43 protein-coding genes (1 of these 43 running past the window's edge) are annotated in these 57,671 nt (G+C 73.2%); 19 read left to right on the top strand and 24 right to left on the bottom strand.

All coding sequences use genetic code 11. From position 1 onward, the window contains the following. Positions 1-498: the final stretch of an endonuclease/exonuclease/phosphatase family protein gene (locus ACFV4P_RS10755; RefSeq protein ID WP_380469555.1), read on the top strand. The gene continues 510 nt to the left of window position 1, outside the view; 498 of the gene's 1,008 nt are visible here — the last part of the coding sequence; the start codon falls outside the window, past its left edge; the stop codon is at positions 496-498. A 28-nt stretch (positions 499-526) separates the two neighbouring features. Here the strand turns inward: ACFV4P_RS10755 and ACFV4P_RS10760 are convergent, their stop codons facing one another. Together ACFV4P_RS10760 and ACFV4P_RS10765 are read right to left on the bottom strand one after the other, a co-directional pair. Beyond that, entirely contained in the window at positions 527-1,324 is a 798-nt protein-coding gene (locus tag ACFV4P_RS10760; protein ID WP_380469558.1) for a putative protein N(5)-glutamine methyltransferase, read from the bottom strand. A gap of 175 nt (positions 1,325-1,499) precedes the next feature. After that, positions 1,500-3,245, bottom strand: a complete 1,746-nt coding sequence (locus ACFV4P_RS10765; RefSeq protein WP_380469561.1) for an NAD+ synthase — start codon at positions 3,243-3,245, stop codon at positions 1,500-1,502. Positions 3,246-3,562: 317 nt separating this feature from the next. Here ACFV4P_RS10765 and glnA point away from each other — a divergent pair, with 317 nt between their 5' ends. Both glnA and ACFV4P_RS10775 read left to right on the top strand, forming a co-directional pair. After that, a complete protein-coding gene (gene glnA / locus ACFV4P_RS10770; RefSeq protein ID WP_073812010.1) occupies positions 3,563-4,924 on the top strand; it encodes a type I glutamate--ammonia ligase in 1,362 nt (453 codons plus the stop codon). A gap of 276 nt (positions 4,925-5,200) precedes the next feature. Then, complete coding sequence (locus tag ACFV4P_RS10775; RefSeq protein ID WP_380469564.1) at positions 5,201-8,239, top strand: bifunctional [glutamine synthetase] adenylyltransferase/[glutamine synthetase]-adenylyl-L-tyrosine phosphorylase; 3,039 nt, start codon at positions 5,201-5,203, stop codon at positions 8,237-8,239. Positions 8,240-8,276: 37 nt separating this feature from the next. Here the strand turns inward: ACFV4P_RS10775 and ACFV4P_RS10780 are convergent, their stop codons facing one another. Then, entirely contained in the window at positions 8,277-9,221 is a 945-nt protein-coding gene (locus tag ACFV4P_RS10780; protein ID WP_380469567.1) for a phosphatase PAP2 family protein, read from the bottom strand. Positions 9,222-9,592: 371 nt separating this feature from the next. Here ACFV4P_RS10780 and pulA point away from each other — a divergent pair, with 371 nt between their 5' ends. From pulA to ACFV4P_RS10830, 10 genes are all read left to right on the top strand, one after another. Then, positions 9,593-15,136 carry a pullulanase-type alpha-1,6-glucosidase gene (gene pulA, locus ACFV4P_RS10785; protein WP_380469570.1) on the top strand — a complete coding sequence of 1,848 codons (5,544 nt, stop codon included), beginning with the start codon at positions 9,593-9,595 and terminating at the stop codon, positions 15,134-15,136. Positions 15,137-15,553: 417 nt separating this feature from the next. After that, entirely contained in the window at positions 15,554-17,908 is a 2,355-nt protein-coding gene (locus tag ACFV4P_RS10790) for a M4 family metallopeptidase (protein WP_380469571.1), read from the top strand. 298 nt (positions 17,909-18,206) lie between these two features. Continuing rightward, positions 18,207-19,382 (top strand): macrolide family glycosyltransferase, encoded by a 1,176-nt coding sequence (locus tag ACFV4P_RS10795; protein ID WP_380469573.1) that lies wholly within the window; start codon positions 18,207-18,209, stop codon positions 19,380-19,382. A 298-nt stretch (positions 19,383-19,680) separates the two neighbouring features. Further along, positions 19,681-21,408 carry a carbohydrate-binding module family 20 domain-containing protein gene (locus ACFV4P_RS10800; RefSeq protein WP_380469575.1) on the top strand — a complete coding sequence of 576 codons (1,728 nt, stop codon included), beginning with the start codon at positions 19,681-19,683 and terminating at the stop codon, positions 21,406-21,408. Positions 21,409-21,672: 264 nt separating this feature from the next. Continuing rightward, positions 21,673-22,698 (top strand): alpha/beta hydrolase, encoded by a 1,026-nt coding sequence (locus ACFV4P_RS10805; RefSeq protein WP_380469576.1) that lies wholly within the window; start codon positions 21,673-21,675, stop codon positions 22,696-22,698. 177 nt (positions 22,699-22,875) lie between these two features. Next, entirely contained in the window at positions 22,876-23,604 is a 729-nt protein-coding gene (locus ACFV4P_RS10810) for a hemerythrin domain-containing protein (protein ID WP_380469578.1), read from the top strand. 139 nt (positions 23,605-23,743) lie between these two features. After that, positions 23,744-24,391, top strand: a complete 648-nt coding sequence (locus tag ACFV4P_RS10815; protein WP_380469581.1) for a TetR family transcriptional regulator — start codon at positions 23,744-23,746, stop codon at positions 24,389-24,391. Positions 24,392-24,471: 80 nt separating this feature from the next. Next, positions 24,472-25,227, top strand: coding sequence for an SDR family NAD(P)-dependent oxidoreductase (locus ACFV4P_RS10820; protein ID WP_380469584.1), 756 nt, complete (start codon positions 24,472-24,474; stop codon positions 25,225-25,227). Positions 25,228-25,291: 64 nt separating this feature from the next. Continuing rightward, positions 25,292-26,332: an NAD(P)-dependent alcohol dehydrogenase gene (locus ACFV4P_RS10825; protein WP_380469586.1), complete on the top strand. Its 1,041-nt coding sequence runs from the start codon at positions 25,292-25,294 to the stop codon at positions 26,330-26,332. Between the two features lie 172 nt (positions 26,333-26,504). Next, positions 26,505-27,050 carry a DUF1697 domain-containing protein gene (locus ACFV4P_RS10830; RefSeq protein ID WP_380469589.1) on the top strand — a complete coding sequence of 182 codons (546 nt, stop codon included), beginning with the start codon at positions 26,505-26,507 and terminating at the stop codon, positions 27,048-27,050. Positions 27,051-27,057: 7 nt separating this feature from the next. Here the strand turns inward: ACFV4P_RS10830 and ACFV4P_RS10835 are convergent, their stop codons facing one another. From ACFV4P_RS10835 to ACFV4P_RS10850, 4 genes are all read right to left on the bottom strand, one after another. After that, positions 27,058-28,023 carry a DUF1152 domain-containing protein gene (locus ACFV4P_RS10835; protein WP_380469591.1) on the bottom strand — a complete coding sequence of 322 codons (966 nt, stop codon included), beginning with the start codon at positions 28,021-28,023 and terminating at the stop codon, positions 27,058-27,060. 43 nt (positions 28,024-28,066) lie between these two features. Then, positions 28,067-29,035 carry a DUF1152 domain-containing protein gene (locus tag ACFV4P_RS10840; RefSeq protein WP_380469594.1) on the bottom strand — a complete coding sequence of 323 codons (969 nt, stop codon included), beginning with the start codon at positions 29,033-29,035 and terminating at the stop codon, positions 28,067-28,069. 67 nt (positions 29,036-29,102) lie between these two features. Continuing rightward, positions 29,103-29,951, bottom strand: coding sequence for a siderophore-interacting protein (locus ACFV4P_RS10845; protein WP_380469597.1), 849 nt, complete (start codon positions 29,949-29,951; stop codon positions 29,103-29,105). 126 nt (positions 29,952-30,077) lie between these two features. Next, positions 30,078-30,437 (bottom strand): arsenate reductase family protein, encoded by a 360-nt coding sequence (locus ACFV4P_RS10850; RefSeq protein ID WP_073811985.1) that lies wholly within the window; start codon positions 30,435-30,437, stop codon positions 30,078-30,080. 201 nt (positions 30,438-30,638) lie between these two features. Between ACFV4P_RS10850 and ACFV4P_RS10855 the strand changes: the two genes are divergently transcribed. Then, positions 30,639-31,859 carry a cytochrome P450 gene (locus ACFV4P_RS10855; protein ID WP_380469599.1) on the top strand — a complete coding sequence of 407 codons (1,221 nt, stop codon included), beginning with the start codon at positions 30,639-30,641 and terminating at the stop codon, positions 31,857-31,859. 192 nt (positions 31,860-32,051) lie between these two features. Beyond that, positions 32,052-33,206, top strand: a complete 1,155-nt coding sequence (locus ACFV4P_RS10860) for a PP2C family protein-serine/threonine phosphatase (RefSeq protein ID WP_380469601.1) — start codon at positions 32,052-32,054, stop codon at positions 33,204-33,206. A gap of 13 nt (positions 33,207-33,219) precedes the next feature. On the opposite strand, the gene ACFV4P_RS10865 is transcribed toward ACFV4P_RS10860, so the two are convergent. The 6 genes from ACFV4P_RS10865 to ACFV4P_RS10890 all read right to left on the bottom strand — a co-directional run bounded on the left by ACFV4P_RS10865 (position 33,220) and on the right by ACFV4P_RS10890 (position 39,356). Continuing rightward, the gene (locus ACFV4P_RS10865) at positions 33,220-34,128 is read right to left on the bottom strand and encodes an ABC transporter substrate-binding protein (RefSeq protein WP_380469603.1); all 909 of its coding nucleotides are present in this window, start codon (positions 34,126-34,128) and stop codon (positions 33,220-33,222) included. Between the two features lie 315 nt (positions 34,129-34,443). Continuing rightward, positions 34,444-35,013, bottom strand: a complete 570-nt coding sequence (locus ACFV4P_RS10870) for a hypothetical protein (RefSeq protein ID WP_380469605.1) — start codon at positions 35,011-35,013, stop codon at positions 34,444-34,446. 5 nt (positions 35,014-35,018) lie between these two features. Next, positions 35,019-35,528, bottom strand: coding sequence for a hypothetical protein (locus tag ACFV4P_RS10875; RefSeq protein WP_380469607.1), 510 nt, complete (start codon positions 35,526-35,528; stop codon positions 35,019-35,021). After that, positions 35,525-37,279 (bottom strand): alpha/beta hydrolase, encoded by a 1,755-nt coding sequence (locus ACFV4P_RS10880; protein WP_380469610.1) that lies wholly within the window; start codon positions 37,277-37,279, stop codon positions 35,525-35,527. The genes ACFV4P_RS10875 and ACFV4P_RS10880 overlap by 4 nt, the downstream gene beginning before the upstream one ends. A gap of 2 nt (positions 37,280-37,281) precedes the next feature. Beyond that, the gene (locus ACFV4P_RS10885) at positions 37,282-37,572 is read right to left on the bottom strand and encodes a type VII secretion target (RefSeq protein ID WP_380469612.1); all 291 of its coding nucleotides are present in this window, start codon (positions 37,570-37,572) and stop codon (positions 37,282-37,284) included. Positions 37,573-37,811: 239 nt separating this feature from the next. Then, the gene (locus ACFV4P_RS10890) at positions 37,812-39,356 is read right to left on the bottom strand and encodes an MFS transporter (RefSeq protein WP_380469613.1); all 1,545 of its coding nucleotides are present in this window, start codon (positions 39,354-39,356) and stop codon (positions 37,812-37,814) included. 136 nt (positions 39,357-39,492) lie between these two features. Between ACFV4P_RS10890 and ACFV4P_RS10895 the strand changes: the two genes are divergently transcribed. Next, positions 39,493-40,215: a TetR/AcrR family transcriptional regulator gene (locus ACFV4P_RS10895; protein WP_380469615.1), complete on the top strand. Its 723-nt coding sequence runs from the start codon at positions 39,493-39,495 to the stop codon at positions 40,213-40,215. A 111-nt stretch (positions 40,216-40,326) separates the two neighbouring features. Here the strand turns inward: ACFV4P_RS10895 and ACFV4P_RS10900 are convergent, their stop codons facing one another. From ACFV4P_RS10900 to dacB, 4 genes are all read right to left on the bottom strand, one after another. Beyond that, the gene (locus ACFV4P_RS10900; RefSeq protein ID WP_380469617.1) at positions 40,327-41,778 is read right to left on the bottom strand and encodes a pyridoxal phosphate-dependent decarboxylase family protein; all 1,452 of its coding nucleotides are present in this window, start codon (positions 41,776-41,778) and stop codon (positions 40,327-40,329) included. Next, the gene (locus tag ACFV4P_RS10905) at positions 41,775-43,115 is read right to left on the bottom strand and encodes an MFS transporter (protein WP_380469619.1); all 1,341 of its coding nucleotides are present in this window, start codon (positions 43,113-43,115) and stop codon (positions 41,775-41,777) included. Before ACFV4P_RS10905 ends, ACFV4P_RS10900 begins: the two co-directional genes overlap by 4 nt. After that, entirely contained in the window at positions 43,112-43,774 is a 663-nt protein-coding gene (locus ACFV4P_RS10910; RefSeq protein WP_380469621.1) for a TetR/AcrR family transcriptional regulator, read from the bottom strand. The genes ACFV4P_RS10905 and ACFV4P_RS10910 overlap by 4 nt, the downstream gene beginning before the upstream one ends. Before the next feature lie 154 nt (positions 43,775-43,928). After that, complete coding sequence (gene dacB / locus ACFV4P_RS10915) at positions 43,929-45,509, bottom strand: D-alanyl-D-alanine carboxypeptidase/D-alanyl-D-alanine-endopeptidase (RefSeq protein ID WP_380469623.1); 1,581 nt, start codon at positions 45,507-45,509, stop codon at positions 43,929-43,931. Between the two features lie 225 nt (positions 45,510-45,734). Between dacB and ACFV4P_RS10920 the strand changes: the two genes are divergently transcribed. Further along, positions 45,735-46,310, top strand: coding sequence for a TetR/AcrR family transcriptional regulator (locus tag ACFV4P_RS10920; protein ID WP_380469625.1), 576 nt, complete (start codon positions 45,735-45,737; stop codon positions 46,308-46,310). Positions 46,311-46,362: 52 nt separating this feature from the next. Here the strand turns inward: ACFV4P_RS10920 and ACFV4P_RS10925 are convergent, their stop codons facing one another. Both ACFV4P_RS10925 and ACFV4P_RS10930 read right to left on the bottom strand, forming a co-directional pair. Beyond that, positions 46,363-47,772, bottom strand: coding sequence for a DHA2 family efflux MFS transporter permease subunit (locus ACFV4P_RS10925; RefSeq protein ID WP_380469627.1), 1,410 nt, complete (start codon positions 47,770-47,772; stop codon positions 46,363-46,365). After that, positions 47,769-48,269, bottom strand: a complete 501-nt coding sequence (locus ACFV4P_RS10930; protein ID WP_380469628.1) for an FBP domain-containing protein — start codon at positions 48,267-48,269, stop codon at positions 47,769-47,771. The genes ACFV4P_RS10925 and ACFV4P_RS10930 overlap by 4 nt, the downstream gene beginning before the upstream one ends. A gap of 322 nt (positions 48,270-48,591) precedes the next feature. Here ACFV4P_RS10930 and ACFV4P_RS10935 point away from each other — a divergent pair, with 322 nt between their 5' ends. Then, a complete protein-coding gene (locus ACFV4P_RS10935; RefSeq protein WP_380469630.1) occupies positions 48,592-48,867 on the top strand; it encodes a hypothetical protein in 276 nt (91 codons plus the stop codon). Positions 48,868-49,350: 483 nt separating this feature from the next. Here ACFV4P_RS10935 and tsaD read toward each other — a convergent pair whose 3' ends face one another. Beyond that, complete coding sequence (gene tsaD / locus ACFV4P_RS10940; protein WP_380469632.1) at positions 49,351-50,421, bottom strand: tRNA (adenosine(37)-N6)-threonylcarbamoyltransferase complex transferase subunit TsaD; 1,071 nt, start codon at positions 50,419-50,421, stop codon at positions 49,351-49,353. Between the two features lie 248 nt (positions 50,422-50,669). Between tsaD and ACFV4P_RS10945 the strand changes: the two genes are divergently transcribed. After that, on the top strand, positions 50,670-53,153 hold the full coding sequence (locus ACFV4P_RS10945) for an ABC transporter permease (RefSeq protein ID WP_380469634.1): 2,484 nt from the start codon (positions 50,670-50,672) through the stop codon (positions 53,151-53,153). A 105-nt stretch (positions 53,154-53,258) separates the two neighbouring features. On the opposite strand, the gene ACFV4P_RS10950 is transcribed toward ACFV4P_RS10945, so the two are convergent. From ACFV4P_RS10950 to ACFV4P_RS10965, 4 genes are all read right to left on the bottom strand, one after another. Further along, positions 53,259-53,681, bottom strand: a complete 423-nt coding sequence (locus ACFV4P_RS10950; protein ID WP_380469636.1) for a hypothetical protein — start codon at positions 53,679-53,681, stop codon at positions 53,259-53,261. A gap of 172 nt (positions 53,682-53,853) precedes the next feature. Beyond that, on the bottom strand, positions 53,854-54,816 hold the full coding sequence (locus ACFV4P_RS10955; protein ID WP_380469638.1) for an ABC transporter permease: 963 nt from the start codon (positions 54,814-54,816) through the stop codon (positions 53,854-53,856). Positions 54,817-54,884: 68 nt separating this feature from the next. Further along, on the bottom strand, positions 54,885-56,465 hold the full coding sequence (locus ACFV4P_RS10960) for a sugar ABC transporter ATP-binding protein (RefSeq protein ID WP_380469640.1): 1,581 nt from the start codon (positions 56,463-56,465) through the stop codon (positions 54,885-54,887). Positions 56,466-56,530: 65 nt separating this feature from the next. Further along, a complete protein-coding gene (locus ACFV4P_RS10965; protein WP_380469641.1) occupies positions 56,531-57,571 on the bottom strand; it encodes a substrate-binding domain-containing protein in 1,041 nt (346 codons plus the stop codon). Between the last annotated feature and the right edge of the window lie 100 nt (positions 57,572-57,671).

The following is a 57,671-nucleotide window of genomic DNA, read 5'->3' on the forward strand; positions in this document are numbered from 1 at the left end:
CCGTACCACGCGGTCGAGGGCACCGTCGGCCTGTGGTCCAGCTACCCGATCGACGGCGTCACCGTGGTCGACATCAAGATGGGCTGGACCCGGGCCTTCCGCGCCGAGGTCACCACCCCCAAGGGCCCGCTCGCCGTGTACGTCGCCCACCTGCCGTCGGTGCGGGTCAAGTTCGACAGCGGCTTCACCGCCGGCCGCCGGGACGTCAGCGCGCAGGCCCTCGGCGACGCCATCGCCCGCGAGCCGCTGGGCAAGGTGCTGCTGCTCGGCGACCTCAACGGCACCATGAACGACCGCAGCCTGGCCCCGGTCACCTCGCAGCTGCGCTCCGCCCAGGGCGCGGCCGGCGACGGCTTCGGCTTCTCCTGGCCGGCGTCCTTCCCGATGGCCCGGATCGACCAGATCCTCAGCAAGGGCGGCCTGGTCCCCACCGACTCCCGCACCCTGCCGGCCGACGCCAGCGACCACCTCGCGGTGGCCGCCGCCTACCGGTACTGACCTGCGGCCGCCGCGCGGCGGGCGCTGCTCAGCTCCGCCGCTGCCGACCGATCACCACGGTGGCGTCGCGCTCCTCGTCCTGCTCGACCCGGGCGGTCAGGCCCTGTGCGGACATCAGGGCGGCCGTCGCCGGGGCCTGCCGGTCGCTGGTCTCGATCAGCAGGTGACCGCCGGGCGCGAGCCAGCGCGGCGCGACGGCCGCCACCCGGCGCTGCACGGCCAGGCCGTCGGCGCCGCCGTCCAGGGCGACCGGCGGTTCGTGGTCGCGGGCCTCCGGCGGCAGCAGCGGGATCTCGCCGGTCGGCACGTACGGGGCGTTGGCGACCAGCAGGCCGACCCGGCCGCGCAGGGCCGGCGGCAGCGGGGCGTCCAGATCGCCGAGGTGCACCGCGCCGCCGTACGGGGCCAGGTTGCGGCGGGCGCAGGCGACGGCGGCCGGGTCCACGTCCGCGGCGTGCAGTTCGATTCCGTCGAGCCGGGCGGCCAACGCCGCGCCGATCGCGCCGGAGCCGCAGCACAGGTCGAGCACCACCGCGCCGGGCGCGCCCAGCGCGGCGGCCCGCTCGACCAGGAACTCGCTGCGCCGGCGCGGCACGAACACGCCCGGGGCGAGCGCGATGCGCAGCCCCGCGAACTCGGCGAAGCCCACCACCTGCTCCAACGGGTGCCCGGCGCACCGCAGTTCGAGCATCTCGGCGAGCCGATCGGGACGGTCGGCGGCGCTCAGCAGCAGCCGGGCCTCGTCCTCGGCGAAGACGCAGCCGGCCGCCCGCAGCCGGTCGACCAGGTGGGCCGGGGAGAGAGCGGGGGAAAGGGGGAACGACACGGAGACCTCTTCGAAGAGCCTTGCGGGCTCCCCGAGTCCGGTCAGACCGCGGCCCGACGGCGGGGGAGCACCTCGACAACCTGCACGGTGATCTCTCCCACCTCCTTCGGCCGGTGCGCCGTCCATGATCGGGCGCGTATCGCGGCGCTCACCCTATTCCTTCGGGCGTGCCTTGTCAGCCCTGTCGCCACCGGTTGGTGATCGGCAGCCGGCGGTCGCGGCCGAAGTTCTTCGGCGAGACCTTCGGGCCCGGCGGGTACTGCCGGCGCTTGTACTCGGCGGTGTCGACCAGGCGCACCACGCGGTCCACCACCTCGGCGGGGAAGCCCTCGGCGACGATCGCGTCCCGGCCCTGGTCGCCCTCGACGTAGCGGTCCAGGACCGCGTCCAGCAGGTCGTAGTCCGGCAGCGAGTCGGTGTCCACCTGGTCCGGGCGCAGTTCGGCGGACGGCGGCTTGCTGATGGTGTTCTCCGGGATCGGCGGCACCTCGCCGCGCGCCTCGGCCTGCGCGTTGCGCCAGCGGGCCAGCCGGAAGATCAGCGACTTGTAGACGTCCTTGATCGGGCCGTACGCGCCCACCGAGTCGCCGTACAGCGTGGAGTAGCCGACCGCGAGTTCGCTCTTGTTGCCCGGCGCGAGGACGATCTGCCCCTCCTGGTTGGAGATCGCCATCAGCAGGGTGCCGCGCAGCCGGGACTGCAGGTTCTCCTCCGCCAGGCCGGTCAGCTCGGTGGCGCCCAGGTAGGCGTCGAACATCGGGGCGATCGGGACGGTGCGGAAGTGCAGGCCGGTGCGGCGGGCCAGTTCGGCGGCGTCGTCGCGGGAGTGCTGCGAGGAGTAGCGCGAGGGCATCGAGACGCCGTACACGTTCTCCGCGCCGATCGCGTCCACCGCGATCGCCGCGACCAGCGCCGAGTCGATGCCGCCGGACAAGCCGATCAGCACCGAGCGCATGCCGTTCTTGCGGACGTACGCCCGGGTGCCCTCGACCAGGGCCGCGTACACCTCGGCCTCGTCGTCCAGGCGCTCGCCGACCCGGGGCGGCCGGGGCTCGGCCGGGGCGGGCTTCGGCTCGCCGCCGAGGTCGACCCGGGTCAGCCTGAGGCCGTCGGCGAGGACGGTGCCGTCCGGCAGGCCCGGCTCGGTCGCGGCCGGCAGGTCGAGGTCCATGACCAGCAGCGCCTCCTCGAACTGCGGCCCGCGGGCGAGCAGTTCGCCGTCCTCGCGGACCACCAGGGTCTCGCCGTCGAAGACCAGCTCGTCCTGCGCGCCGACCATGTTGAGGTACACCAGCGGGCAGCCGGCCTCGGCGGCGCGGCGCTTGACCAGCTCCAGCCGGACGTCGTCCTTGTCGCGCTCGTACGGGGAGCCGTTGATCGACAGCAGCAGGCCCGCGCCGGCCTGGCCGGTGGCGGCGACCCGGCCGCCCTCCTGCCAGATGTCCTCGCAGATGGCCAGCGCGATGTCCACGCCGTGCAGGCGCAGGACGGTCAGCTGGTCGCCCGGGACGAAGTAGCGGTACTCGTCGAAGACGCCGTAGTTCGGCAGGAAGTGCTTGGCGAACCGGGTGACCACCTCGCCGCCGCGCAGCACCGCCGCGCAGTTCTGCGGCTTCCCGGCGTACGTGCTGCCCGGCTCGCCACGGCCCAGGTAGCCGACCACCACGGGGAGTTCGCCCAGGCCCTCGGCCTGCAGCTTCGCCGCCAGGTCCACCAGGGCGGCGCGCGAACCCTCCACGAACGAGTTGCGGAACGCGAGGTCCTCGACCGGGTAGCCGGTGAGCACCATCTCCGGGAACGCGGCCAGGTCCGCGCCCGACTCGGCGGCCCGCTTCGACCAGCGCAGCACCTCCTCGCTGTTGCGGGCGAGGTCACCGACCCAGGGGTCGATCTGGCACAGGGCGAGACGCAGATTCGGCATGACCACGAGTGTAATCGTCTAACTGACGTTATGTCGCTCGGGGTGGCGGTGGCCCCGGCGTGCCCGTGCGGTCCTCGCGGTCGGCAAGCGCGTGGGGATCGGCCATGATGGGTGACGGCGCGTCCGGCGCGTTCACGGGGCCGGCGTGTTCGGCGTGACCGGCGCGTGGCGCGCACGCCACGGCGTGCACGACGCGGCGCGTACGACACAGGGCGCACGACGCGTGGGCCGTGGTCGTGGGCCGTGCAGGTCGCGTGGGTCGTGTGGGACGCGTAGGGCGTAACACGGGCGTAAAGAGCAGAGGTGAGACTGTCCCCATGGGCAAGCAGCAGGAGTTCGTGCTTCGCGCACTCGAAGAGCGTGACATCCGGTTCGTCCGGCTGTGGTTCACCGACGTCCTCGGTTTCCTCAAGTCGGTGGCGGTCGCCCCCGCGGAACTGGAGCAGGCCTTCGAGGAGGGCATCGGCTTCGACGGGTCCGCGATCGAAGGATTCGCCCGGGTGTACGAGTCCGACATGATCGCCAAGCCGGACCCGACCACCTTCCAGATACTGCCGTGGCGCTCCGAGAACCCCGGCACCGCCCGGATGTTCTGCGACATCCTGATGCCCGACGGCTCCCCGTCCTACGCCGACCCGCGCTACGTCCTCAAGCGCACCCTGGAGAAGGCCTCCGACCAGGGGTTCACCTTCTACACCCACCCCGAGATCGAGTTCTTCCTGCTCAAGGACCTCCCCGGCGACGGCACCCCGCCCACCCCCGCCGACCAGTCCGGCTACTTCGACCACACCCCGCGCGGCATCGGCCACGACTTCCGCCGCCAGGCCATCACCATGCTCGAATCCATGGGCATCTCGGTCGAGTTCAGCCACCACGAGGGCGCCCCCGGCCAGCAGGAGATCGACCTGCGCTACGCCGACGCGCTCTCCACCGCCGACAACATCATGACCTTCCGCCTGGTCATGAAGGAGGTCGCCCTCGAACAGGGCGTCCACGCCAGCTTCATGCCCAAGCCGTTCTCCAACTTCCCCGGCTCCGGCATGCACACCCACGTCTCCCTCTTCGAGGGCGACCGCAACGCGTTCCACGAGTCCGGCGCCGAGTACCAGCTCTCCAAGGTCGGCCGCTCCTTCATCGCCGGCCTGCTCAAGTACGCCGCCGAGACCGCCGCCGTCACCAACCAGTGGGTCAACTCCTACAAGCGCATCTGGGGCGGCTCCCAGCGCACCGCCGGCGCCGGCGGCGAAGCCCCCTCCTACATCTGCTGGGGCCACAACAACCGCTCCGCCCTCATCCGCGTCCCCATGTACAAGCCCGGCAAGCAGGGCTCCACCCGCATTGAGGTCCGCTCCCTCGACACCGGCTGCAACCCCTACCTCGCCTACGCCGTCACCCTCGCCGCCGGCCTCAAGGGCATCGAGGACAACCTCGAACTCCCCCCGGGCGCCGACGACGACGTCTGGGCCCTCACCGACGCCGAACGCCGCGCCCTCGGCATCCAGCCCATGCCCCAGAACCTCGGCGAAGCGATCGACCTCATGCAGCGCAGCGAACTCGTCGCCGAAACCCTGGGCGAGCACGTCTTCGACTTCTTCCTCCGCAACAAGCGCCAGGAGTGGGAGGAGTACCGCTCGGAGGTCACCCCGTTCGAACTGAAGAAGATCCTCCAGGTGCTGTAGCCCTGCGGGGCTCGGGGTTCCGGGGCGGTGGCGCGTGCTGCCGACCCGGGCCCCAGGGGCCGGTGTGACCGTCCGCTGGCGTACAGCGCATCGGGGACCTGGGCGATCTGAGGCCCGCTCACACCGCCGCACCGGACCCGGCCGAAGTCGCTTGCGTGCTGGACTCGCTGCCGACGGGGGTTCGCGCCGGCCTGGGCCGACGTCGCGTCACAAGGGGTTCCGGGGTGGGGGGAACGTACGCTTCGGGGACGGGCGAGGTGCTTGGGAGGCGGAGCGGTGGAGGAGCGGGCCGGGAGTCGGGTGAGTCGGTTGGAGACTCGGCTGGTGCGGCGGGGGTTCTCCGATCCGGATCAGGCGGTGCGGCTGCTGGAGGAGCCGGAGTTGCAGGGGCTCGCCGCGGATCCGGTGCTGTTGGACGCGTTGGGGGCGGCGGCGGATCCGGACGAGGCGTTGTTCGGGTTGGCGCGGTTGCTGGAGGCGCTGGATCCTCACGAGCGGCACACCTTGCGGGACACGCTGACCACGTCGAAGCCGCTGCGGGACAGGCTGCTCGGGGTGCTGGGGGCGTCGGCCGCGCTCGGTGACCACCTGGCCCGGCATCCGCGGGACTGGCACACGCTGGTCAGCTTCGAGTTGCGCGACATCCACCCCGGGCGCGGGGACTTCCTCGGCGAGCTGGCCCGTCGCGTGCAGGCGGGCGACGGCGAGGAGGACGCGCTGCGGGCCGCGTACCGGCGGTGTCTGCTGGCGATCGCGGCGCGGGACCTGTCCGGGACGACGGACCTGCCGCAGGCGGCGGCCGAGCTGGCCGACCTGGCGGGAGCCACCCTGCAGACGGCGCTGGACCTGGCCGCCGCGGCGGATCCGGAGGCGGCCGAGGCGTGCCGGCTGGCAGTGATCGGGATGGGCAAGTGCGGCGGCCGGGAGCTCAACTACGTCTCCGACGTGGACGTGATCTTCGTGGCGGAGCCGCGCGAGGGGGTGGACGAGCAGCGGGCGTTGCAGGCCGCGACCCGGCTGGCGTCGCGGCTGATGCGGCTGTGCTCGGACACCACCGGCGAGGGCGTGATCTGGCCGGTGGACGCCAACCTGCGGCCGGAGGGCCGGAACGGCCCGCTGGTGCGGACCTTGGCCAGCCACCTCGCGTACTACCGGCGGTGGGCGAAGACCTGGGAGTTCCAGGCGCTGCTGAAGGCCCGCCCGGTGGCCGGCGACGCCGAGCTCGGGCGGGCGTACACCGAGGCCGTGGCACCGCTGGTGTGGCAGGCCGCCGCGCGGGAGCACTTCGTGGCGGACGTCCAGCAGATGCGCCGCCGGGTGGTAGACGCGATCCCGGCGGGCGAGTTGGAACGGCAGCTGAAACTCGGACCGGGCGGGCTGCGGGACGTCGAGTTCGCCGTCCAGCTGCTGCAACTCGTGCACGGCCGGACGGACGAGGGCCTGCGCAGCGGCAACACCCTGGAAGCGCTTTCCGCGCTGTCCGCCGGCGGCTACGTGGGCCGTGCCGACGCCGCCGCGCTGGACGACGCGTACCGCTTCCTGCGGACCCTCGAACACCGCATCCAGCTGCACCGGCTGCGCCGCACCCACCTGATGCCCACCGACCCCGCCGACCTGCGCCGGCTCGCCCGCAGCATGGCCCCGCTGATCAACGGGGAACCCGGGGTCGACCCGGTCGCCGCGCTGCAACGCGAGTGGAAGCGGCACGCCATGGAGGTGCGCCGGCTGCACGAGCGGCTGTTCTACCGTCCGCTGCTGGACGCCGTCGCCGAACTGCCGGTCGCCGAACTCCGGGTCACCCGCACCGGCGCGGCCGGACTCACCGCCGAGGCCGCCCGCCAACGCCTCGCCGCGCTCGGCTACGCCGACCCGGCCGCCGCACTGCGGCACATCTCCGCGCTCGCGTCCGGCGTCAGCCGCAAGGCCGCCATCCAGCGCACCCTGCTGCCGGTGCTGCTCGGCTGGTTCGCCGACTCCGCGGACCCGGACGCCGGCCTGCTCAACTTCCGGCAGGTCTCGGACGCGCTCGGCGCCACTCCCTGGTACCTGCGGCTGCTGCGCGACGAGGGCGCGGCCGCCGAGCAGCTGGCCCGCGTCCTGTCGGCCGGGCGACTTGCCCCCGACCTGCTGCTGCGCGCGCCCGAGGCCGTCGCCATGCTCGGCGACTCCACCGGGCTGGCGCCGCGCGGCCGGGCCGCGCTCGAATCGGAGATCCTCGCCGCGGTCGGACGGGCCGACGGCCCGGCGGCCGGGGTGGCGGCGGCACGGTCGGTGCGCCGCCGCGAACTGTTCCGCACCGCCGCCGCCGACCTGCTCGGACGCCTCGACGACGACCCCGCGCGGGCCCTGGACGTCACCGGCGAGGCGCTCACCTCGATCACCGCCGCCACCCTGCAGGGCGCGCTGCGCGCCGCCGTCAACGGCTGGGAGGCCCGCAACGGCGAACTGCCCACCCGGATCGCGATCATCGGCATGGGACGGTTCGGCGGCCACGAACTGGGCTACGGTTCCGACGCGGACGTGCTGTTCGTCCACGAGCCGCGGCTCGGCGTGCTGGACGAGGACGCGGCGGGCGCGGCGAAGGCCGTGATCGGGGAACTGCGGACGCTGCTCGCCGCGCCCTCGGTCGAACCGCCGCTGGAGGTCGACGCGGACCTGCGGCCGGAGGGCCGGAACGGGCCGCTGGTGCGGACCCTCGCCTCGTACGCCGGCTACTACGCGCGCTGGTCGCACGCCTGGGAGAGTCAGGCGCTGCTCCGGGCCGAGGCGATGGCCGGCGACGTCGAGCTGGGGGCACGCTTCCGGGAACTCATCGATCCGCTGCGGTACCCCGGGGCGGGCGTCTCGGAGCGCGACCTGACGGAGATCCGGCGGATCAAGGCCCGGATCGAGGCGGAGCGGCTCCCGCGAGGGGCCGACCCGACCACGCACACGAAGATCGGCCGGGGCGGGCTGGCGGACGTGGAGTGGACGGTGCAACTGCTGCAGTTGCAGCACGGCCACGAGGTGCCGGGGCTGCGCACGACGCGCACCCGGGCGGCGTTGGCGGCGGCGGCGGAGGCGGGGCTGGTGGAGCGGGAGGACGCGGAGGTACTGGACGCGGCCTGGGTGCTCGCCTCGCGGGTGCGGGCGGCGGTGATGCTGGTGCGGGGGCGGGCGGGGGACAGCTTTCCCGGCGACGCGAGGGAACTGGCGGGGGTGGCGCGGTACCTGGGGTACGGGGTCGGGCACTCGGGGGAGCTGGTCGACGAGTACCGCCGGACGACGCGGCGGGCCCGGCACGCGGTGGAGCGGCTGTTCTACGGGACGGAGTAGGGCGGGAGGCCGGGGAGAGCGCCTACCCGCCCGCGTGCTACGCCGAGACCTTGGTGTCCCAGGAGACCGGGACGGTCAGGGCGTTGTCCTGGGCGTCGTCGGGGTTGCGGGGGAGGCGGTAGACCCAGTTGTGGTAGATCAGGCGGGCCGCGACGAAGCCGACCAGGAGACAGACCTCGCCGCCGACGGCGTCGAGCCAGAAGTGGTTGGCGGTGGAGATGATCACGCTGAGGGTGACCAGGGGGTAGGCCAGGCCGAGGGCGCGGACCCAGGTGCGGCGGGCGAGGAAGAAGATGGTCAGGCCGCACCACATGGACCAGCCGATGTGCATGGAGGGCATGGCCGCGAACTGGTTGGAGACCTGCGCGCCGGCGCCGGAGGCCATGGAGCCCCAGGTGTGGTGGACGGTGACGGTGTCGATGAAACCGGCGTCCATCAGGCGGGGCGGGGCCAGGGGGAAGAAGTAGAAGCCGACCAGGGCGATGCCGGTGGTGACGAAGAGCACGGTGCGTGCGGCGGCGTAGCGGCCGGGGTGGGAGCGGTAGAGCCAGACCAGTACGCCGATGGTGACGATGAAGTGCAGGGTGGCGTAGTAGTAGTTCATCCCGACGATCAGCCACGTGACCGAGTTCACGGCGTGGTTGATGGAGCGCTCGACGGCGATGCCGAGGGTGTGCTCGAAGTTCCAGACCCAGTCGGCGTGCTTGTGCGCGATCGAGGCCTGTTCGGGAACGGCGTTCCGGACCAGCGAGTACAGCCAGTAGCTGATGCCGATCAGGGCGAGTTCGAAGAACAGGTGGGGTCTGCGCGGGCTGCGTCGCTGGTCGCGCAGGCGGCCGCGCAGGCCGGTGGGTGACTGGGCGACGCGGGTGGCTCCGCCGGGCTGGTGGGCGATGTGGTCCGTGCCCGGGTCGGAACCGTCGCGCGCGCTCCGGTCGGCGCGTTCGGCGCCGGCAGCGTGGATCTCGGTCGGTTCCCCCATGGACGAGAAGTCTGCCAGACGAGGTGTGGCCGCTTGCTCATCCTCTGGTTGGGGATTCTTCACCGACTGTCCCCCTACGGGGGTAGGGGTCGGTCGGTTCTCGAGGCGCATGCGCTCCATTGTGGCGCGCGGGTTACCAGGGGTCGAACCGGGGTCTTGTTCGTGCCCGGAGGCCGGTCGGAGGCCGGGCGTGGGGCGGGCGTGGGGCGGGCGGGGTGCGGGTGTGGGGCGGGTGTGGGGCGGGCGGGCTCAGGTCACGACTCGGTACGACTCGTGCCCGGAAGGGCTTTCGCATCTTGCTGAAACATCTTGCAGGACGCTAGGTTCCACGCCACCCACCCTGCCCGAGCGCCCCAAGGGAGAGCCCTGTCGTGGCCGACGCCCAAGCCCGTTCCCCGCGCCGCACCACCCCGTACCGCCGTCCCGGACGGGCCTCCGTCCTGGTGGCGGCCTCGCTGATCGCCGCGACGCTGGGCGCCGTGCCGCTCGCGTCGGCCGCGCCCGTCGCGCCGGCCCCGCCGTCGGACGCGGCGCTGGCGGCGACCGCCGCCCGGCACGACCTGACCCGGGAGCAGTTCTACTTCGTGCTGCCCGACCGGTTCGCCAACGGCAGCACCGGCAACGACGTCGGGGCCAAACTTCCGGACGGCAGCACCGGCGGTCGGCTGGACAACGGCTTCGACCCGGCGGACAAGGGCTTCTACCACGGCGGCGACCTGTTGGGCCTGATCGACCGGCTCGACTACATCCAGGACCTCGGCACCACCGCGATCTGGATGGCGCCGATCTTCAAGAACAAGCCGGTGCAGGGCACGGGCGCGGACGCCTCGGCCGGCTACCACGGCTACTGGATCACCGACTTCACCCAGGTCGACCCGCACTTCGGCACCAACGAGCAGCTCAAGGAGCTGATCGACAAGGCCCACCGGCGCGGCATCAAGGTCTTCTTCGACGTCATCACCAACCACACCGCGGACGTCATCGACTACGCGGAGGGCACGTACGACTACCGTTCGGCCGGTGCGTACCCGACGCTGGACGCGGACGGCAATCCGGTGGACGAGACGGCGGTGGCCGACGCGCGGGCGCAGTGGCCGAGCGTGTCGAAGGACTCGTTCCCCTACACCCCGGTGTTCCGGAGCCCGGCGGACGCGAAGGCGAAGACCCCGTCCTGGCTGAACGACCCGGCGCTGTACCACAACCGGGGCAATTCGACCTTCGTCGGCGAGTCCGCGACCGAGGGTGACTTCTCCGGCCTGGACGACCTGGACACGCAGAACCCGAAGGTCGTCGCAGGGATGGCGGACATCTACCGGAAGTGGGTGGCCGAGACCGGGGTGGACGGCTTCCGGATCGACACCGTGAAGCACGTGAACCTGGCGTTCTGGGAGCAGTGGGCGCCGGCGCTGAAGAAGTTCGCGGCGCAGCAGGGCAACAAGAAGTTCTTCATGTTCGGCGAGGTGTACTCGGGCGACCCGGCGGTGACGTCGCCGTACGTCACCAAGGGCAAGCTGCAGGCGACGCTGGACTTCGCGTTCCAGGAGGCGGCGCGGAAGTACGTGTCGCAGAACGGTTCGGCGAAGGCGCTGAGCGAGCTGTACGCGCAGGACTACCGGTACACCACGGCCGACACCGACGCGTACGAGCTGCCGACCTTCCTCGGCAACCACGACATGGGCCGGTTCGGGTCGTTCCTGCGGAGCGACAACCCGGGGGCGTCGGACCAGGCGCTGCTGGCCAAGGACCGGCTGGCCAACGAGCTGCAGTTCCTGACCCGCGGGCAGCCGGTGGTGTACTACGGCGACGAGCAGGGCTTCACCGGCGCGGGCGGCGACAAGGACGCCCGGCAGGACATGTTCGCCTCGAAGACCGACTCGTACAACAGCGACCCGGTGATCGGCGGGGCGTCCGGTTCGATGGACCGGTACGGCAAGGACGGCGCCCTGTACCGGGGGATCGCCGGGCTGGCGAAGCTGCGCAAGGACCACCCGGCGCTGGCCGACGGCGCGCAGGTGGAGCGGTACGCGGCGGACGGGCCGGGCGTGTACGCGTTCTCCCGGATCGACGCCAAGGACCAGGTGGAGTACCTGGTGGCGGTGAACAACGCGGCCGAGGCGAAGACCGTCACGCTGGACACCTTCTCGGCGGGCATGGACTTCGCCGGCCTGTACGGGTTCCAGGGCAAGGTCACCAGCGGCGCGGACGGCAAGGTGACGGTGACGGTGCCGGCGATGTCCTCGCTGGTGCTGAAGGCGAAGCACAAGCTCGCCAAGCCGGCGGCGGGCCCGTCGATCACGGTGAACGCACCGGCCGACGGCTCGTACGGGACGGTGGCGCTCGGGGCGAGCGTGCCCGGCGGCGGCTTCGACCGGGTGACGTTCGCCGCGCAGGTCGGCAACGGGCCGTGGCAGACGCTGGGCACCGCCGACAACGGGGTGTACCGCGTCACGCAGAACCTGGACGGGGTCGCGCCGGGCACGGTGGTGCGGTTCAAGGCCGTGGTGCAGGACTCGGCGGGCCGACTGGCCTCCGCCAGTGGGCAGTTCACCACCGGGCAGCAGGCGCCGACGCCCGCGCCGAGCGCCGTGACGCGGCCGTACGCGGTGGTGCACTACCAGCGGCGGGACGGCGACTACGACGGCTGGAACCTCTACACCTGGGGCGACATCGCCGACGGCGAGGGCACCACCTGGCCGGACGGGCACGGCTTCGTCGGACGGGACGCGTACGGCGCGTTCGCGTACGTGAAGCTGAAGGGCGGGGCGTCCGACGTCGGGTTCGTGGTCGAGAAGGGCGGCGCCAAGGACGTCGAGCAGGACCGGCACATCGACATCTCCGCCACCGGCGAGGTGTGGATCAAGGAGGGCGACCCGGCCGTCCGTACCGCGAACCCGGACGGCGCGCAGCCGGTGCCGGAGGGCAAGGCGGTCATCCACTACCGGCGCGCGGACGGCAACTACGACGGCTGGGGCCTGCACGACTGGACCGGCGCCGCCACCCCGACCGACTGGGGCAACCCGCTGATGCCGGCCCGCAAGGACGCGTTCGGCGCGGTGTTCGAGGTGCCGCTGGCCGAGGGCGCGACCAGCCTGAGCTACATCATCCACAACGGCAACGACAAGGACCTGCCGCAGGACCAGTCGCTGAACTTCGCCACCTCCGGCCGCGAGGTGTGGGTCATCGGCGGCCAGGAGGGCTACCTGCTGCCGCAGACCGCCGGCGCCTCCTCGCAGCTCGACCTGGGCTCCGCGAAGGCCCAGTGGATCGACGCGAAGACCGTCGTGGTGCCGGCCAACTATGGTGCGGCGGACGCCCAGTTGAAGGGCGGCACCAGCGCCCAGCTGATCTACGACCCGGCCGGCGGGCTGAGCGTCGAGCAGGGCGTGCTGTCCAAGCCCGGCCACTGGATCCGGCTCAACCCGGCCGCCGGGCTGACGGACGCCCAGAAGGCGAAGTTCCCGCACCTGTCGGGCTACCGGGCGTTCACCGTCGACGCGCGCGACGCCGGGCGGGTCACCGACGCGCTGCGCAGCCAGCTGGTCTTCGCCGAGCACCTGCCGAACGGCGCGGCGCTGGCCGCCACCGGCGTGCAGATCCCCGGCGTCCTCGACGACCTGTACGCGGGGAAGGCCGCCAAGGCCCAACTCGGCCCGGTGTACACGGGCCCGGGCCGGGGCAACGGCAGCAACCGCCAGGTGGCGCTCTCGCTGTGGGCGCCGACCGCGACCGAGGTGGCGGTGCAGCTGTTCGACCGGGCGAGCGGCGGCACGCCGAAGACCGTGCCGCTGAGGCGTGACGAGGCGTCCGGCGTGTGGTCGCTGACCAAGGACGCCAAGGAGCTGGACGGCAAGTACTACCTGTACCAGGTCAAGGTGTGGGCGCCCAGCGTGCAGAAGACGGTCACCAACACCGTCACCGACCCGTACTCGACGGCGCTGGCCGCCGACTCGAAGCGCAGCCTGGTCGCCGACCTGTCGGCCGCCGCGACCAAGCCCAAGGGCTGGGACCAGCACCGCAGCCCGGCGGCGATACCGGCCGTCAAGCAGCAGATCCAGGAACTGCACGTGCGGGACTTCTCGGCCGCCGACGCCACCGTGCCGGCCGACGAGCGTGGCACCTACCTGGCGTTCACGCAGTCGAAGTCCGCGGGCATGCAGCACCTCAAGGAGCTCGCCGCGGCCGGGGTGACGACCATTCACCTGCTGCCGACCTTCGACATCGCCACCATCCGGGAGAACCGGGCCGACCAGAAGCTCCCCGCCTGCGACCTGGCCGCGCTGCCCGCCGATTCGAGCAAGCAGCAGGAGTGCGTGGCGGCGGTGCAGTCCGACGACGCCTACAACTGGGGCTACGACCCGCTGCACTACACCGTCCCCGAGGGCTCGTACGCCACCGACCCGAACGGGACGGCGCGGACCGTGCAGTTCCGCGAGATGGTGCAGGCGATGCACGACGCGGGCCTGCGGGTGGTGCTCGACGTGGTGTACAACCACACCGCGGCGGCCGGGCAGGACGAGCACTCGGTGCTCGACAAGGTCGTCCCCGGCTACTACCAGCGCCTCAGCGACAGCGGCAAGGTCACCGCCGACTCGTGCTGCGCCGACACCGCGCCCGAGCACGCCATGATGAACAAGCTGATCGTGGACTCGGTGGTCACCTGGGCCCGGCAGTACCGGGTGGACGGCTTCCGGTTCGACCTGATGGGCCTGGACCCGAAGTCGACCATGCTGGACGTGCAGTCGGCGCTCGGCACGCTCACCCCGCAGAAGGACGGCGTGGACGGGAAGAACGTCTTCCTGTACGGCGAGGGCTGGAACTTCGGGACCGTCGCCAACGACGCGCGGTTCGTCCAGGCCACCCAGCTCAACATGGCCGGCACCGGCATCGCGACCTTCAACGACCGGATCCGGGACGCCGGCCGCGGCGGCAACTTCATGCTGTCCTCGGCGCCGCAGCAGGGCTTCGCCTCCGGCCTGTTCACCGACCCGAACGGCTCGGCCGACAACGGCAGTCCGGCGGAGCAGAAGGCCCGGCTGCTGCACGAGATGGACCAGATCAAGGTCGGCCTGACCGGCAACCTGGCCGGCTACGCCTTCACCGACTCCGGCGGGAAGTCCGTCACCGGCAAGGGAGTCGACTACAACGGTTCGCCGACCGGCTACGCGGCGAACCCGGGCGAGGCGGTGGAGTACCTGGACGCGCACGACAACGCCGACCTGTACGACGCGCTCGCGTTCAAGCTGCCGCAGGGCACCTCGCCCGCCGACCGGGCCCGGATGCAGGCGCTGGGGCTGTCGCTGACCGCCCTGAGCCAGGGCCCGGGCTTCGCCCAGGCCGGCAGCGACCTGCTGCGCTCCAAGTCGCTGGACGCCAACTCCTTCGACTCCGGCGACTGGTTCAACGCCATCAACTGGGACTGCACGCTGGGCAACGGCTGGGGCCGCGGCCTGCCGATGGCGGCCGACAACCAGGAGATGTGGGCCCGCGACAAGCAGCTGCTGGCCGACCCGAAGCTCCGCATGGGCTGCAACGAGACGGGCGCCAGCACCGCCCTCTACCAGCAGTTCCTGAGGATCCGTCAGTCCTCGCCGCTGTTCTCGCTGTCGAGCGCCGCGGAGGTGCAGCGCCGGGTGTCCTTCCCGCTGTCCGGCACCGCGGGCGAGAACCCGGGCGTGATCACCATGCACCTGGACGGCACCGGGCTGAAGGGCGCCGAGAAGGGCCTCACGGTGGTCTTCAACGCCACCCCGACCGCCCAGGCCCAGACCGTCACGGGACTGCGCGGCACCGCGCAGACGCTGCATCAAGTGCAGGTCAGGGGCGGCGATCCGGTGGTTCGGCAGGCAGCATTCGACCCGGCCACGGGCACCTTCACGGTCCCGGGCCGGACGGTCGCGGTGTTCGTCCAGAAGTAATGGTTCCCCGTCGGTAACCGGGGTCCTACCTCCGGGTGGGACCCCGTGGCGGGTTGGCCGAAAAGCATCGCTATGATCTTCGCTGCCGCGGGGGTCTCCCCGGTGGCGTCCCAAATGCCGGACCATGGGGGGGTCTTGGGCCGCTTGTAGGGCGGTCATAAATGAGTCAATCCGTGGCATGCATCTGTCATTCGTAGGGTGTTTGCTGCCACGATTCCCCTCGCTGCGAAGACAGGTAGCCCCAACTCCCTGCCGGTGGAGCCTTCCCCAGGCCACTGGCAGCCGCAGCAACGCTGCACCGCGTACGTGCACCGCACCCCGAGCCGCTACCGGCGGCTGGGGCCCCCGCTGCGCCGCAACCGCGGCCAGATTCTCTCCACCGCTCGTGACCCCGCGACGGTCGGTAAAGGAGTCTGTATGTCTCGCTACACGCATGCCCGCGTGAGCATGGCCGCCCTGGCGGCCACCACCGCCCTGCTCGTGACCGCGATCCCGGTCGCGGTGGCCCAGGCCGCCCCCGCGGGCCCGTCCGCGGCGGCGCAGGTCGCCGGCCAGCAGGCGGCCGCCGGGCGCGCTCAGCTCATCTCGGACGCGGGTTCCCGTGCCGTCCAGACCGCGCAGGGCCTGGGCCTGGGCTCGGCCGAGAAGCTGGTGGTCAAGGACGCCAGCAAGGACGCCGACGGAACCCAGCACATCCGTTACGAGCGCACCTACAACGGACTCCCCGTCCTCGGTGGCGACATGGTCGTCCACCAGGCCGCGAACGGCTCCACCAAGGGCGTCGACCGGGCTTCCTCGGCTTCGCTGAACGGCCTGTCCACCACGCCGAAGCTGGCCGCCGCCAAGGGCCAGGCGACCGCGCTGTCCGCCGAGTCCAACTCCTCGGTGGAGACCGCGCCCCGCCTGGTGGTCTGGGCCGCGGACAACAACCCGCGCCTGGCCTGGGAGACCGTCGTCTCCGGCGTCCAGAAGGACGGCACCCCGAGCAAGCTGCACGTGCTCACCGACGCCACCAGCGGCGACGTCATCCAGAAGTGGGAAGGCATCGAGACCGGCACCGGCACCGGCGTCTTCGTCGGCAACGTCACCATCGGCACCTCGCTGTCCGGTTCGACGTACCAGATGAAGGACACCACCCGCGGTGGGATGTACACCACCAACATGAACAACGGGACCAGCGGCAACGGCACCCTGTTCACCAAGTCCACCGACACCTGGGGCGACGGCACCGCCGCCAACAAGGAGTCCGCGGCCGTCGACGCCCACTTCGGCGTGTCGAAGACCTGGGACTACTACAAGGACACCTTCGGCCGCAACGGCATCCGCAACGACGGTGTCGGCGCGTACAGCCGGGTCCACTACAGCAGCAACTACGTCAACGCCTTCTGGGACGACAGCTGCTTCTGCATGACCTACGGCGACGGCTCGGGCAACACCCACCCGCTGACCGAACTCGACGTCGCGGGCCACGAGATGACGCACGGCGTCACCGCCGCCACCGCCAACCTGAACTACTCGGGCGAGTCCGGCGGCCTGAACGAGGCCACCTCGGACGTGTTCGGCAACATGGTCGAGTGGTACGCCAACATCGCCAAGGACAACCCCGACTACCTGGTCGGCGAGCTGATCGACATCAACGGCAACGGCACGCCGCTGCGGTACATGGACCAGCCGTCGAAGGACGGGTCCTCGGCCGACAACTGGTCCTCCACGGTCGGCAACAAGGACGTCCACTACTCGTCCGGCGTCGGCAACCACGCCTTCTACCTGCTGTCCGAGGGCAGCGGCGCCAAGGTGATCAACGGCGTCAACTACAACTCGCCGACCTTCAACAACATCCCGGTCACCGGCATCGGCCACGACAAGGCCGCCGCCATCTGGTACCGGGCGCTGACCACGTACTGGACCTCCACCACCAACTACGCCAACGCCCGGGCCGGCATGCTGTCCGCCGCCACGGACCTGTACGGCGCCAACTCGGCCGAGTACAACGCCACCGCGACCGCCTGGGCGGCCGTCAACGTCGGCTCGGTGCCCAGCACCGGCGGCCCGACCGTGACCAGCCCCGGCAACCAGACCACCGCGCTGAACGCCTCGGTCAGCCTGCAGATCAACGCCACCGGCGGCACCGCGCCGCTGAGCTACTCGGCGACCGGCCTGCCCACCGGCCTGTCGATCGACGCCGCCACCGGCAAGATCACCGGCACCGCCACCGCGGCCGGCACCTACAACGTGACCGTCACCGCGAAGGACTCCGCCAACAAGACCGGCTCGGTGTCCTTCACCTGGACCGTCAGCGGCGGCGGTGGCGGCAGCTGCACCCCGGCCCAGCTGCTCGGCAACCCCGGCTTCGAGACCGGCACCGCCGCGCCGTGGACCACCAGCAGCGGCGTGGTCGACAACTCCACCTCGCAGGCCGCGCACGGCGGTTCGTGGAAGGCGTGGATGGACGGCTACGGCTCCAGCCACACCGACTCGATCTCGCAGACCGTCACCATCCCGTCGGGCTGCAAGGCGTCGCTGAGCTTCTGGCTGCACATCGACACCGCTGAGACCACCACCAGCACGGCGTACGACAAGATGACCGTCACGGTCAACGGCACCTCGGTCGCCACGTACTCCAACCTGGACAAGAACACCGGCTACGCCCAGAAGACGATCGACCTGTCGGCCTACGCCGGTCAGACCGTCACGGTGAAGTTCAACGCCGTCGAGGACGTCTCGCTGCAGACCTCCTTCGTGGTCGACGACACCGCGATCCAGACCAGCTGACACACCCTCAGTGACCGGTGCCCGGCAGCCGCTTCGGCTGCCGGGCACCGGCGCTTTTTGCGCTGTGTGACGAACCGTCAATCATGCTTCCGCGGGCCGGAATTAAATGAGGTGCGCCGGGCCGGGCGGGCGGGTTAGTGTCCCGGCATGTCCTTCTTCCACCAGATCTACGGCTGACGCGGCCGGGGCAGCGCCCCGAGCCTCGCGTCCCGCACGCCCCGACGCCCCCTTGCAGGGCCGCGCGTCGGTGGTGCGGTGTCCTCTTTCCTCCCGTAGACCGGAAGCAGGTGCATTCCCCATGACTCGTCGTGCCCATATCGCCATGATCGGCATCCCGGCCGTCAGCCACGTCCGCCCGAGCCTCGAAGTGATCCGCGAACTCGTCGCCCGCGGCCACCGGGTGACGTACGTCAACGACCCGTCGGTGGCCGAGCTGATCGCGCCCACGGGCGCCGAGCTCGTCCCGTACCCGTCCAACCTGCCGGTCGCCGACCACGACTGGCCGGAGGACCCGATCGGCGCCATGCGGGTCTTCCTGGAGGACGCCATCGCGATGCTGCCCCGGCTGCACGCGCACTACGACGCCGACCCGGCCGACGTCTACCTGTACGACATCGGCGCGTACGCCGCCCGGGCGCTCGCCGAGGCGCAGGGGCGGCCGATCGTCCAGCTCTCGCCGACGCTGGTCGGCTGGGACGGCTACCAGGAAGAGATCGGCAGCCAGATCCGGCAACTGCCCGGCGCGGACGCCTACTTCGGGCTGTTCGCCGAGTGGCTGGCCGGCAGCGGCGCCACCACGGTGGACGTGGACGCGTTCTCCGGCAAGCCCGCCCGCGCCGTCGCGATGATCACCGAGGCGATGCAGCCGCACGCCGACCGGGTCGACCGCAAGGCGGTGGAGTTCGTCGGTCCGTGCTTCGACCTGTGGGCGGAGCAGGGCAGTTGGCAGCGGCCGGCCGGGGCGGAGAAGGTGCTGCTGGTGTCGCTCGGCTCGGCGTTCACCCGGCAGCCCGCGTTCTACCGGAACTGCCTGGCCGCCTTCGGCGACCGGCCCGGCTGGCACGTGGTCCTGCAGGTCGGCAAGCACACCGACCCGGCGGAGCTGGGGGAGATCCCGGCCAACGTCGAGGTGCACTCCTGGGTGCCGCAGCGCGCGGTGCTCGACCAGGCCGACGCGTTCGTCACCCACGCGGGGATGGGCGGCTGCGGCGAAGGGCTGCTGGCGGGCGTGCCGATGATCGCGGTGCCGCAGGCCGCCGAGCAGTTCATGAACGCCGACCGCCTGGTCGAGCTCGGCGTGGCCCGCCGGCTGGACACCGCCGACGCCACGCCCGAGGCACTCCGGTCGGCGCTCACCGAGCTGGTCGGGGACGCCCAGGTGGCCGACCGCCTGCGGGAGTTGAGCGCCCGCGCGAAGAGCGAGGGCGGCACCGCCCGCGCCTGTGACGTGATCGAGGAGCAGCTGGAGCGCTAGCCGCTGTTCTCTTCTGCGCCGGTCCGCCGTTGACGAACTGTCAGTGGTGGTCCGGCGCTGCCGTTTTCCGGGCCCGGAACGGGTCGCAGCCTCCCTTGACGGTGGTACGGGCCGACAATATGGTCATGCCAATGCAAGATTCCAGCAAGTTTCAACCCCCTTGCAGCATCTTGCAGTAGTGACTCCCACCCTCTCCGCGCGGGCGGCCCCAACACCGCAGCCGTCGCGGCCCCCACCCTGCCGCCTCCCGGCCGCGACCTGCGTCCGCGGGCCGGGCTCCCCCCCCAGGAGTGCTCCCGTGCTCACCCCTGCCCCCACCCGCAGGAAGCGCGCCCTCGCCGCCTGCGCCGCCCTCGCGGCGTTCGGCCTCTCGGCCGGCGCCGGGCTCTCGCTCGCCCCGACCGCCGCCGCCACCCCCGCGGGCAGCAAGGGCGTCACCGCCACCCTGTTCGAGTGGAAGTTCGACTCGGTGGCCAAGGCCTGCACCGACACCCTCGGCCCCAAGGGCTACGGCTTCGTCGAGGTCTCCCCGCCCCAGGAGCACATCCAGGGCGCCCAGTGGTGGACCTCCTACCAGCCCGTCAGCTACAAGATCGCCGGCCGGCTCGGCGACCGCACCGCGTTCAAGAACATGGTCACCACCTGCCACAACGCGGGCGTCAAGGTGCTCGCCGACTCGGTGATCAACCACATGAGCGCGGGCAGCGGCACCGGCACCGGCGGCACCGTCTACACGAAGTACACCTACCCGGGCTACTACCAGGACCAGGACTTCCACGGCTGCCGGACGAACATCAGCAACTACGGCGACCGCGGCAACGTCCAGAACTGCGAGCTGGCCGGCCTGTCCGACCTCAACACCGGCTCCGCGTACGTCCAGCAGACCATCGCCAACTACCTCAGCGACCTGCTCTCGCTCGGCGTGGACGGCTTCCGGATCGACGCCGCCAAGCACATGGCCGCGACCGACCTGGCCGCCATCAAGGCCAAGATGAGCAACCCCAACGCGTACTGGGTGCAGGAGGTCATCTACGGCGCGGGCGAGGCGGTCCAGCCCTCCGAGTACACCGGCACCGGCGACGTGGACGAGTTCCGCTCCGGGACGTGGCTGAAGAGCGCCTTCAACGGCGGCCGGATATCCGACCTGCAGAGCTGGGGCAGCGGCCTGCTCGCCTCCGCCCAGGCGCGGACCTTCGTCGACAACTGGGACACCGAGCGCAACGGCTCCACCCTCACCTACAAGGACGGCTCGACCTACACGCTGGCCAACGTCTTCATGCTGGCCCACCCGTACGGCTCGCCGAACGTCTACTCCGGCTACGCGTTCAACGGCAACGACGACGGCCCGCCCAACGGAGGCTCCGTCACCGCCTGCTACCAGAACGGCTGGAACTGCGTCCACGCCTGGCGGCAGGTCGCCAACATGGTCGGCTTCCGCAACACCGTGGCCGGGACCGCGATGACCAACTGGTGGTCCAACGGCAACAACGCGATCGCCTTCGGCCGCGGGACCAAGGGCTACGTGGCGATCAACCGGGAGACCTCGGCGATCACCCAGACCTTCCAGACCTCGCTGCCCGCCGGCGTCTACTGCGACGTCCAGCACGGCGACCCGAACGGCGGCAGCTGCTCCGGCCCGACCTACACCGTCGGCCCGGACGGAAAGTTCACCGCCTCGGTCGGCGCGGGCGACGCCGTCGCGCTGTACGTCGGCGCCGGCGCCGCGAGCACCGCGCCCGGCGCCTCGTTCGCGGTGAACGCCACCACCTCGTTCGGCCAGAACATCTACCTGGTCGGCGACGCGGCCGCGCTCGGCGGCTGGGACACCTCCAAGGCGCTGCTGCTGGACTCGGCGGCCTACCCGGTGTGGAAGCTCGACGTGGCACTTCCCGCCGGCGCCGCGATCCAGTACAAGTACCTGCGCAAGGACGCGGCCGGCAACGTCACCTGGGAGAGCGGCGCCAACCGCACCGCCACCGTCCCGGCGAGCGGCAAGGTCACGCTGAACGACACCTGGCGCCCCTGACCCGGCGCCCGCGAGCGTGCAGCCCCCGCCGATCGGCGGGGGCTGCACCCGTCGTGCGGCGGGTTGTTCACCCCCGCGCAACCGGGGCCCCGGGCGGTACGTCATAGGATCTCGAACGGCCCAACAGCCGCACCCTCGTCGTGCGGCCGCGGCCCGTTCCCGGGGAGCGTCGGCCATCAGCGCGCGGCGGCCCCGGCCACGCCCAATGACCAGGGCCCCTCCCGGCTGCCGGGTCGGCCCCCACCCGGAGAGACCGACCGCCCCGTGCTGCCGCAACCCCGTCCTGCCGTCCGCCGCCTGCTGACCGCCGCCGCCCTGCTCGTCCTCGCCGCTCCGCTGGCCGCCTGCGGCAGCGACACCGGAACCTCCGGCGACGCCAAGGCCGCGACCGTAGGCGGCAACCAGCCGCCGTCCACCGCACAGACCAGCAGCGCACCGCCCAAGCCGTCCAAGGTGCTGATGCCCACCGGCCCGGCCGCGCAGCTGTCCAAGGTCCGCGACACCGCCGCCGGACCGATCATGATGACCACCCTGGCCGGTGCCAAGTCCGGCGTCAGCGGCAAGGTGTGGGTCTGGCTGCCGCCGCAGTACAACGACCCGAAGTACGCCAAGACCGGCTTCCCGGTGCTCACCCTGTACGCGGGCGGGCAGAGCGCCGGCTACAACACCTGGACCGACAACCAGCTGCCGATCCAGGAGATCGACCAGCAGATGGTCTCGCAGGGCAAGGCCCACCCGTTCATCATGATCATGCCGGTGCAGAACCTGGACTCCAACGAGTCCAAGGCCCTGGAGTGCGCCGACATCCCCGGCCAGCCGAAGATCGGCACCTGGATGTCCGAGGACATCCCCGACTTCGTCCGCGCCAACTTCCGCACCGTCAAGGGCCGCGACGGCTGGGCCGTGATGGGCGCCTCCACCGGAGCGTTCTGCAGCGCCAAGCTCGCCCTCCAGCACCCCGACGTCTTCAAGGCCGCGGTGCCGATCGACGGCTACTGGAACCCGGACTCGCCGCTGTGGAAGGGCCACGAGCAGGAACGCCAGGCCAACAGCCCCGACAAGCTGATCGCCGAGGGCGCCGCCGACGTGCGGATGCTGGCCACCGCGGGCGGCGCCAACCCGTACGAGACCAAGATCGTCAAGAACTGGGTCGAGAAGGCCAAGGCGCCCACCACCGTCGAGTACTACGAGCAGCCCGGCGGCAAGCACCTCACCTCCGACTTCAAGAAGATGATCCCGCACACCCTGGAATGGCTGACCGCCAACACCGCCGGACCGGAGTCCGACTGACCTCCCGAGCGTGCAGAAAGCGCCCCGGAAACGCGCTGACCTGCACATCAATCGGTCGTTCATTCGACCCTGATGCACTGCTCCCACCCTGGAACCCGTGGACCGGAGAACTGGACCGGGGCGCCGCAACCGCGGCCCCCGCTCCGGCCAGCCCCAGCCAGCCGTGAAGAGAGCGCCATGTCCCGCCACCTGCTGCCCGTCGGCCCCATGACCGTTCCCGCCCCGCGCGAGGAGATCCCCGTCGCGCCGGTGGTCGAAACCATCCCGTTCGCCGGGCTGCGCCTGGTGCACGCCGCCGTCCGCCGCGACCTCGCCCGGATCCCGCAGGCCCTGCGACTGCTCCAGCCCGACGACCACGAGAGCGCACTCGCCCTCAAGCGGCACTGGGACTTCGTGACCGCCATGGTCACCTGCCACCACGAGCAGCAGGACGCCCGGCTGTGGCCGCTGCTGCGCCGCTTCGCACCCGAACTCCGGCTGCTGCTCAACTGGCTGGAGTCCGACCACCACAACCTCGACCAGTGCTTCACCCGCACCACCACCCTGGTCGGCATCGCCACCCGCGACCCCGCCAGCTCCTGGCCGGTCTCCTACGCGGTGGAGGAACTCGCCGCCCGGGTGGAGACCCACCTGCGGATCGAGGAGCGCCAGCTGCTGCCGCGGATGGCCGACGTCTTCCAGCCCGGCTCCCGGATCGGCACCCTGCCCGAGCTGCTCGACCTGCTGCGCCTCGCCGAGGGGCCGTCCGCGTCGGACGCGCTGGTCTGGCTGCTCGAAGGCGTCGACCCGGTTCAGGTCGACCGCCTGCTGGCGGACTGCGACGACGAGATCGCCCGCCACTGGCCGCACTGGCGCGACACCTACGCCCGCTGCACCGACCGCCTGTGGGGGCCGGCGGGGCAGTGACGCCCGCGCCCTGACGCCCGCGCCCTGACGCCCGCGCCCTGACGCCCGAGCCCTGGCAGCCGAGCCCTGACGCCCGCGCCGTGGATGTCCCGGCGGGACTCATGTCCCGTCGGGACATTTTCGGGAGTAGGGTGAGCGCATGAGCAGCACCGAGCAGCCGCAGGCCGTGGTCCCGCAGCAGGCCCCGGCCGCGCCCGGGCGGCGCGACCGCAAGGCCCGCCGCACCCGCGAGGCGATGGCCGACGCCGCGCTGCGCCTCACCCTGGAGCACGGCCTCGCCGCCCTCGCCGTCGAGCAGGTCACCGACGCCGCCGACGTCTCCCGGCGCACCTTCAGCCGTTACTTCCCGTCCCGCGAGGACGCCGTCCTCGACTCGCTGCGCGCCGACTTCGCCCGGATCAACGAGCGCCTCGCCGCCCGGCCCGCCGCCGAGACCCCGGTCGCCGCCTACCGCGCCGCCGTCGCCGGCTGGCTGCACGACGGCGACCACCCGGCCTGGCACCGCCGCCCCGGCATGCGCGCGCTGTTCGCGCTGATCGACGAGGAGCCCGCGCTGACCGCCGCCTACCGGCGGATCGCCGTCGCCGAGGAGGAGCGGTCGATCCGGCTGGTCGCCGCCCGGCTCGGCCTGCACCCCGAGACCGACCTGCGGCCCGCCGTCGCCGTCGGCCTCGGCGTCGTCGCCCTGCACGCCGCCACCCGCACCTGGGTGCGCGACCCGGCGGGCGACCTGCCCGCCCTGATCGACCGCGCCTTCGACCTGGCCGCGGCCGAACCCCCGCGCTGACCGACCCGTCAGACACCTCCGCACCTCCCGCACCACCCGCGCCCGCCCCGGGCCGCGGCGCACGAAAGGACCAACCACCCATGACCGCACAGGAGTTCACCGGCCGCACCGCTCTCGTCACCGGCGCCGCCTCCGGCATCGGCCTGGCCGTCGCCACCCTGCTCGCCGAGCGCGGCGCGCAGGTCGCCGTCGCCGACTGGAACCTGGACGGCGCCCGGGAGGCCGCCGCCGCCCTCGTGAAGACGGGCGCCAAGGCGCTCGCCGTGCAGGTCGACGTCACCGACCCGGCGTCCGTCGAGGCCGCCGTCCGCGCCACCGTGCAGGGCCTCGGCCCGCTCTCGCTGGCCGTCAACAACGCCGGCATCGGCGGCGCGATCGCCCCCACCGGCGCGTACGAACCGGAGGACTGGCGGCGGGTGCTCGCCACCAACCTGGACGGCGTCTTCTACTCGATGCGCTACGAACTGCCGGAGATCCTCGCCGCGGGCGGCGGCGCGATCGTCAACATGGCCTCCATCCTGGGCACCAACGGCTTCGCCGGCTCGCCCGCGTACGTCGCCGCCAAGCACGGCGTGGTCGGCCTGACCAAGACCGCCGCGATCGAGTACGCCCCGCAGGGCGTCCGGGTCAACGCGGTCGGCCCCGGCTTCATCGACACCCCGCTGCTGAAGGACACCGACCCGGCCGCGCGCGACCTGCTGATCTCGCTGCACCCCGCCGGGCGCCTCGGCCGCGCCGAGGAGGTCGCCGAACTCACCGCGTTCCTGCTCTCCGACCGGGCGTCCTACGTCACCGGCAGCTACCACCTGGTCGACGGCGGCTACTCCGCCCGCTGACCGGCCGCCGAACACGCCGGGACGCCAGGACGCCAGGACGCTTCGCGAGAGAGGGCAACGAGTCATGAAGGCAGTCCAGTACCGCACCGTCGGCGGCCACCCCGAGGTGGTCACCGTCCCCGACCCCGAACCCGGCCCCGGGCAGGTCCTGCTGAAGGTCACCGCCGCCGGCGTCTGCCACTCCGACATCGCCGTGATGAGCTGGCCCGCCGACCGGCTGCCGTTCCCGCTGCCGCTGACCCTCGGCCACGAGGGCGTCGGCACGATCGCCGCGCTCGGCGCGGGCGTCACCGGGTTCACCGAGGGCGAGTCGGTCGCCGTGTACGGCCCGTGGGGCTGCGGCAGCTGCGCCAAGTGCGCCGAAGGCAAGGAGAACTACTGCCTGCGGGCGCACGAGCTGGGCATCATGCCGCCCGGCCTCGGCGCGCCCGGCGCGCTCGCCGAGTACCTGCTGGTCGACGACCCGCGGCACCTGGTCCCGCTCGGCGACCTCGACCCGGTGCGCGCCGTGCCGCTCACCGACGCCGGGCTGACGCCGTACCACGCGATCAAGCGGTCGCTGCCGAAGCTGCTCCCCGGCTCCACGGCCGTGGTGATCGGCGCCGGCGGCCTCGGGCACGTCGCCGTCCAGCTGCTGCGCGCGATGACCGCGGCCCGGGTGATCGCGCTGGACGTCACCGAGGAGAAGCTCGAACTGGCCCGCGCCGTCGGTGCGCACGAGGCGGTGCTGTCCGACGGCGAGGCCGCCGCGAAGGTCCGCGAACTGACCGCCGGGCTCGGCGCGCAGGCCGTGTTCGACTTCGTCGGCGCGCCGCCCACCACCGCGCTGGCCGGGCAGCTGGTCGCGGTGGAGGGCGACGTCACCATCGTCGGCCTCGGCGGCGGCACGCTGGGCGTCGGCTTCGGCGCGCTGCCCCACGACGTCTGCGTCAGCTCGCCGTACTGGGGCAGCCGCTCCGAGCTGATCGAGGTGCTCGACCTGGCCCGGGCCGGGGCGATCGACGTCCACGTCGAGACGTACGGCATCGACGAGGCGCCGCTCGTGTACGAGCGCCTGCACGCCGGGAAGATCAACGGCCGCGCGGTGATCCTGCCGAACGGCTGACGGCTGACGGCCCGTCGGCGGCGGCCCCTCCCGGCTCCCGGGGGAGGCCGCCGCCGGCGTTCGACCACCTCGACCACCTCGACCACCTCGACCTCCGCGATGTCCGTCGGGTCGGTCGACGCGGCGGCGACACGGCCGTCGATTGTCGGCGGCCCGTCCTACACTCGCGCGCATGGAGACCTACATCGCCTTCCTGCGGGCGGTCAACGTCGGCGGCCGCACCGTGAAGATGGACCGGCTGCGGGAGCTGTTCGCGGGCTTCGGGCTGGAGGGCGTGCGGACGTACATCCAGAGCGGGAACGTGTTCTTCCGCAGCGCGGAGACCGACCGGGCCGCGCTGACGGCGCGGATCGAGGCCGGGTTGGCGGAGGGCCTGGGCTATCCGGTGCCGGTGATGCTGCGGACGGTCGAGGAGGTGGAGGCGCTGGTCGCGCTCGACCCGTTCGCGGGCATCGAGGTGACCGAGGACGTCCGGCTGTGCGTGCTGTTCCTGTCCGAGCCGCTGCCGCCGGAGGTCGGGCTGCCGGTCGCCTCGCCGAAGGGCGACTGGGAGATGATCGGCGCGAGCGGGGGCGCGGCGTTCGTGGTGATGCACCTCCGCAACGGCCGGCTGAACGGGAACCCGGCCACCGCCTTCCCCAAGTCCTACCGGGGAAAGGCGACTTCGCGGTTCTTCCACACCACCGCGAAGATCGCCGCCGCTGCCCGCAAGGGCTGACCGGCCGTCAGTGCGGGAACGCCCGGGCGGGGCGCAGCCGGGGCAGTTCCTCGCGGAAGTCGGCGATGGCGGAGGCGATCTGCCGGGTCTGGGTGGTGCCCTCCAGCCGGTCGAGGTAGAGGTTGCGGGCGGCGAGGGCGTCGACCGTGACGCCGAAGTACACCGCCATCAGCGGGTTGACGAACGGTTCGCTGCCGGGCACCCGCTCGGCGAGCCCGACATCGCCGAACTCGCCGCGCAGCGCCGCCGCGACCGACCCCTGCACGATGCTCGGCCGCCCGGGATCGGCGGCCCGGGCCCGGGCGACGGCGTCCAGGTACAGCGCGGCCTCGGGGGTGTCGGCGGGCAGCGAGAACGCGCCGAGGTAGCCGCCGTCGCGGTGCAGGGCGGCCAGGTTCTCCAGCACCAGGGCGTGGCTGACGCCGTGGTGGGCGTCGACGCCGAAGCCCAGGCAGGCCACCAGTCGGGTGGGGACGGACCGCAGCCCCGCGACGGCGGCCAGCGAGGCCATGTCCTCCTCCGGCGTGCCGAGCCCGGCCTCGTCGCCGCGCAGCAGGATGTCGGTGCCGCCGTCGACCAGCAGGATCGCGTCGACGTCGAGCCGGCGCACCAGATTCCGGTACGCGGCCCGCAGCGGCTTCACCCCGGTCGAGGCGAACGCCCAGACGGTGTCCGGCTGTTGGTGCTCGCGCAGCCACCGCGCCAACTCCCGCTCCGGGAACTTCGACTCGGCGGAGCGGGTGTCGGGGGTGATCCGGGCCAGCTGCGGCGCCTCCCACACGGCGGCGTCCAGCCCGTAGTGGTGGGTGAACGCCAGGTTCGCCAGGTGCACTTCGCGCCCGGCGGCGCGCAGGGCGAGGGCGAGCGGCAGCCCCGCGTAGACGTCGAAGCCGCCGCCCGCACCGGCGATCAGGATCCGCTCGGCGGCGAGCAGGCGGGTGAGCAGAGGCGGCTGGAACAGGCTGGTGGTCACCGGGCGGACGGTAACAGGAGGCGGCGGCGAGGCAGTCCGATTTTCAGTGCGGGTAGGCGCGCGGCGGGCGTTGGCGGGGCAGCGAGTCCTGGTACCCGGCGACGGCGGTGGCGACCTGGCGCAGCAGGACGGTGTTCTCCAGCCGGTCGAGGTAGAGGTGGCGGGCGGCCAGGGCCTCGACGGTGACGCCGAAGTACATCGTCATCAGCGGGTTGATGAACAGCGCGCTGTTGCCGGTGCGTTCGGTGAACCGGACGTCGCCGAACTCGCCGCGCAGCGCGGCGGTGATCGAGCCGTGGACGATGCTCGGGTGCTCGGGGCACTCCTCGCGGGCATGCGCCACCGCGTCCAGGTAGGCCGCCGCCTCGGGGGTGTCGGCGGGCAGCGAGAACGCGCCGAGGTAGCCGCCGCCGCCGCGGTGCAGGGCGGCCAGGTTCTCCAGCACCAGGGCGTGGCTGACGCCGTGGTAGGCGTCGATGCCGAAGCCCAGGCAGGCGACCAGCCGGGTCGGTACCTCGGTGAGGCCGGCGACGGCGGCCAGCGAGGCCATGTCCTCCTCGGGCGTGCCGAGCCCGGCCTCGTCGCCGCGCAGCAGGATGTCGGTGCCGCCGTCCACCAGCAGGACCGCGTCGATGCCCAGGTGCTCGACCAGCGCCCGGTACGCGGCGCGCAGCGGCTGGACTCCGGTGGTGGGGAACGCCCAGACGGTGTCGGGCTGTTGGCGGGTGCGCAGCCAGCGCGCCAGCGAGCGTTCGGGGAAGTACGCGTCGGCGCTGCGCACGTCGGGCGTGATCCGGGCCAGGTCGGGGGCCTGCCAGACGTCCAGGTCGAGGCCGTGCAGGTTGCTGAAGGAGAGGTTCGCCAGGTGCACTTCGCGCCCGGCGGCGCGCAGGGCGAGGGCGAGCGGCAGCCCCGCGTAGACGTCGAAGCCGCCGCCCGCACCGGCGATCAGGATCCGCTCGGCAGCCAGGAGGTGGGTGAGCAGGGGCGGCTGGAACAGGCTGGTGGTCACCGGGCGGACGGTACCAGGGCTGGTCGCGGGCGGGCGTCGGGTCGGTCGCGGGCGGGGCCCGGGGCGGTCAACTCCCGTACTGGGCAAGCAACTCCTGGGCGTCGGCGAGGTCCTCGGGGGTGGGGGCGTCGTCCTGGGTGAGGCGGTGTCGCCAGTAGCCGGTGAAGTGGACGTTCGGGCGGGGGAGGCGGCGGTCGGCCAGCAGGTGGCGGCGCAGTGCGCGGACGGTGCCGGCCTCGCCGGCCAGCCAGGCGTGCGAGAGGTCGGCGGGCAGGTCGGCGGCGAGGACGGCGGCCAGCAGGCGTTCGCCGGGCGCGGCGTCCTCGCGGTCGATCCAGTGGGCGGTCAACTCGCCGAAGCCGAGCAGTGGTTGGCGCTCCTCGGGCCCGGCGGTCTCGATCCAGGCGTGGGCCCGGGCGCCGGCCGGCAGGGCCTCCACGAAGGTGGCCAGCGCGGGCAGCGCCGACTCGTCGCAGGCGAGCAGCAGGGGCCGGCCGCCGTCGAGCGGGAACGGGCGGGCGAACTCGGGGGAGGGGCCGAACATCGTCAGCTCCCGGCCGGGTCGGGCGCGGGCCGCCCAGTCGGCGGCGGGGCCGGTGCCGTGCAGGACGAAGTCGACGTCCACGGTGTGCAGTTCGGCGTCGTGGGCACGGATCGTGAAGGACCGCATCCACGGGCGGCGGTGCTCGGGGACGGCGTGGCAGGCCCGGTACCAGTCCATCAGGTCCTGCCCCGGTGCGGCCGCGGGCAGTTCGGGGCGGTTCTGGCCGGGGCGCGGGAAGTACAGCTTCACCTGCTGGTCGGGCCCGGCCAGGGCGAACTCGCCGGGCGGCAGCGCGAAGCTCACCCGGGCGGTGCGCGGGGTGGGGCGGCGGACGGCGGTGACGGTCAGCCGGCGGATCGGCAGCTCGGGCATGGCGTACTCCGGTCGGGAGGAGAAGGTGGCCCGACCCAGCCTGCCGGGGCCCGCTCACAGCACGCTGTCAGCGGGCTGTCACCACCCGGCCCCGGCACTCGGCGCTCAGCCTTCAGCGCTCGGCGCTCAGTGCGAGAGCACGTCCTTCAGCGCGTCCTCGGTGCGGCCGATCACCGTGTACCCGTCGTCGGCGGTGATGATCGGACGCTGGATCAGCACCGGGTGGGCGGCCATCGCCTCCACCCAGCGGGCCCGGTCGGCGTCCTCGCGCCCCCAGGTCCGCAGGCCCAGCTCCTTGGCGACCGACTCGTCCAGCCGGGCCACGTCCCACGGCTCCAGGCCGAGGCGGCCCAGCACCTCGGTCAGTTCGGCGGCCGTCGGCGGCTCCTCCAGGTAGCGGCGCACCGTGTACTGCGCGCCCGCCGCGTCGAGTTCGCCCAGGGCGGTGCGGCACTTGCTGCACCGCGGGTTGATCCAGATCTCCATGGCCGGCCAGCCTACCCACCGCCCGCCCGGCCCGGCCGTCCGGCGGGAACCCGGGCGTGCCGCCCGGCCGTTGCGGCAATCGACAGGCAGTGACACGCAACGACAAGCCACGACTAGCAACGACAAGCAACGACACGCAATCGACAGGCAACCGACCAGCCACCGGCGGGCACCGGCCCGCCCAACAGGGGGAGCCACCGCATGGATGTCGCCACGATCGTCAACGAGCTGCTGGGGCCGGAGGGCCGCCGCGATCCGTACCCGCTGTACGAGCAACTGCGCGCGTTCGGCCGGGTCGTGCAGACCGACGAGTTCATGGTCGCGGTCACCGGCCACGAGGAGGCCGACGAGATCCTGCGCGCGCCCGCGTTCGGCGTCATCGACCCGGCCCTGCGCGCCCAGTTCGAGCCCGACTACCTCGACCACCCGGGCAAGACCCTGCTCGGGGAGTCGATCCTGGAGCGCAACGCGCCCGACCACGCCCGGATGCGCTCGCTGATCTCCTCGGTCTTCACCGCCCGCCGGGTCGCCGCCCTGGCCCCGGCCGTCACCGCCGCCGTCGACGGGCTGCTCGACGAACTCGCCGACCACGGCGACGCCCCGCTGGACTTCCTGGACGCCTTCGCGTTCCGGCTGCCGATCGGCGTGATCTGCGAACTGCTCGGCGTCCCGGACGAGGACCGGCACCTGTTCCGCCCGCTGGCCGCCGACCTCACCGTCACCCTGGAGGCCCTGGTCGAGGACGACGAGCTCGCCGCCTCCGACCTGGCCGCCGTCGAACTCTCCCGCTACTTCTCCGAGTTGGCCGCCCGCCGACGCGCCGACCCGAAGGACGACCTGGTCAGCGCGCTGGTCGCGACCGCCGACGCCGACCCGCAGCGGCTCTCCGACACCGAGCTGATCGCCAACCTGTCCCTGCTGCTGGTCGCCGGTTTCGAGACCACCGGCAACCTGCTCGGCAACGCCCTCGCGCTGCTCTTCGAGCACCCCGACGTCGCCGACCGGCTGCGCGACGGCACCCTCGACCCGTCCGCCCTGGTGGACGAGGTGCTGCGGTTCGACTCGCCGGTCCAGCTGACCTCCCGGGTGGCGCTCACCGACGGCCTCGCCGTCGCGGGCCGACCCGTTCCGCGCAACACCGGCGTCCTGCTGCTGATCGGCGCCGCCAACCGCGACCCGCGGCGCTTCACCGACCCCGGACGCTTCGACCCGGATCGCCGGGACGGCCAGCCGCTCAGCTTCGGCGGCGGCCCGCACTACTGCCTCGGCGCCCAGCTCGCCCGACTGGAGGCCACCGCCGCGCTGCCCGCCCTGCTGCGCCGCTTCCCCGCGCTGGCCCCCGCGGGGCCCGCCGACCGCCGCGAACGGCTGGTGCTCCGCGGCTACCGCACCCTGCCGGTCACCCTCGGATCCGAGGGGTGACAGCGCGGGGTGACAGCGAGGGGTGACGGCGGGGGGTGACGGAGGTCACCGAAGTGGCTGAAATATGCTCGAACCGGGCCGAACGGCCCAAGCGGTAGGGACCTTGGCAAGGGGTGGTCCCGACCGATGGCACGGGACGATGGAGGGGACACGCACCCGCACCCGCACCGGGCGCCCGCCGAGGAGGTCAGCATGCCCGCGCCCACCGTCGCACCCGACCGCGTCGCCCCCGGCGAGGCGGCCCCCGGCCAGCACGGCCGGCAGGCCACCGCGCGCTGGGAGGCCGCGATGGCCGAGGCGCTGCGCACCCCGACCTGGGTGCGCGCCCTGCCGATCCTGCTGCTGGTCGCCGACCTGGCGCTGGAGGAGTCCGTGCCGCGCTCGGTCGCGGCCGGGTTCCTGCTGACGGTGCTGCCGGTGGTCGTCGCGTTCAGCGGCGGCCCGGCCCTGGTGGCCTGCGTCACCGCCCTCACCGTCGGCCTGCAGGCGCTGCTCGCCACCCGGGCCGGGCACTTCCAGGAGCAGCACCACCTGTGGACGTACCTGGCCACCGTGCTGTCCGGCGTCATGGGTGCCGGCCTGGCCCGGCAGCGCCGCCGCCAGGCCTGTGCCCTGGTGCGGATGCAGGCCGTCGCGGACACCCTCCAGCACACCGTGCTGCACCCCGTCCCCGCCCGGGTCGGGGGTCTGCGGGCGGCCGGGCTGTACCGGCCGGCGGAGGCGGACTTCGGCATCGGCGGCGACCTGTACGACGTGTGCGAGACCCGGCACGGCACCCGGATCCTGCTGGGCGACGTGCGCGGCAAGGGCCTGGAGGCGGTGCGCACCGTCGCCGACGTGATCGGCGCGTTCCGGATCGCCGCCCACGAGACCGCCGACCTCGCCGAACTCGCCGCCCAACTCGACCGCCAGGTGCGTCGGGCGGCCGAGCAGCGCGGCGACGGCGAGCTCTTCGTCACGGCCGTGCTGCTCCAGCACGACCGGCTCACCGACCGGTTCGAGGTGATCAACCGCGGCCACCTCGCGCCGCTGCTGGTCGCCCCGGGCACGGCCGCCGCCGTCCGCTGCGCCGAGGACCTCCCGCTCGGCCTCGGCCACCTCGGCTGCGGCCCGGCCCCGGAGCCCACCGCCGTCGAACTGCCGCCCGGGCACAGCCTGCTGCTGCACACCGACGGCGTCACCGAGGCCCGGGACGGCGACGGCGAGTTCTACCCGCTGGCGGCCCGGCTCGGCACGCTGCCGATCACCGACCCGGACACCCTGGTCGCCTTCCTCGACCAGGACGTCCGCCGCCACGCCGGCACCCTCACCGACGACGTCGCGGTGCTGGCCCTGCGGGCGGGCTGAGCGGGGCGACGGATCACGTCGAGCCGTTGATCACCGAGTTCTGGATCGCGCCGACCCCGAGGTCGTGGTCGGCCAGCACCTGGTCGTAGGTGCCGTCGGTGATCAGCCGGTTCATCGCCCGCATCAGCACGTCGCGCAGCGCCGCGTCCTCCTTGCGCACCGCGATGCCGAACGGCCGGGGCTGGATCTGCGGGCCGCCGATCTGGAAGGTGGCGCCGTTGTCGACGGTCTGCGCCGCGTACTTGGCCTTCGGGTAGTCGGTGATGAACGCGTCCGCCGCGCCCTTGAGCTTCTCCAGCGCCGCGGTGTCGGTGTCGGTCTGGACCACCTTCAGCGGCTTCCCCTCGTGCTCGCAGACCTTCACCTGGCGCTGCACCAGGTCGTCGTGCGTGGTGCCCTTCTTGACCACCGCCGTGTGACCGCACAGGTGGTCGATGTCGCTGATGTTCTGCGGGTTGCCCTTGTCGACGGCGATGCCGATGCCGGCCATGAAGTAGTCGACGAAGTCCACGCCCGGGCCGGTCGGCTTGCCGTCCTTGTCGAGGCCCTCCTCGCGCTCGCGGGTGTCGGTGATGCCGGACATCGCGATGTCGTACTTGTGGCTCATCAGGCCCGGCAGGACGTTCGCGAACGGCCCGGCGTCCTGGAGTTCGAGCCGGACGCCGAGCACCGCGCCCAGCTTCTCCGCCAGGTGCGGGTCCAGCCCGTCCGGCTCGTTGCGGTCGTTGCGGTAGACCACCGGCGCGGCGGTGAACGAGGCGCCCACCGTCAGCACCCCCGCCTTGCGCACCGATTCCGGCAGCAGCGCGTGCAGGTCCACCTGCTTCTCGTGGGAGCCCCCGATGCCGCAGCCGCCCAGCAGCAGCGCCCCGCCGATGACGGCGACGAGCGCGGTGCGCCCCCGCCCGGTCGTGTGTGCCATGGTCGTCGTCTCTCCCCGTGGTCAACGGCGGAACAGACGACGGCCCGGGGGCTCCGGACGGCATGAGGGCATGCCGGAAGGAGGCATGCCAAATACCGAGGGAAATCCCCTCGGCCGGCCGCCGTTCCGGCTAGATCATGGGCGACTATAGCCAGCATGGACACGCGGACCCAGAGGGCCCCGGGAAAAGGCGTTCATGTCACCCGTTCTGACGCCCGATCAGCCCCGGTCCGGGCCGGTTCGTCCAGGTCGGAGGCCGGGTGGGTGGTTCGGACGCGTTCCAGGGCGCGCCCGGCGGATTCGGCCGGACGCGCGCTACGACCAGCCCGGGTCGGTGAACCTCGGCAGGGTGTCCGGGCTCCCGTCCGCGCCGGTGGGCAGCGGGCTCGGGGCGGGCCCGAACGGCTCGGTGGCGCCCGGGTCCTTCACCCGTGCGGTGGCGACCACTGTCACGTTGCCGGGCACGCCGATGCCGACCGTCACGCCCGTCCCGTCCGGGGTGCGCGCGCCCACCTGGTCCGCCGAGTTCTCGGTCAGCGTCCAGCCGCGGCCGGTCCAGTACGCCCGGACCTGCTCCAGCAGCCGCGGCCGGTTGGCCTCCGCGACCTTGGTCAGCACGTAGCGGCGCAGCGTCAACTGCGCGGTGCCGTCGTCGTCCCGGCGGGCGTTCTCGTGCGGCACCGCCCGGAACGCGTCGTCGGCGAACCGGACGGCGGGGGTCAGCGCCGAGGTGGTGCCGTCCACCAGCTCCTGGAGCTGCGCCCGGGCCCGGTCGGCGGTCGGCGCCGAGGCGTCCGCCGCCGCGCCGGAGGAGCCGCAGCCCGCCAGCAGCGGAGCCAACAGCAGCGCCGCGACGGCCGCCCGCCGTCCCACCCGGTGTCCCATCGGGCCTACACCGACCAGAACGGGTCGTGCCGGCGCGGCATGGTGTCCATCACGCCGTCCGGGCCGAGCGGGACGGTGGAGTCGCCGCCGAACGGGTACGAGGTGCCGCTCGGCGGCACGTCCTGGACCCGCGCCAGCAGCGTCGCGTTGCCCGGGACGCCGATCCTCAACTCCAGTGTCCCGAGCGGGGATTCGGCCCGCAGCACGGGCATCACCGGGTCGTTCTCGCCGTCCACCTGCCAGCCGCGGGCCTGCCAGGCGCGGCCCAGCTGGGCGAGCAGCTCCGGGTAGCGGCCGGCCGACAGCCGGGTCATCAGGTAGCGCCGCTTCTCCAGGTGCGCGGTGCCGTCCGGCTCCCGGGTGTACGGGTGCTCGTGCTCCACCGCCACGTACGGGCCGTCCGCCCAGTTCGCGGGCGGGTCCAGCGCCGCCGGGGCGGAGTCCAGCAGCTCGTCCACCGCGGCCTTCGCGGCCAGCAGGGCGGTCGACGGGTGGGGTGCCGCGAAGTCGTTCATCGCCGGTCCTGTCCGATCACCCGGTCGCCGTGACCGGAGACGATCATGCCCATGTTGCGCAGCGAGTGGCCGTCCCGGCCGTCGCCCTGATTCCAGTAGTCCGAGTGCGACTGGAAGCCCCTCGGGCCGTCCGCCACGTCGAAGCGCTGCCCGCCGAACTCGGAACTCGCCGGGTCCTGCCCGAACCAGAGCTCGTGCGGGTCGCCGTGCCCGGCAATCTTGTCACCGATGAAGCCGCCGAGCGCCGCCCCGGGTATGCCGCCGAGCAGGCCGCCGATGCCCGCGCCGATGCCGATGCCCTTCGCCTCCGCGTGGCTCGGCAGGTGCGACACCGGGTCGTGCTCGGCCGCGCCCACCCACACGTGCGAACCGTCCACGCCCAGCTGCGAGGCCTTCTGCGCGCCGGTGCCGGGGGAGCCCACCAGGATGATGTCGTCCGCCGGTATGCCGCCGGGACGCTGCGCCGCCTGGCCGACGGTGAACGAGCCGTAGCTGTGGCCGAGCGCCGTCAGGTGCGCCGGCCGGCCCTCGTGCGAGGCGCGCAGGCCCTGAAGGAAGCCCTGGTACGACTCGCCGCCCTGCTTGGCGCGGTCGTCGCCGGCCACCGCCAGCGCGTCCGCGCTGATCCCCTTGGCCTGCGGGGTGTCGTAGCCCAGCCAGGCGATCGAGGCGGTCTTGCGGGACGGGTCGGTGTCGTGCGCGGCCTGCCACAGGTCGCGGGCCCGGTTGGCGTCGCCGCCGCCCATGTTCTTGACCTCGGTGTTCAGCCCCGGCACGTACGCCACCACGTCGTCCGCGGTGTCCGGGTTGCCGTACGAGATCGCGGCCCGGCCCTGGCCCTGGTCGCCGATCACCATCAGGTACGCGGGCGGCTGCTTGCCCTGGTCGTCCTGCAGCCGGTGCTGGATCGAGCGGAAGCCTTCCAGCTTCTTCTTGTCCCAGTCCGACAGGTTCTGCCGGGACGACAGCTGATCGACCAGCCGGTCGAGGTTGATCCGGTTGGCCTGGTCGCGGGCCGGTGTCGGGATGCCGTCGCGGTTGCCGATCCGGTCCGGGTGCGAGGCGATCAGTCGCTGCTGCTCGTCCGCCGGCAGCGACTTCCACCAGGAGTTCACCTCGGTCGGCGAGGCGTTCTGGTCCGGCATGCCCGCCAGCACCAGGTCCTCGCTGCCGGTGAACGCCTTCAGCACCGCGCTGTTGAGCCGCATCGCCGCGGTGCCCGGGTCGAGGCCGGCGCCGGTGCGGGCGTCGGTGGTGTACTGGCGCAGCCGCTCCGCCGTCACCTGGTCGGCGTGCGCGGCCTTGGTCAGCGCCTCGCCGATCCGGTCGCGCAGGTCGGTGCCCTGCCGGGCGCGGTCCGGGGCGTCCGGGTCGTGCCGCTCGGCGGCGCTCGGCGGCGGCCAGGAGATCCCGCCGTCGTCGGAGACCTGGAAGCCGCCCGCCTGCGCCTCCTGCAACGCCCTGCGCAGGTCCGCCTGGGCCAGCACGAAAGCCTCCGCGCCCTCCCGCAGGACGGGCGCGATCCGGGTCAACTCCAGCTGCGCGGCGGCGAGTTTGCCGCTCGTCCGGGACAGCGACTGGCGGGCGTTGTCGGCCGCGACGCCGGTCCACCCGGAGTTCCGCACCCGGTCGTCGACCCCGGACCGCCACTGCTGGGCGTCGTCGGAGACGGCGTCGGCGAGGGCCTGGTACGCGTCGGCGGCGCCGAACAGCCGCTGCGGGTCCGCGTCGCGGAGCGTGGGGATGTCCATGGTCACCGCCCGCCGGCCGAGGCGACGATGTTGCCCGCGGCCTGCTCGGCGTTGCGGTAGTTGGCGGCGGTCTGCCGGAGGTTCCCGCCCTGCTGGTCCATCTCCGCGGACAGCCGGTCGAGCATCGACTTCCACGCGGTGGTGCAGGCGTCCAGCTCGCTGCCGGTCTGCCAACCGCGCAGCCCGCCCTCCGCGTTGTCCGACGGGCCGAGCACCCGGGAGGTCGCGTCCGGCAGCCGCTCGGCGACGACCGTCGCGGTCTGCCCCGCCCCGTCCAGCTCGTCCGGTTCCACCTGGAACCCGCCGCCACTGCCGCCTGGGCCCACGTCGCGCACGCCATCCCCCAACACCGGTGTCGGTCCGACCACTTGAGCGGGTCATGCTAGCGAACCCCGGCCCCCGAACCCAGGGGCGTTCACCACATCCACCCGACCTGCGCCCGTCACCCTACTTGGTGTTCTCTTTGGCTGCGCTTTGCCGGATTCGGTGAACCGCCGCCCCCGTGCCGGTGTCGCGCAGGGACGACCGGCCGTCAGGCGACCGGCACGGCCTCCGGGGCGGTCGGCGCGGGCTGCCGGACGGTCGTGCGGCGCAGCAGGACGGCGACCAGCACGGCGGTGACGGCGAGGGCCGCCGAGCCGCAGCGCAGGGCGAGGTGGAGGGCGTCGACGAAGGCGGTGTCGACGGCGGCCTGGACGGGCGCCGGGGTGGGCGCGGCGGCCGGGCCGGCGCCGTGGCCGGTGAGGGCGGAGACCGCGTGCGGGACGCCGTCGGCGGGCACGCCGAGGCGCGGCAGGGCGGTGGTCAGCGAGTCGGTCAGCCGGTTGGTGAGGACCGCGCCGAGGATCGCGATGCCGAGCACGCCGCCGAGTTCGCGCAGCGTGTTGATGGTGGCCGAGGCCATGCCGGTCTGCGCCGGGCTGACCCGCTGGAGCACCGCGATCGACACCGGCGTGAACGTCAGGCCCATGCCGAAACCGAGCACCACCAGCGTCCACACGTACGACCAGTAGTGCGCGTGCCCGCCGTACAGCGACAGCCCGCCGAGGCCCGCCGCGCACAGTGCGATGCCCAGCACCAGCGGCAGGCAGGTTCCGTGACGGGAGGTCAGGCGTCCGGACAGCGGCGCGGCCAGCATGATCACGGCTGTCATCGGCAGCCCCGCGTACCCGGCGTCGGTGGGGGCCCAGCGCATCACGCCCTGGAGCATCAGCGGGAGGAAGAACAGCGCGCCGAACATCCCGAAACTGACCATCAGCCCGCTCAGCAGCGCCCCCGCGAGCACCCGGTCGCGGAACAGGCGCAGCTCCAACATCGGTTCCGCCGAACGCAGTTCGGCCAGTACGAAGACGCCCAGCAGGACGACCGCGGCCGCCCCGCAGCCCAGCACCACCGGGTCCGTCCAGCCGCGGCCGGGGCCCTCGATCAGGCCGTAGACCAGCGCGCCGAGACCGGCCGCGGACAGCGCCAGGCCCGTCAGGTCGATCCGACGCTCGCGCGGCGCGATCACCGGCAGCACCCGGAAGGTGAGCACCAGGGCGAGCAGCCCGACCGGGACGTTGATCCAGAACACGCTGGCCCAGCCGAACGCGTCCACCATCGGGCCGCCGATCACCGGCCCGATCGACAGGCCGAGCGCCGAGACCCCCGACCACAGGCCGATGGCCCGGGCCCGCTCCTTCTCGTCCGTGAACACCTGCCGCAGGATCGCCAGGCTGCCCGGCGTCAGCAGCGCCGCGCCGACGCCCTGCAGCATCCGGGCGGCGACCAGCAGCCCGATGTCGCCGGCCAGCGCGGCGGCCGCCGAGCCCGCGGTGAACAGCGCCAGCCCGAGCCGGAACACCCGCGTCCGGCCGTACCGGTCGCCGAGCGTGCCGCCGGTGAGCAGCAGCGCCGCGTACACCAGGCTGTAGCCCTCGGCGACCCACTGCAGGCCGCTGATGCCCGCGTCGAGGTCCCGGCCGATCCGGGGGAGGGCGATGTTGACGATGACGTTGTCCAGCATCGCCATGAACATCGTGACGCAGAGCGTGGCGAGCGCCTGCCACTTGTGGCGCGAACCGACCGAACCATCCACCGGGAACGTCCCCCTCCTGGGCACACCGCATCACCCCTAACGGTGTTAGGGGCTGCTTGAGCCCTCAGGATGGCCCTAACGGTGTTAGATTGCAAGCGCGATCACCACCCGGACCGCACCGATCAGAGGAACCCGCATGGCCGAGACCACCCCCGCGCTCACCCGCCAGGCCCTGACCGCCGCCGCACTGCGCGTCCTCGAACGCGAGGGCCTGGCCGGCCTGTCCATGCGCAAGGTCGCCGCCGAGGTCGGGGTCAAGGCCGCCTCGCTGTACTGGCACGTCCGGAACAAGGAAGAACTGCTCGACCTGCTCAGCGACGCCCTGGTCGCGGACGCCGAACTGCCGCCCCGCGAAGGCAGTTGGCGCGAACAGTTCCTGGAGTACGGGCGCCGCCACCGCGCCCTGCTGCTGTCCCGGCGCGACGCCGCCAAGGTCGTCGCGGGCCGCCTCGCCCCCGGCCCCAACATCCTGGCCATCCTCGAAGACCAACTCGACCGCCTGCGCGCCGCCGGCTTCAGCGACGCCGACGCCGCGATGGCCTCCTACCTGCTCTCCGCGTACGTCCAGGGCTTCGTCCTCCAGGAACAGTCCCCGCTCTCCGCCGCCGAAGCCGCCGGCGCGACCCGCGGCGAAGCGGCCCGCGCCGCCGGCGAGACCTTCCGCACCCTCCCCGCCGAGACCTACCCCAACCTCGTCGCCCTCGCCGACGACCTCACCGACCCCAGCATGGAGACCCGCTTCGAATTCGGCCTCCACCGCCTCGCGGACGGCCTGGCGGTGTTGGTTCACCACCAGGGGCGCGGGGAACTGCGCGAATCGGAAGGCGCCCAACCGCTGGGGCGCGACGCGGGACAATGACTTGCACGTGATCGCGACCTTGCGGACGTGGTCTGCGCTGGTCGCGCAGTTCCCCGCGCCCCTGATTTCGCGCCCGTCTGCGTTTCGCGCCCGCGTGCGTCTCGCGACGTTTCAGCTCGCGTCCAGGTAGGGCCCGTACAGCACCGACAGGAACCGTGTCGCGAGCTGGTCGCGCAGCTGTGGCGGCAGCGCGTCGAGCAGCCGGTTGACGCCGGCCATCCGGGAGGGGCCGAAGCCGGCCGCGGGCAGGAGGGCCGCGAAGGTCGCGTCGGCGAGGTCGGCGAGGTCGAACTGGTCGAGGAGGGCGAGGAGTTCGGTCGGCGGGGCGGCCGGGCCGCGCTCGCGGACGGCGGGGACGGCGGTGCGGAGGGTGGCGAGGAGGTCGTCGACGCCCTGTTCGCTGACGCCGGTGAGGGTGAGGTGCAGGCTGGCGGGCAGGCCGGCGACGCTCAACTGGGGTTGCAGGAACCAGCCGTGGGCGCGTGTCTCGTCGGCGAGGTCGAACAGGTCGAGCGCGGGGTCGTCCGCGCCGATCGCGACCAGCGTCGCGTCCGGCGTGCCGAGCACCCGCAGTCCGTCGATGTCGGCGACGCCCGCGATCAGCCGCCGGGTCGCGGCGAGCGCGGCGCGCCCCAACTCCCGGTAGCCGTCGGCCCCGAGGGCCTGCAGGGTGGCCCAGGCGGCGGCCAGCGGGCCCGCGCCCTTGCTGCTCTGGACGGTGGAGTTGACGACCGGGTAGCCGGGCCACTGCGCGCAGGCGAAGTACGCGGCGAGCCGCATCGGCCGGTCCCGGAACAGCAGGACGGAGGCGCCCTTGGGGGTGTAGCCGAACTTGTGCAGGTCGCAGGAGAGCGACGTCACCCCGGGCACCGAAAGGTCGAACTCCGGTACGGCCGCGCCCGCTTCGGCGAGCCACGGGAGCAGCCAGCCGCCGACGCAGGCGTCCACGTGGCAGGGCAGCCCGCGCCGTGCCGCCTCGACGGCGATCTCCGCGACCGGGTCGACCACCCCGTGCGCGTACGAGGGCGCGGAGGCGACCACCAGCACCGTCCGTTCGGTGCACGCGGCCGCCATCGCCGCCGGCACCGCCCGGAAGGTCTCCGGGTCGACCGGCACCGCCACCACCTCGACCTTCAGGTAGCGTCCGGCCTTGAAGAACGCGGCGTGGGCCGTCGCGGGGACGACGATCTCGGGCTCGGCGATCTCCGGGCGGAGGTCCCGCGCGGCCTTCACGGCCAGCATGATCGACTCGGTGCCGCCGCTGGTGAAGATCCCGGGCGTGCTGTCGTCCCCGCCGAGCCGGGCGGCGACCGCGCCGACCACCCGGCGTTCCAGCGTGACGATGCTCGGGAACGCCGTCGGGTCGAGTCCGTTGACCTCCAGCATCGCCAGGTACGCGCGCTCCGCGGCCTCCCGGACCTCGGGCCGTCCCGCGTCGTAGGTGTACGCGGTGGTGTGCCCGCCCCGGGTGGGCAGGTCGCCGGCGGTCAGCGCGCGCAGTTCGGCCAGCAACTCGTCGGCGGGGCGTCCGGTGGGCGGCAGGCCGGGGTGGGCGGTGGTCATGTCTCGTCTCCGATCGGCGAGTCGGGGGCACAGGAGGCGCGGCGCCGGCCGTACGCGCGCAGGGCGGGCAGCGAGAGCAGCATCAGCGCGGCCGGCACCAGGCTGAAGCCGAGCAGCACTCCGGCCCGGGCGGCGTCGGTCTGGGCGACGGGGTGGTCGGTGGTGGCGGAGACGAACCCGGCGGCGGCCAGCGCCAGCGAGAACAGGCCGGGGCCGGCGGCCAGTCCGGCGGTCTCCCCGGCGGTCCACAGCCCGGTGAACGCCCCGGACTGGAGACGGCCGGTGCGCGCCGCGTCCGCGTGCACGGTGTCCGGCAGCAGCGACAGCGGCAGCACCTGCAGCGCGGCGTAGGCGACGCCGAGCAGCGCGCACAGCACCAGCGTGACCGGCACACCGCCGTGCGCCGCGGGCCAGAGCGCCGCCGAGGCGACGGCGAACAGGCCGGTCGCGGCGGTCAGGCAGCGCAGCCGCCCCCAGCGGGCGGCGGCCCGGCCCCACAGCGGGACGGCGACGGCGCTCGGCGCGACCAGGCAGACGAACAGCACCGAGGTCAGCCCGTACCCGCCCAGCCAGTACGTGGCGACGTACGGCGCGGCCGCCAGCATGATCGCCACCGCGGCGGCCTGCAGGACGAACGCGCCGAGCAGCGCGAAGAACGCCCGGTTCCCGCGCGCGGTGCGCAGCGCCGCCGGCAGCCCGAGCGGCTCCGCGCCGGGCCGGGCGGGCACCCGGCGGGCGCCGAGCGCCGGGACGAGCAGCGTCACCAGCAGCAGGCCGGCGACCACCGCCGCCATCGCGGCGTAGCCGCCGCGCCCGCCGCCCGCCAGCGACACCAGGGCGGGGGCGAGGCCGCCCGCGACCAGGATGCCGAGGGTCAGGCAGACGATCCGCCACACCATGATCCGGGTGCGTTCGCCCGGCCGCTCCGACATCTCGGCGGGCAGCGCCACGTACGGCACCTGGAACAGCGCGAACGCGCTGGACGCGAGCACGAACGCGCCGGCCACCCAGGCGGCCGCGCCGGAGCCGGTGAGCGGGGCGAGGAACATCGCGGCGAACGCGACCGGCAGCGAGAGGGCGCCGGCCAGCAGGATCCGGGTGCGGCGGCCGGTGCGCAGCGCCTCCCGGTCGCTGGCCGCGCCGACCAGCGGGTTGAACAGCGCGTCCCAGGCCTTCGGCAGGGTGACCACCAGCCCGGCGACGCCGGCGGGGACGCCGAGCGCGTCCGTCATGAAGTAGAGCAGCAGCAGGCCGGGGACGGTGGAGTGGATGCCGGTGCCGATCGAGCCGACGGCGTATCCGGCGAGCTGCCGCCGGGATATCCGGGGTTCCGTCACAACGCACCGCCGCCCGGGCCGAGTTCGCGCAGGCCTCGTTCACCCGGGCCGAGTTCACCCGGGCCGAGCTCGCCCAGGCCGAGTTCGCGCAGGACCAGGGCCCGCAGGTGGGCGCGGAAGCGCGGCACCTGGGCGCGGATCATCGAGCGGCAGAACCCGTGCGTGGTCCACAGCACCGTCCACACCGCGAGCTCGGCCCGGTCCGGCGTCAACTGCGGCAGTGCGGCGACGAGTCGGTCGCGGACGGCCTCCAGCAGCGGCCGGGCGTAGCGTTCCTCCAGGTCGGCGAACTCGGCGGCGTCGGCCATCCAGCGGCGCATCCACAGCGCGGGCACGTGCGGCTGCTCCAGGCAGAAGTCCAGGTACCGGTCGGCGAATTCGGCCGCCGCCCGGGCCGGGTGGTCGGGGGCGGTGCCGGCGAACTCCGTCAACGCGGCGTCGACGGCGGCCCGTTCGGCCTCGTGGGCGCGGCGCATCACCTCGCGGTACAGGTCGGCCTTGGAGCCGACGTGGTAGGCGACGGTGGCGACGTTCAGCCCGGCCGTCACGGCTATCGTCCGGGTGGTGGCGCCGTCGTAGCCGTGCTCGGCGAACAACTCGGTGGCGGCGGCGAGGATCCGTTCCCGGCTCGCCTCGGCGGCCGTCCGGTGCTGGCTCATGGTGGGGGAGCGTACGCGCGCCGTCCGCCATCGATCAAGCGTTTGATGGAGGGAGTTTCCGACCGCCCGCAGAAGGCTCCCGGAACGCCCCGGAAACGCCCACGGGCCCCACCGCAGCGCGGCAGGGCCCGTGGTGACGAGCAGTCGGCAGGCGTCAGCAGTGCGCCAGCGTCTCGCAGTCCTCCCAGCGGGTGCCGGTGGCGTTGTCGCCCGAACCGGTGGGCGCGACCAGCGACTTGGACTTCAGCTGGGCGGTGGCGGCGGGCCCGGCGGCCAGCCGGACGGCGATCGCGTCGACCACCGGACGCGGGCTGGTGCCGGCGTAGTTGTTGACCATCACGACGAACGCCAGCTTGCGGCCGTCGGGCGCGGTCGCGTAGCCGAGCAGGTTGTCGACGCCGCCCATCGAGCCGCTCTTGGCGTGCACGTTGTTCTCGGCCTTGGTGCCGCGCATCCGGGCGGCCAGGGTGCCGCCGACCATCCGGTCCGGGTTGCCCGCCACCGGCAGCGCGTTGTACCAGGCGTCGAACCACGGCTTGGTCTGCGCGACCTTCAGCAGGTCCGCCATCTTCGCGGGGGTGGTCAGGTCGTAGCGGGACAGGCCGGAGCCGTCCACCTGGCGGGTGGTCGGGCCGGTGATGTTGTTCGCCTTCAGGAAGGCGTTGACCTGGTTGATGCCGGTCGCCCAGTCGCCGCGGCCGCCCTTGACCTTGCCGATCTCCTTGGTCAGGTGCTCGGCGATGCCGTTGTTGCTGATCTTCAGCATCGGGACGATCAGCTCGGCGAGGGTCTTCGAGCTGTGCTCGGCGAGCGGCTGCGAGGTCTCCGACCCGGCGGCCGCCTGCACCCCGCGCACCACCTTCACGCCGTGCTTGGCCAGCGCGCCCGCGAACACCTGGCCGGCGTACGTGCCGGGGTTGTCGACCGTCAGCCAGGAGGTGACCGGCGCGCTGCCGCTCGGGATGCTGCCGGACAGCGCCACGTCGTTGCTGCCGTGGCGGCGGTCCACGCCGACGCTCGAACCGCTGCCGGCCGCGCCGGTGGCGACCGTGCCGGTGAACTTCATCGGCGCCTCGGCCGGGTTCAGCGTCACCTTGGCGTTCTCGCCCGCCGCGCCCGGAGTGACCGTCACCCGGACGGTGTCCATCATGTACTCGGCGTCGTTGGCGACGGTCAGCCCGGATATCTGCGGGCTGTACGAGTACGCCTCGTCGTCCCAGGCCCAGCCCGGGCCGAGCGGCGTCGCGTCGTAGCGGGTGCTGTCGGCCAGCACCCGGCCGGTGACGGTGGTGACGCCGGTCGCCGCGACCTTCGCCGCCAGGTCGTCGAGGTCCTGCGCCAGCAGGCTCGGGTCGCCGCCGCCCTTCAGCACCAGGTCGCCGACCAGGGTGTCGCCGTAGGTCTTGCCGACGGTGCGGACCTCGGTGGTGAACCGGTAGTCCGCGCCCAGCAGGTCGAGCGCCGCGGTCGAGGTCACGGTCTTCAGGGTGGACGCCGGGGTGAACAGCGCCTGCGGCTGCCGGGCGTACAGCACCTCGCCGGTGGTGGCGTCCAGCACCTCGACACCGGCCTGGGCGTTGGCCAGCCGGGGGTCGGCGAGCAGCGTGTTGAGATCGGCGGTCAGTGTGGCATCGGCCGGCGCCGGGTCGTCGGCCTGCGCCGAGACGGCGATCAGGGAGGCGGCGAGGACCGCGGCCGCGAGCGGCAGACTGCGGCGGAACGGGCGTGCGGACACGGGTGGCTCCAGGGTGCGGATCGGCCGGGGTACGTGCGTCACCCACGCCCCCGTTTGTCCGGAACATTACCATCTGATGGTAATTCAAATGATCTACGCCCCAGCCCCCTTGGGCCCCACCCCCTTGACGTCCCACCACCCCCGAAACGTCACGCCCGAACCCGTTCATTCCACCCCGATACACTGACGCGGGGCTTCGGCGGATCAAGGTTCGGGACGGGAAACATGGGCGCGCACGCCGGACTGACGGTCGAACGGATCACCCGCGCCGCCGCCGAACTCGCCGACCGGGTCGGCATCGACAAGGTCACCGCCTCCGCCCTCGCCCGCGGCTTCGGCGTCAAGGACGCCAGCCTCTACTCGCACGTCAAGAGCCTCCAGGAGATCCGCACCCGGGTCGCCCTGCTCGCCACCGAAGAGCTCAACGACCGCATCGCGAGTGCCCTCGCCGGCCGCTCCGGCGCCGACGCCCTCACCGCCTTCGCCGACGCCTACCGGACGTACGCCCAACAGCACCCCGGCCGCTACGCCGCCACCCAACTCCGCCTGGACCCGGCCGACTTCGAAGACACCGACGCCCTCGCGCGGACGATCGAACTGACCTACGCGCTGATGCGCCACTACCGCCTCGAAGAACCCGACCAGACCGACGCCGTCCGCCTGCTGCGCTCCACCTTCCACGGCTTCATCGGCATCGAGGCCAACGGCGGCTTCCACCACCCGCGCGGCGCGGACGGCTCCTGGCAGCGGATCGTGGCCGGCCTCCACCAACTGCTGGAGAACTGGCCCCGCACCGTCTAGTGCCGCGGCAGGCAACCTTCGCCCCGTCGCGCAAAGGCTGCCTGCCGCGGCACTAACCCTTCTGTCCCGTGGGCAGGAACGCCGCCGGGAGCGCCGTCAGCAGCACGAACCCCAGCGCCACCGCGAACACGGCGCGGAACGCCGCGACCGTCCCCGCGCCCCCGTGCGAGGCGTGCGCCAGCACCAGCGCCACCACCGTGGTGCCGGCCGCCGCGCCCAACTGCTGGGCGACCGCGTTCGCGGTGGTCGCGGCGGGCACCGCGGCCGGCGGCAGCGAGTGGTAGAGCGTCACCATCACCGGCGAGGCCGCCAGCGCCAGGCCGACCCCCTGCGCGAACAGCGCCGCCAGCAGCACCACCCCCGGCTCCGCGCTGCCGGCCCGGGCGAACACCGCCAGGCCCGCCGCCACCAGCGCCAGCCCGGCCAGCACCAGTGCCCGCGGATTGCTCCGGGCGTCGATCACCCGCCCGACCAGCAGCACCGCGACACCCGCCCCCGCGCCCTGCGCGACCATCACCAGGCCGGCCGTCAACGGGCCCCGGCCACCGGCCTGTTGGAAGAACAGCGGCACCAGCACCACCGCCCCGTACAGGCCGAAGCTGTTCAGCAGCGACACCGAGGCCGACGCGGTGAACGCGCGGTCCCGGAACAGCGCGAAGTCCACCACCCGGTCACCCGCCCGCCGACGCGCCAGCACCCCGTGCGCCGTCAGCAGCACCGCCGCCGCCAGCAGCGGCACCAGCACCCGAGGCCCGCCCGCCGACGCACCCCCGCCGAGCCGGACGAACCCGAGCACCGCCGCCGTCAGCCCGCCGCTCACCGTCACCAGGCCCGCCAGGTCCAGCCGCCCCGGCGCGGCATCCCGCCGATTGCGCATCAGCAGCGGCGACAGCACCGCGACCGCCAGGCACACCGGGACGTTCAGCAGGAACACCCACCGCCACGAATGGCCCTGGACCAGCGCCCCGCCCACCACCGGCCCCGCGACCGGCGCCAGCAGCACCGGCACCGCGATCAGCGCCATCGTCCGGCCCATCCGCGCCGGGCCGGCCACCTCCACCACCAGGATCCGCATCAGCGGGAACAGCATCCCCGCGCCCAACCCCTGCACCACCCGGAACGCCACCAGCGACCCCAGCGACCAGGCCAGCCCGCACAGCACCGACCCCAGCAGGAACACCGCCGCCGACGCCGTCCAACAGGCCACCGCCCCGAACCGCCGCGCCGCCCACCCCGTCGCCGGAATCACCGCCGACATCGCCAGCAGGTACGCGGTCGCCACCCACTGCACCTGCGCCGGGCCCGCGCCGAAGCGGCGCGCCAACGACTCCAGCGCCACCCCCACCACCGTGGTGTCCAGCAGCGCGACGAACGCGCCCGCCGCCAGCACCAGCGCCGCCCGCACCACCGGACCGCCGAGCGGCTCCCGCTCCTCCGGCTGCCCCGCCGAGCTCCCCCTCATCGGACGACCCGCCCGATGAACCCGGCCAGGTTCGTCCGCAGTCGGGCCACCCGCTGCTCGGCGTCCAGGCTCTCCGACATTCGCGCCCCGCCCGCGGCCGCCCGCCGACGGCCCCGCACGTACAGCGGGCACGCCAGGTCGCTGCAGAAGTACTCGCCCGCCGAGGCGTACTCCTCGACCGAGCCCCGGCCCGCCCGACGCGCCGTCATCAGCGCCACCCCCGATGCCGGATGGGCGGTCAGGCAGATCGAGCACATCGCCCCGCCGCGCCCCGCGCCGGGCCGCTGGGCCGGCCGCAGGGCCACTCCGACCACCCGCCCCCCGAACTCGGCCACCAGGTACCCCCGCTCGGGGGCACCTGGCTCCCGCCAGCCCAAAAAGTCCAGCCCGGCCCAGTCCAGCTCGTCGATCCCGCGCGGTAACCGGGCCCGACTCGCTTCCCCCTTGGTGCAGTTGACGAACGACGCCCGGATCTCCGGCTCGGTCAGCGACCGCATGGTTTCCCCACTCTCCCTAGGGCTACTAGTTTTGAGCCAAGGTATCCTAGGCGTGCGTTCGCGCCAACCGACCTGCCCTCCGGGTCGATCGATTCAGCACTCGAACTCCCTTCCAGTGCCGCGCAGTTGAGTCAGTCTCGACCGGAGTGCCGGAGGGCTCGACAGGAGGTGACGGGCCGTCGAAACCCCCCGGATCGGGCTGCTCGGCCATGGGGAGCAATCGGCTCCTCCCGACTGGCCGCCGGGTGCGGGGTCGGGTCTCTTGGAGTGCAGGGAAGCCCACTGCTCCCCAAGTTGATTCCGTTTCGGAAGGATTGTTTTCATGCGTGCAATCACCCGCACTGTCGCCGCCCTCGGTCTCGCCGCTCCCGTCCTGCTCGGCTGCGCCGGCCTGGCCGCTGCCCACGAGGGCGGCATGGGCGAAGAGCCGAGTGCGCACTTCGTCACCGGCAACTTCGTCGCCAACGAGGTCGGCGCCGGCATCTCCGCCACCGGCTCCGAGGTCACCGAGAACAGCGTGGAGCACTTCACCGGCTTCGCCTTCGCGGACGACGACGGCGTCTCCGGTTCGCTCACCGAGTCCGGCGCGAACTGGTAAGACCCCGGCCTGACCGGGAGGAGGGCCGTCCCAGCCCTCCTCCCCGCACCAACCCCAGCGCCGGCCGCTCTCTCGCGGCCGGCGCTTTGCCGTGCCCGGGCGCCGCGCGGAAGCGGAACGGCAGCCGCATGACGCCGCGCCGGGCCGCCGAGCCGTCCGGACGGACGCGGGGCGGGAGCGGCGATCTCGCGGGGAGCTCGCCGAACTCGCTGCTCATCGCGCCCCGGATCGCCGCGACCGTCCGCCGTCCCGCATCCGGCCGGCGGAGCGCTCGGCAGACCGGGCCTCGCCTGCGCCCCTGCCGGACGGATCGGCCCGGCCTCGCCGCCCGGTCCGTCACCGGCGCCCCTCGAACTGCCTCCACCGGCGGGATCGCTCGGTCGGCCCCTCGACCCGACGGCGTTCTCCGCCCCCGACGGCCCGCCCCCGTCCACCGGTGGGACGCCGAAATCGCCTTCGCCGCAGCGGGGTTGAGCGGCCGACTCAGGCCGCGCGGCGGGCCCGCGGGCGCGGTGCCAGGGCGGCGTACTCCAGTGGTGCGGACGGGTCGATCGACACGTCCAGCGGTGCGGGCTCGGCCCCGGCGCGGACCAGGAGGTCGCCGATCGCGGCGACCATCGCCCCGTTGTCCGTGCAGAGCGCCAGTGGCGGCACCCGCAGTGCGATCCCGGCGGCGGCGCAGCGCTGCTCGGTCAGGGCCCGGATCCGGGAGTTGGCGGCGACGCCGCCGACCACCACCAGGGTGCCGATGCCGTGGTCGGTGCAGGCCCGGACGGCCTTGCGGGTCAGGGTGTCGGCGATCGCCTCCTGCAGCGAGGCGGCCGCGTCCGGCACGCGCGGCTCGGTGCCGGCGGCGTGGTGGCCCTCCACCCAGCGGGCGGCGGCCGTCTTCAGTCCGGAGAAGGAGAAGGCGTACGGGGCGTCGCCGGCGCCGGTGAGGGGCCGCGGCAGTCGCACCGCGCGCGGGTCGCCGTCCCGGGCGGCCCGGTCGATGGCGGGCCCGCCGGGGTAGGGCAGGCCGAGGATGCGGGCGGTCTTGTCGAAGCATTCGCCGGCCGCGTCGTCCAGGGTGTCGCCGAGGTGCACGATCGGGTCGCGGGCCAGGTCGCGCACCAGCAGCAGCGAGGTGTGGCCGCCGGAGACGATCAGCACCACGCACGGGTTCGGCAGCGGCCCGCCCGTCAGGCTTGCTGCGGCCACGTGCCCGGCCAGGTGGTGGACGCCGTACAGCGGCACCCCGAGCGAGAACGCGTAGCTCTTCGCCGCGGCCACCCCGACCTGGAGGGCCCCCGAGAGCCCCGGGCCGGTGGTCACGGCGACCGCCCCCACGTCCCCGAGGGTGAGCTCGGCCCGGTCCAGCGCCTCCCGCACCACCGGCGCCATCGCGTGCACGTGCGCGCGGGCGGCGATCTCCGGCACCACTCCGCCGTACCGGGCGTGCTCGTCCATGCTCGACGCGACCGCCTGCCCGAGCAGCACCCCGTCCCGGACCAGCCCGGCCCCCGTCTCGTCGCAGGACGACTCGATTCCCAGCACCACCGGCGACTCCGGCATCGGCCCGCACCACTCTCGCATCAGATTTGCAGTTGCACATAGTGTGCAACAAGTCCGGCGCGGGCCTGGTCGGGGGCGTCGTACCTCCACAGGAGGAGGAGCCCGACGGCGTCCTCGCCCGGCAGGCTGATCAAGCTTGCTACCGGGAACGGATGGCCCGCGCCGTCGCCCTCCCTAGGCTCGTCCCCAGCCCCCGACGACACATCACCGCAGGTCAGGGGAGGGCGGGAACCGAGGACCGAGGACTGATGACGACGTACCGATACACCGTGGCCGAGCTGCGCGGGCAACTGCGACAGCTGGTGCTCAGCGGCGCCGCGATCGCCCTGGGGGTGGCCTTCCTGATCGCCTCCGTCAGCGGAAGCGGCGCACTGGTGGACTCGTTCAGCCAGACCGCGGCCGCCGAGGTCGGACCCGCCGACATCCAGATCACCAGGCCCGCCGCGAACGGCGGGATCGACGCCGCCACGGCCGCCCGGGCCCGACAGGTCACCGGAGTGGCCGACGCGGCGCTCCGCCTGACCGGCCGGGGCGCGCTCTCCGGCGCGGACGGGCAGCAGCTCGACGGCGCGACCGTGACGTCCGTCGCCGCCGACCCGGCCCTGCGCTGGCAACTGCTCGACGAGGGCCGGTGGCCGGGCGCACCCGACGACGTGCTGCTCGACACCGACACCGCGCACCGCCTCGACGTCACGCCCGGCTCGAACGTCCGACTCCACCGGGCCGACGGCACCACCGTCACCGCCCACCTGGTCGGCACCCTGGACGGCCGCGGCGCGCCCAGCCTCGCCGGGCACCCGATCATCGGCGTCCCGGACAGCGCCGTGGAGCAGTACGCCGCGGCCGTCACCGCGGCCCAACTGGACGTCCGGCTCCAGCCCGGGGCCTCCCGCGCGCACACCGCCGAGGCCCTGCGCGCCGCCCTCGGCGACGGCCCCGAGATCCGCACCCGGGCGGCGTCCGTGACCGAGGCGACCCGGCAGAGCACGACCCTCTACGGGGTGGTCCTGATCGCCGCACTGTCCTTCGTCCTGATCGCCCTCGCGGTCGCGCGGATGGTCGTCAGCAACACCTTCTCCGTCATGCTGGCGCAGCGCACCCGCCAACTCGCCCTGCTGCGCTGCGTGGGAGCCGACCGCGCCCAGATCCGCCGGCTGATCCGACGCCAGGGCCTGCTGCTCGGCATCGGCGCCTCGGCCGGCGGCGTGCTCCTCGGCGTCGGGCTCTGCGCGGCCGCGACCGGCCTCGCCCGGTACGCCGACCTCGGGCCCGTCCACCTGCACCTGCTGCCCGCCCCGCTCACCTGCGTGCTGGCCGGCCTGTTCGGCGTGCTGCTCACCCTGCTGGCCGTCCGCGGCCCGGCGAAGCAGGCCTCGGCGGTGCCGCCGGTGGCCGCACTCGGCGGCGCCCACCAGGTCGCCGACGCCGCGGCCCGGCTGCGCGGCGCCGTGTGGTCCGGCGTGCTGCTGATCGGCGGCGCCGCCCTGCTGGCCCTGGGCGTGCTGGCCCCGCCGCCGATGTCGCTGCTCGCCGTCACGCTCGGCGCGATCGGCAGCTTCTTCGGGGTGCTGCGGCTCAGCCACCGGCTGCTGCCCGCCGTGGTCGCCGCGCTCGGCGCCCCCGCCCGCCGACTCGGCGGCACCGCGGGCCGGCTCGCCACCCAGCAGCTGCGACTCAACCCGGCCCGCACCGGCACCACCGGCTCCGCGCTGCTGCTCGGTGTCACCGTGATGGTCGGCGCCGTCACCGCCCTGACCGTCACCTCCGACTCGCTGGTGCCGGTGGTCTCCGCCCGCCAACCCGCCGTCTTCTCCGCCACCGCCGCCACCGGCGGCGCGCTGCCCGCCCGGGCGCTCACCGCCCTCGGCGAGCAGCCCGAACTCGCCGTCACCCCCGTCCGCTCGGCCACCGTCGACGTCGACGGACGCCCGACGCTGGTGGCCGCCGTCGACCCGACCCGGCTCAACTCCCGCGCCGACGACGTCGAGCGGGCCCGCGAGCTGACCGACGACACCGCCCTCGGCGGCCTCGCCGACGGACGGCAGAACGTCCGGATCAGCGCGCCGGGCCGGCCCGCCACCACCCTGCGGATCGAACCCGGCCGCAGCAGCCTGCCGTTCACGCTCCAGAGCGGCGCCTTCCTGCTGGTCACCCCGGCGACCCTGGAGCGCATCGCCCCCGGACCCGCCGTCACCACGGTCTGGATCAGCCCCGCCGACGGCGCCGACCGGCCCGCCGCCCGCCGCGCCGTCGACCGGGCGCTGACCGGCCACCCGCAGATCCAGGTCACCGACACCGCCGCCCAGGCCCAGACCCTGCGCTCCCTGCTCGACCGGATGACCCAGGTCAGCATGGCCCTGCTGTCCTTCTCCGTCGCCATCGCCGGCCTCGGCGTCGCCGCCACCCTGATGCTCAGCGTCAGCGAACGCGCCCGCGAGATCGGCATGCTCCGCGCCATCGGCATGTCCCGCCGCCAGCTGCGCCGCATGCTCACCCTGGAGGCCCTCCTGCTGTCCCTCGCCGCCGCCCTGGCCGGCACCGCCCTCGGCCTCGGCTACGGCTGGGCGGCCGCCCGCTCGGTCACCTCGACGGTCGGCACGGCCGGCGCCCCGCCGGTCCTGCTGATCCTCGCGGCCCTCGCCCTGACGGTCCTGACCGGCCTCGCCGCCGCCGTGCTGCCCGCCCGCCGGGTCGGCCGGATGACCGTGGTCACCGCCCTGCACGCGAGCTGACCGCCTGGCCCGGCGTCACATTCCGGCGTTCGGTCCGGTCTTGTGCGAGGCACGTTCGAGCTTCCCGGGTGCGCCGCGCCTCCACGCGGCGCACGCGGGGCCGGGCTACTTGTACATCGCCTTGACCTCGACGACCGGCGTGTCGTCCCCGGTCAGCACGAGGACGACCTGCCCGTCGAGCGGCTCCTCGAAGTCCGCACCGCCGTCGCTCCTCGGGATGTCCACCGTCACGGTCTGCACGGTGTCGTCGCAGGTGAGGTCCTCGACCGAGGCACTCCCGGCCGCCTCGTCCCCGGAGTCCAACTCCTCCTCGTACCCGACCACCAGCGACCTCGCCGTGTCGGGCAGGCAGCTGTACGAGACCACCGCCGTGACGAGGTCGCCCGCCTGGTAGTCCAGGCTCTCCAGCGCGACACTGCCCTCCGGATCGTTCGGATCGGGTTCGTCCGCCCCGGCGGCCGGGATCGACGGCCCGGCCGCCAGCAGGACGGAAACGGCACAGCAGGTGAAGACTCGACGGATGCCCACAGCGTCTCGGTGCCCCTCGTACGGGAACGGCGCGCACCGGCCCCGGCAGACCCAACGCCCTCGACCAGGTACCGCGCCACAGATCGGTCGCACACATAGTGCCGGTGCGGGGCCTCGCGGAGCGCCGCGACACACCCCCGATCGGCCTGGGGAAACGGTGGTGCGGCCCGGGTCAGGCGGGGAGGCCGACGGCGCGTTCCCCGGTGCGGCGTTGCTGGATGACGACCGCGACCACGAGCAGCGTGCCCTGGGCGACGTTCTGCCAGAAGGAGTTGATGCCCTGGACGGTGAGCCCGTTCTCAAGAGCGCCGAGCAGGGCGACGGCGAGGAGCGTGCCGCCGACGGCGCCCTTGCCGCCCTTGAGGGCGCAGCCGCCGAGGGCGGAGGCGGTGATGGCCTTGAGTTCGAGGCCTTCGCTGCCGGAGGTGGGCTGCCCGCTGCCGGTGCGGGCGGTGAGCAGGATGCCGGCGACGGCGGCGACGGCGCCGACGAGGGCGTAGACGGCGACCAGGTACTTGTTGATGTTGATGCCGGCGAGTCGGGCGGCGGTGTCGTTGCCGCCGATGGCGTAGATGTTGCGGCCGATGTCGGTGCGGGTGAGCAGGACGTGGACGGCGAGGGCGACGACGATCAGGATCCAGACCATGACCGGGAGTCCTGCGATCCTGCCCCGGCCGAGGAAGACGAAGACGGCGTCGTTGAGGACGTAGCCCTGGGCCCGGCCGTCGGAGAGGAGTTGGGCGAGGCCCTTGTAGGCGGCGAGGCCGGCGAGGGTGGCGATGGTGGGGTTGACCCGGCCGTACACGATGACCGCGCCGTTGAGGACGCCGATCAGCAGGCCGACGGCGACGGCGGCGGCCATGCCCGCGAAGGCGTTGGAGCCGGCCGAGGTGAAGGCCATGGCGCTGACGACGGAGGCGACACCGGCCTGGGAGCCGACCGAGATGTCGAGCCCGCCGCAGATGATGACGACGGTCTGGACGACGGCGAGCAGGCCGGTGATGGTGGCGGCCTCGGCGATCACCTGCATGTTGGTGAGGCTGAGGTAGTTGTCGTTGAGGAGGCCGAAGACGGTGAGGACCGCGACCAGGGCGCCGATCAGGCTGAGGTTCTGTCCGCCGACGGCGCTCAGCACAGGAATCCTTGCGGCGGGCCGGCGCCGGCCTCCGTGGTCGGAGACGGCAGGCGGTGTGGTGGCGGCTGTCATGAGGTCGCTCCCGGGGCGCTCGGGCTGATGTCATCGGCCATCGCGAGGGCGAGGACGGCCTCCTCGGTGGCTTCCGCACGGTTCAGCTCGCCGGTGGTGCGGCCGTTCTGCATGACGACGATCCGGTCGGCGAGGCCGAGCAGTTCGGGCAGTTCGGAGGAGATCACCAGCAGCGCGACGCCCTGTTCGGCGAGGTCGGCGACGATCCGGTAGATCTCGGCCTTGGCGCCGACGTCGATGCCGCGGGTGGGCTCGTCGAGGATCAGCACCTTGGGTTTGCGGGCGAGCCAGCGGGCGAGGACGACCTTCTGCTGGTTGCCGCCGGAGAGCTTGCGGACCTCGTGCTCGACGGACGGGGTGCGTACCCGCAGGCGGTCGGTGTACTCCTGGGCGAGGTCGCGTTCCGCTCCTCGCCGGACGAAGCGGAAGCGGCGCAGTCGCTCCAGTACCGCGATGGAGGTGTTGTCCCGGATCGTGCGGTGCAGGAACAGTGCCTGCGCCTTCCGCTCCTCCGGGGCCAGGCCGAGCCCGGCGCGGATCACCGCTCCGGGGTTGCCCGACGGCAGCGGCCGCCCGTCCAGGGTGACGCTGCCGGAGCGGACCGGCAGGTCCCCGGCGAGCGCGAGCGCGAGTTCGGAGCGTCCGGCGCCGATCAGTCCGGCGAGGCCGACCACTTCGCCGGCGCGGATGCGCAGGTCGATGCCGTGCACCCGGTCCGTCGTCAGGTCACGGACGTCCAGGACGACCCGGTCGGTGACGACGGGCCGGCGGACGAACACCGTCGACAGGTCGCGGCCGACCATCAGGCGCACCAGGTCGCTCTCGCTGGTGGCCCCGGCGTCCTGGACGCCGACCAGGGCTCCGTCGCGCAGGACGGCGATGCGGTCGGCGAGTCGGAAGATCTCCTGCATCCGGTGCGACACGTGGACGACGGCGACGCCCTGCTCGCGCAGGCGGTTGATCAGTGCGAACAGCGCGTCGACCTCGTGCTCGGACAGCGAGGAGGTCGGCTCGTCGAAGGCGATGACCCGGGCGGCGGTCCGGCCGGTCAGTGCTCGCATGATCTCGACCAACTGGCGCTGGGCAGGCGTCAGTTGTGATCCGAGCAGATCGGGTTCCAGGACGTCGGCGAAACCGAGGCGATCGAGGTCGGCGGTGATCCGGCGGCGCAGCTCGGCCCGGTCGAGGCGGCGGCCGGCCCGGCGGGGCAGGGACCCGGTGTAGACGTTCTCGGCGACCGAGACGTGCGGGACGATCTCGGGTTCCTGCGGGATGATCCGGATGCCGGCGGCCCGCGCGTCGGCGGGGGAGCGCAGGTCGACCGGTCGCCCGTCCAGCAGGACGCGTCCCGCGGTGGGCCGGTGGTCGCCGGTGAGGATCTTCAGGAGAGTCGACTTGCCGGCCCCGTTCTCACCCATGAGGGCAGTGACGCTGCCGCCGGGGAGGTCGAGGGTCACGTCGTTCAGGGCCTGCACCGCACCGAATCGCTTGGTGATCCCCTCGACCCGCGCCCCGGCGGCGGAGGGCGGGTCGGCGGGCGGTCGGGCGGGCGGGGCCGAGGGGTGTGCTCTGCTCACTGCCGGTTCACCTCGGGAAGGGAGTGGAGACGGTCGCCCCACCGGGCGGCCGCAGGGCGGGACGGTCAGCCGCAGGTGACGCCGGCGCTCTTCCAGGTGGCGGCGTCGACCATGGTGGTGGGGGCGAACGCCTCGGCGGGAATCTCCTTGTTGTTCCTCAGCCGGTCGTACATGGTCTGGACGGCGAGTGCGCCGACGTCCCTGCCGTTGATGAACAGGGCGGCCTTCATCCCGGAGGGCTTGCCGCCGCTCCAGTCCTTGCAGGCGAGGTAGGCGCCGAGGCCCACGCCGTCGATGTCGTCGGGGCTGACGCCGGCGTTCTGCAGGGCGGTGACGCCGCCCTGGACGTTCTCGTCGTTGCAGCCCCAGACCACCCAGTGCCTGACCCCGGCATTGGCGGTGACCGTCGCGGCGACCTTGTCCTGCGCGCCGGTCGGGGTGTTGTCGGTGGCGACGTCGATGTTCCGGACCCCGGAGACCGCGGAGTCGAAGGCCTCCTTGGCGGCCCTGACCCGGTCGCCGCAGACGGTGACATCCTGCTTCCAGGCGGAGACGGTCCGGGTGTCGGCGGCGTTCCAGCCGGCCTTCTTGAACTCCTCGGCGGCGCGCTTGCCGACCTCGCCGCCCATCTGCGCGCCGGAGAAGCCGATCCGCGGCACCAGGTCGGACTTGGCGCACTTCGCCGGGTCCGGTCCGGTGGCGCAGACCTGGTCGTCCGAGGTGAGCAGGGCGATCTTCGCGTCCCTCGCGATCTGCACGACCTGCGGGCCGACGGCCGGGTCGGGCACGACCACGATGACGCCGTTGGTCTTCTGCGCGATCGCGGACTGCACCTCGCTGACGGTCTTGTTGGCGTCGTTGCCGAGGTTCACCACCTTGAGGTCGATGCCCAGTTCGGCGGCCTTTGCTCTCGCGCCGGCCGCCTCGCCGACGAAGTACTCCTGGTCGCCCTGCTTCTGCAGGTAGGTGATCGAGATCTTTCCGCCGACCGGGGCGACCGAGGGGGCGCCGGAGGTGGACTCCCGGCCCGTGGAGCAGGCGGTGGTGGTCAGGCCCAGGGCGAGCAGGAGTCCTGCGGCGGCGCGGCGGTCGATGGCACGGAACATGAGGGTGCTCCTTTTCGTCGTGCCGGCTCCGACGGCCCGTCAAACCATCAGAAACCAACATGCTCAAACGCGACCCGACATATCACAGTGCCATTGCACA

Origin of the sequence: Kitasatospora sp. NPDC059795, from assembly GCF_042732175.1 — a bacterium.
In the GTDB taxonomy this organism is placed as follows: Bacteria; Actinomycetota; Actinomycetes; order Streptomycetales; family Streptomycetaceae; genus Kitasatospora.

Bases quoted from the DNA above. Each gene is read 5' to 3' on its own strand.
- ACFV4P_RS10780 (WP_380469567.1), bottom strand. From the start codon at position 9,221: ATGGGGGAACCGACCGAGATCCACGCTGCCGGCGCCGAACGCGCCGAC.
- ACFV4P_RS10925 (WP_380469627.1), bottom strand. From the start codon at position 47,772: ATGAGGGGGAGCTCGGCGGGGCAGCCGGAGGAGCGGGAGCCGCTCGGC.
- ACFV4P_RS10790 (WP_380469571.1), top strand. From the start codon at position 15,554: ATGTCTCGCTACACGCATGCCCGCGTGAGCATGGCCGCCCTGGCGGCC.
- ACFV4P_RS10910 (WP_380469621.1), bottom strand. From the start codon at position 43,774: ATGAGCCAGCACCGGACGGCCGCCGAGGCGAGCCGGGAACGGATCCTC.
- ACFV4P_RS10965 (WP_380469641.1), bottom strand. From the start codon at position 57,571: ATGTTCCGTGCCATCGACCGCCGCGCCGCCGCAGGACTCCTGCTCGCC.
- ACFV4P_RS10870 (WP_380469605.1), bottom strand. From the start codon at position 35,013: ATGGGACACCGGGTGGGACGGCGGGCGGCCGTCGCGGCGCTGCTGTTG.
- tsaD (WP_380469632.1), bottom strand. From the start codon at position 50,421: ATGCCGGAGTCGCCGGTGGTGCTGGGAATCGAGTCGTCCTGCGACGAG.
- ACFV4P_RS10900 (WP_380469617.1), bottom strand. From the start codon at position 41,778: ATGACCACCGCCCACCCCGGCCTGCCGCCCACCGGACGCCCCGCCGAC.
- glnA (WP_073812010.1), top strand. From the start codon at position 3,563: ATGGGCAAGCAGCAGGAGTTCGTGCTTCGCGCACTCGAAGAGCGTGAC.
- ACFV4P_RS10875 (WP_380469607.1), bottom strand. From the start codon at position 35,528: ATGAACGACTTCGCGGCACCCCACCCGTCGACCGCCCTGCTGGCCGCG.
- ACFV4P_RS10845 (WP_380469597.1), bottom strand. From the start codon at position 29,951: ATGCCCGAGCTGCCGATCCGCCGGCTGACCGTCACCGCCGTCCGCCGC.
- ACFV4P_RS10815 (WP_380469581.1), top strand. From the start codon at position 23,744: ATGAGCAGCACCGAGCAGCCGCAGGCCGTGGTCCCGCAGCAGGCCCCG.
- ACFV4P_RS10860 (WP_380469601.1), top strand. From the start codon at position 32,052: ATGCCCGCGCCCACCGTCGCACCCGACCGCGTCGCCCCCGGCGAGGCG.
- ACFV4P_RS10855 (WP_380469599.1), top strand. From the start codon at position 30,639: ATGGATGTCGCCACGATCGTCAACGAGCTGCTGGGGCCGGAGGGCCGC.
- ACFV4P_RS10850 (WP_073811985.1), bottom strand. From the start codon at position 30,437: ATGGAGATCTGGATCAACCCGCGGTGCAGCAAGTGCCGCACCGCCCTG.
- ACFV4P_RS10880 (WP_380469610.1), bottom strand. From the start codon at position 37,279: ATGGACATCCCCACGCTCCGCGACGCGGACCCGCAGCGGCTGTTCGGC.
- ACFV4P_RS10810 (WP_380469578.1), top strand. From the start codon at position 22,876: ATGTCCCGCCACCTGCTGCCCGTCGGCCCCATGACCGTTCCCGCCCCG.
- ACFV4P_RS10920 (WP_380469625.1), top strand. From the start codon at position 45,735: ATGGGCGCGCACGCCGGACTGACGGTCGAACGGATCACCCGCGCCGCC.
- ACFV4P_RS10945 (WP_380469634.1), top strand. From the start codon at position 50,670: ATGACGACGTACCGATACACCGTGGCCGAGCTGCGCGGGCAACTGCGA.
- ACFV4P_RS10765 (WP_380469561.1), bottom strand. From the start codon at position 3,245: ATGCCGAATCTGCGTCTCGCCCTGTGCCAGATCGACCCCTGGGTCGGT.
- ACFV4P_RS10795 (WP_380469573.1), top strand. From the start codon at position 18,207: ATGACTCGTCGTGCCCATATCGCCATGATCGGCATCCCGGCCGTCAGC.
- ACFV4P_RS10930 (WP_380469628.1), bottom strand. From the start codon at position 48,269: ATGCGGTCGCTGACCGAGCCGGAGATCCGGGCGTCGTTCGTCAACTGC.
- ACFV4P_RS10935 (WP_380469630.1), top strand. From the start codon at position 48,592: ATGCGTGCAATCACCCGCACTGTCGCCGCCCTCGGTCTCGCCGCTCCC.
- ACFV4P_RS10820 (WP_380469584.1), top strand. From the start codon at position 24,472: ATGACCGCACAGGAGTTCACCGGCCGCACCGCTCTCGTCACCGGCGCC.
- ACFV4P_RS10830 (WP_380469589.1), top strand. From the start codon at position 26,505: ATGGAGACCTACATCGCCTTCCTGCGGGCGGTCAACGTCGGCGGCCGC.
- ACFV4P_RS10825 (WP_380469586.1), top strand. From the start codon at position 25,292: ATGAAGGCAGTCCAGTACCGCACCGTCGGCGGCCACCCCGAGGTGGTC.
- ACFV4P_RS10865 (WP_380469603.1), bottom strand. From the start codon at position 34,128: ATGGCACACACGACCGGGCGGGGGCGCACCGCGCTCGTCGCCGTCATC.
- ACFV4P_RS10895 (WP_380469615.1), top strand. From the start codon at position 39,493: ATGGCCGAGACCACCCCCGCGCTCACCCGCCAGGCCCTGACCGCCGCC.